Here is a 56,935-nt window from a genome sequence, read left to right as displayed (position 1 = left end):
TTCCGCGTAGTAGCCGATCACCGCCTCGGGGACCTCGCCGAGCAGCGAGCCGCCGTGCGCCGTCAGCCGCCAGGAGTCCTCCTGCGACTCGGCCAGGCCACGGACCTCCGCGAAGTGCAGGAGGTTGCGCACGAGCTCGGTGTACCCGCCCGGCGGTACCAGCTCCTTGAGAGGCGTCCATTCGGCCGACAGCCGCTCGGCCACCCCCGACCGCGCCAGTCCCAGCACGGTGTTGCACAGCACGTACGACGAGGCCAGTTCCCTGGCGCCGGTCGCGGCCACCGACTTCCACTCCTCCTGCACCGACGCGTCGACCACCTCGACCGACTCGACCGACTCGACCTTGTTGGACATGTCACTCCTGTCGTTGAGCGTGCTGATGAATGTGTGTCACGGGCGGCGCCCGTGGTCTCACAGCCGCGCGCGCACGGCCTGTCCCGCCTTGCGGGTGTCGAGCGGTCCGCCGAGGTCGGGCGTGGTCTCCCCCTCCGTGACGGCCCGGGCGACCGCATGCCGCAGAGCAGCGGCCTCGGCGGTGTGTCCGAGGTCGGCGAGGAGGAGCCCGGCGCTGAGGATGGCGCCGATCGGGTTGGCGACCTGCTTGCCCGCGATGTCGGGCGCACTGCCGTGGACCGGTTCGTAGAGGCCGAAGCCGCGTTCCGGGTTGAGGTTGGCCGAGGCCGCCGTGCCGATTCCGCCGGCGACAGCTGACGCGACGTCACTGAGAATGTCGCCGTAGGAGTTGTTGGTCACGATCACGTCGAAGGTGGTGGGATCGGTGACCATCCGCATCGCGGCGGCGTCGACGTACATGTGCCGGGTCGCCATATCCGGATGGCGCGCCGCGGCCGTTCTCCAGCAGCGCTGCCACAGGCCGCCGCCGTGCTCCACCGCGTTCGCCTTGTCGACCATGCAGACCTCTCGGCGGGCGACGGAGAACGCGTGGTCGACGACCCGAGCCGTGCCCCGGTGGGTGCTGAGATCGATGTCGAGCGCGATCTCGTGTCCCCCTCCGGGACGGAGCGAGCCCCCCAGGCCCGTGTAGAGACCTTCGGTGTTCTCCCTGATGACGACGCAGTCCACTGCCCGGGCGCGATCACGCCGAAGGGGACTGAGGCGGTCACTGAGGAGCTTCGCCGGGCGGTAGTTCACGTAGAGGTCCAGGTCGAAGCGGAGACGGAGCAGGACGCCTCTGCCATACGCCGGCGACCCGACCCGGGGGTCGCCGATCGCCCCCAGCAACGCCGAGCGGCTGGAGGCCACCCGTGCGACGTCCTCGTCGGAGAGCGCCACGTCCGTGCGGAGATAGGTGTCGGCGTTGACGTGGTCGAGGAAGTCGAAGTCCAGGCCCAGCCGGAACTCGTCCAGCGTCAGTACGGCCTGCTCCACCACCTCGGGGCCGATCCCGTCCCCGGGAATGACGGCGATCCTTGTCATGTCCGGCTCCTCAGGACTGTTCCGTGGGGAACAGCGCCGACCCGGGCGTGAGCGCGGGCAGCCAGTGCGGGCGGGTCCTCTCGTGACGGGCGATGGCGTCCTGCCTCGTGAGGGTGGCCGTGATGTCGTCGTGTCCGGCGAGCAGCAACCGTCGTGCCCGGGCGTCGATGTCGAAGGCCCAGCTCTGTTCGCCGGCCGACACCCGGCACTCCACCAGATCCAGCGTGGTCTCGAACGCGGCGTCACGCTCGGCGCGTTCGAGCAGCGACGCGACGGCCCGATCCGGCAGTGCGACGGCGAGCAGGCCGTTCTTGAGAGCGTTGCGGCAGAAGATGTCGCCGAAGCTCGGGGCGATGACGGCCGCGACGCCCCAGTCCCGCAGCGCCCATACGGCGTGTTCGCGCGAACTGCCGGTGGCGAAGTGGGCGCCCGCCAACAGCACGGTCGCACCGGCCCGTTCGGGCTGTTCGAGTACGAAGTCGGGGTCCGTTCGCCATCTGGCGAACAGCGCGTCCGCATAGCCGGTCCGGCGCACGCTCCGGCAGTACTCGCTGGGGATGATCTGGTCGGTGTCCACGTTGCTGCGGCGCAGCGGAAGACACCTTCCGGTGTGGCTTCTCAGCGGTTCCACGGTTCTCCTCAAGGAAGGTCTGCGGGCAGTGCCAGCCGGCCGGTGACCGCTGTGGCGGCGGCGATGGCAGGAGACACCAGATGGGTCCTCGCCCGCGGTCCCTGCCTGCCCTCGTAATTGCGGTTGCTGGTCGAGGCGCAGCGCTGCCTGCCGGGGAGCCGGTCGGTGTTCATACCGAGGCACATGGAACAGCCCGGCAGGCGCCACTCGGCCCCCGCGTCGGCGAAGACCTCGTGCAGCCCCTCTCGTTCGGCACGGACGCGGACGTCCATGGAGCCGGGCACCACCAGTACGCGTACGCCGTCGAGGACCCGGCGGCCGCGCAGTACCTCCGCCGCCGCCCTCAGGTCGTCGAGCCGGCCGTTGGTGCAGGAACCGATGAAGACCGTGTCGATACCGATCTCCCGCATCGGTGTGCCGGGGGCGAGGTCCATGTAGTCGAGGGCGCGTCGTGCCGCTGCCCGCTCATCGGGGTCGGTGAAGGCCGCGGGATCGGGCACTGTGCCCGCGAGGGGCACGGCCTGGCCGGGGTTGGTGCCCCAGGTCACCCACGGGGTCAGGCCCGAGACGTCGACGGTCACCGTGCGGTCGAAGACGGCACCGGGGTCGCTGGTCAGGGCGCGCCAGTGGGCGACCGCTTCCTCCCTGGCCGGCCCCGCGGGACTGCCGGGCCGATCCGATAGGTAGGCGAAGGTCGTCTCGTCAGGGGCGATCAGCCCGGCCCTGGCCCCTGCCTCCACGCTGAGGTTGCACATCGTCATGCGGCTCTCCATGGAGAGCGAGCGCACCGCGTCGCCCCGGTACTCCACGATGTGGCCGTGCGCACCGTTGGCGCCGATCTGCGTGATGAGGGCCAGCATCAGGTCCTTGGCGGTGACGCCGTCGGTCGGGGACCCGCTGAACTCCACCAGCATCGTCCGAGGCTTCTGCACGGCCACGGTCTGGGTGGCGAGGACGTGTTCGACGTCGCTCGTCCCCACACCGAAGGCGAGAGCACCGAACGCGCCGTGCGTGGACGTGTGGCTGTCTCCGCACACCACGGTCATCCCGGGCTGGACCAGGCCGAGTTCCGGGCCGACGACGTGTACGACACCCTGCCGGCGGTGGCCGTGCGGGAACAGGGCGATGCCGTGGTCGGCGCAGTTGCGGCGCAGGGCCTCCAGCTGCTCCCGGCTGAGGGCGTCGGAGACGGTCAGCGAGTCGGTCGGTACGTTGTGGTCCTCGACCGCCAGCGTCAGGTCCGGCCGGCGGACCGTACGGCCGCTCAGCCGCAGACCTTCGAACGCCTGCGGCGAGGTCGCCTCGTGGACGAGGTGCAGGTCGACGTAGAGCAGATCGGGCCCGTCCGGCTCCGTGCACACGACGGCGTCGCGCCAGAGCTTGTCGATGATCGTCGCCGGAGCCCCGCTCATACCCCGACTCCGGTACCGCGCGTCACGCCGAGCCGGCTCGCCAGCCGGTCGCGCAGTACGTCCAGCTCGTCGCACTCCCCGTTCGGCCGGTCGGCGATGTACTCCTGGTACAGCTCGGCCACCAGGTCGTCGTCGGCCGGCACCGCCAACTGCGACAGGAGATGCCGCAGGATCGACCGCCCGGAGTGCCTGCCGACGAGCAGGGACCTTCGGCGCCCGAAGCTCTCGGGCCTGATGAACTCGTATGTGACGGGGTTCTGCAACATGGCGGCCTGGTGGATGCCCGCTTGTGTGGCGAACGAGTTCGTTCCGAAGATGGCCTTGTTGCGTGGGCGGTCCAGCGAGATCGCGTCGGCGAGGAGCTCGAATGCCTCGTCGAGGAGTTCGGTGCGGACACCGGTGTCCATGCCGAGTTCGGTGCCCTTGTACGACAGCACCGCCGCCAGCTCCTCCAGCGCGGTGTTGCCGGAACGCTCACCGATGCCCGCGAGCGTGGCCTGGACCTCGTCGGCCCCGGCCGCGAGGCCGGCCAGCGCGTTGGCCAGCGAGAGCCCGAGATCGTCGTGGCAGTGCGTCGCGAGCACGATGTCGTCGGGGACGCAGGCACGCACCGCCGCCATCAGTTCACCGAACTCCTGCGGAACCGCGAAGCCGGTGGTGTCGGCGAGGGTCACGGCGGTCGCCCCGGCCTCGACCGCGGTGCCGACCAGTGCGCGGATCCACTCGTGCTCTCCGCGGCTCGCGTCCTCGACGGCGAGGTTGATGTCGACGGCACCCAGTGACCGGGCGAACCGGACGGAGTCATCGATCTCACGGAGGCCCTCGGCCCGGGTGATGCCACGCTTGTGGCGCAGGTGGATGTCGCTGCCGGTGCAGCAGACCTGCACCTGGTGACGCGGGTTGTCCCCGGCAGCCTCCATCGACAGTTGGATGTCCTCGCGCGAGCAGCGGTTGAATGTCGCGAAACCGGCTTTGGTGAGGGACTTCGAGATCAGCTGGGTGGCTTTGAAGTCGGACGGTGACGAACCGGGGTAGCCGGTCTCGACCGTGTCGACTCCGATCTCCTCCAGCTTCAGCGCGAGAGAAAGCTTCTGCTCGGGGGACATCGCGTTACCCGGGGCCTGTTCCCCGTCACGGAGTGTCGCATCGAAAACGCGTATTCGGCGCATTGTCCTACCGCCGTTCGGGTCGGTTACCTGTTCGAGTACGGAGGTACGTCGGTCGTGTGCTGACCTGCCTGGGCCCGTTGCTCCTGGACGAGGCCGGCAAGCCGGTCCAGGCCGGTCCGGATCTGCTCGTGCCGCAGGGTGCTGAACGACAGGCGGATCTGGTGGGAGTAGGGACGGCCGGCGTAGAAGTGGTGCATGGGGGTCCAGATCACCCGGTGCCGCCGTGCCGAATGCTCCAGCAGGGCGTCGTCGGTGCGGAACGGCACGGTCAGGACCAGGAAGAAGCCGCCGTCGGGTGTGTTCCAGGAAACCCCGGAGCCCGGCGGGAACCGTTGTTCCAGACCCTGAAGCAGCACCTTGCGGTTACCGCGGTACAGCTCCGCCTCGCGCGCGGTGGCCCGGACCAGCGTGTGCTCGTTCTCCAGCAGTCTGCCTGCGACAACCGCCTGTGCCACGGGTGAGGTGTTCACCGTCAGCATGCTCTTGATCTTCGCGAGCTGGTCGGCGAACAGCCCGACTCGCCGTCCGCCGCCGTCGGTGACTTCCTGGTCGGCCACAACGAACCCGACCCGGGCGCCGGGCATGACCGTCTTCGCGAACGAGCCGAGGTAGACCACGCGTCGGTCGGTGTCGAGGGACTTGAGGGTAGGCGGGCGGGACGTGCCTGCGGGGAAGAGACCGTAGGGGTTGTCCTCCAGCAGCAGCAGATCGTGCTCCTTGGCGAGGTCGAGGAGCCGGCGTCTGGTGTCCGTGCGGAGACTGACCCCCAGGGGATTGGAGAAGTCGGGGATCACGTAGCAGGCCCGGGGACGCAGCCCGTCGTCCCTCGCCCGCAGCACGGTGCGGACGAGGTCGTCGAGGTCCACTCCGTCGTCCCCGGAACGCACCGGCAGCACCGGCATGTCGGCCAGTCGCGCGGCTCCGTTGAAACCAAGGTAGGTGGGTGAGACGGCGAGGACCGCGTCCCGGGAACTCGTCCGCAGTGCGCGCAGCACCAGGAACATGGCTTCCTGGCAGCCCACGGTGATCACGACGGCTTCCGGGTCCGGCTCGAAGCCTTCGTCGACCGCCAGGTTCCTGGTGACCACGTCGTGGATGACGCCTTTGGTACGGCCGTACTGGAAGAGCAGCCGCCGTACCTCCTCGTCCGACCAGCCGCGTACGGCGCTCAAGTGCTCACAGAAGACCCGCAGGTGGCGATGGACCTGCTCGGCTTCGAAGAAGTTCTCGTACGGGCGGCCGGCGGCGAAGGAGAGCGCCTCGGGGTACCGCTGCGCCACCTCGTTGAGCAGGTTCATCGAGTCCGACATAGGGTCGGTGAGCGAGCCGTGGAGGTCCTCCAGGCAGAGGCCCGCCGGTCCGCCGGTGCCGATGTACGGTCCGGACTCCGCCGTGGTGGTCATCGCGCGGTTCCCTCGTCCGTCACGCGCGCGCCGGCCGTCGTCCTGACGGGAAGCTGCCGGGCCGCCGTGAGGTCGCCGCATCCGGCGAGTGCCATCGCCTCCTCCAGCTCGGTGTGCAGCAGGCGCAGCGCGGCCGAGGCGCCGTCCTGCCCGCCCGCGGCCAATCCCCACAGGGCGGGCCGGCCCACCAGCACGCCCGTGGCGCCCAGAGCGAGCGCCTTGAGCACATCCGCACCGCTGCGGATCCCGCCGTCCATCAGCACGGGGCAGCGGTCGTCCACGGCCCGGACGACGCCGGGCAGGGCGCTGATGCTGGGCAGGGCGCCGTCGAGCTGGCGCCCGCCGTGATTCGAGACCACGATCGCGTCGGCCCCGGCGTCGACCGCCCTGGTCCCGTCGCCGGGGTCCATGATCCCCTTGATGATCAGCGGGAGACCGGTCCGGGCGCGGATCCATGCCAGGTCTGCCCAGCTCAGTGTCGGATCCAGGGTTTCGGCGGTGTGCGCCGTCACGGCCGAGGCGCCGGGCCGGGCGGCGTGAGCGGTAGAACCTCGGCCGTCGGCAGCGGATGTCTCCAAGTTCGCGGCGGTCACGGTGCCGGGCAGCGCGAAGGCGTTGCGCATGTCGCGCAGCCGGCGGCCCATGCGCGGAACGTCCACCGTGAGGACGAGGGCACGACAACCCGCTGCCTCGGCGCGCTCGATCAGTTCCCCGGTGCGGGCCCGGTCGCGCAACCAGTAGAGCTGGAACCAGGTTTCGGCACCGACGCCGGCGATCTCCTCCACCGTGTGGCTGCTGAGCATGCTCGCGACGTAGACCACCCCGGCGGAACGGGCCGCGCGGGCCAGGGCGAGTTCGCCGTCCGGGTGGACGAGTCGCTGGTAGGCCATGGGAGCGACCGCGAGCGGCGCGCTCACCGGGCTACCGAGCATCTCGCCCGCGCAGTCGCCGCGGGTGACGCCGGTCAGGGCGCGGGGCACCAGGCATATCCCGCTCAGGGCGGTGCGGTTGGCCGCCAGCGTCGACTCGCCGCCGCTGCCGCCGTCGATGAAGTCCCACACGTGGCCGGGAAGCGCCCGGGAAGCGGCGTGCGCGACGTCATCGATGTCGAACAGCCTCTCGGTGTCATACGCCGGTGCGCTCACGAGAGCGCCCCCGACTTGGCCCGCTCGGCTTCGACCGCCTCGTACAGGGCCTTGATGTTGCTGCTGCCGAAGGTGTTCGCTCCCAGCCGTTCGATGATCTCCAGGAAGAACGTGCGGCGTGGGTGGGCGGACTGCGTGAAGATCTGGAACAGCTGCCCTCCGTGATCCTCGTCCGCCAGCACGTTCAGACGCCGCAGTTCCTCGATCGAGTGCCCGGCCGGAGTCAGCCGGTCGCCGAGCAGGTCGTAGTAGGAGCCCGGGGTGGTCAGGAACTCCACGCCCCGGTCGGCCAGCGTCGCGACCGTGTCCACGATGTCCTCGGTCCGGAACGCGATGTGCTGTACGCCCGCACCGAGGTGACTGTCCAGGAACGCGTCGATCTGTCCACGGTCGGCGGTGGGATCGGGTTCCAACAGCGTCAGCGTGACCGTGCACGAGGAGTTCTGCACCACCTGGGAGCGCATCGACTGGGTGCCTACGCTGATCTTCTCCTCGAAGACCAGGCCGAGCCCGAGGGCCGCCTCGTAGAACGCCCTCGCGGCGTCCAGGTTGCCGGCCTCCAGGCAGACCGCGAAGTGGTCGATGTCGAGCAGTGCCGCACCGACGTGCTCGGAGGGTACTGCGGTGTCCGGGAACCCGGGGAGGAAGAAGGTGTCGTCGTCGGGAGCCTGCACGAAGGTGTGCCGGACGTCGCCGATCCCGTGTATCACGGCCGTCAGACCGCCGCGGGAGCCTTCCAGCCGGCGCGGCTGGGCCAGCGGCCTGGCTCCGGCCTCCACCGCCCTGTCGAACGCGGCCCGTACGTCGGCGGTGCGCACGGCGATGTCGGCGACACCGTCGCCGTGCGCCGTGACATAGGCGTGGGCGGGGTGCAGCTTTGACCGCGGCTCGGTGACGACGAGGGCGATGTCGCCCTGGCGAAGTGCGATGGAGAAGTGGTCACTCGGCCCGTCCGGCGCACCCGAGGTCGCGACGGCGGTGAATCCGTACGTGTCAGCGAGCCGGTCGGCCTGCTCCTGAGCGTCGGCGACGTAGAACTCCACGTGGCTGAGGTTGAGTTCGGGCAGCCTGGAGGTACGGGAATTTCGAGCCATGGGGAACTCCTTAGAATCAGCTGCTCCACGTCACCGGGCAGTACGCCGGGTCACCGTAGTCAGGTGCTCCCTGCGGGGTCCGGCGGACCAGGAAGTCGTGGTTGTACGAGGCCGCTTCGCCGTTGGGCAGGATGTAACGCCGGTAGGCGTTCTCGCCGTCCTGGAAATGCAGGGAAATGGCACGCCTCGGCATCGTCGACCGATTGGGGCCACTCCCGTGATACGTGTGGTTGTGGTGGAAGCTGACATGACCCTTCGGAATGGTCATGGGCACCTTTCGTACCGCAGCTCCGTTGAACTTCGCGTTCCTCTCCAGGATCGCTTCGAGGTCGTTCCGGCCGCGGTCGGCGAAGTGCAGCGACGTGACGTTCGCTTCGCTCTCCTCCTGCCACCGGTTGCTGCCGTCGATCATGGTGATGGTGCCCATGCGCTCATCGCAGTCGTGGAAGGGGATGAAGGCGGTGAGCATCCGCTCGGACGTCGACGTCGCCCAGTAGTCCCGGTCGAAGTGCCATGGGACGACATTGCTGTCCTCGTCCGGCCGCGGCGGCTTGTAGATGAGCGTGGACTGGAAGATCCGGATCTCACCCGCTCCGCTGAGCCGTGCTGCCACCGCGCCTATCAGGGGCTTGCGCAGGATCGCGCCGATGGCGGCGCTTTCGTAGTGGATGTAGTCGTTGTGCCGCTGGATCGGCCCGTCGTGTCGCTGCCAGTAGGCGAGGCGCGGGGGCCGGTGGGGCAGCGGGTTGTCGACATGGCCGGCGTAGAAGCGTTCGCTCACCGTCTCCAGCCGTTCCACCTCTTCATCGCTGAAGAGCTTCTTCGACAGGTACCACCCGTGCTCCGCGTAGAACTCGACGTCCTGCTCGGAAGGGAGAAGTTCGGCCTCGGCCTCGGTCAGTTCGAATTTCCTGATGCTTGTCGTCATGCTGGGCCCGTCCACGCTGTTGTGCCGGTCAAATCGGCCAGTTCTGCTTCGGCAATGCGGTTGAGCTCGTGCCAGACCCGCTCGACGTCGTCCCTGACCGTTCGGATGTTGCCGATGGACAGCCTCAGCACGTAGCCGTCACGGATGACGGCATGCGACAGGAACGCCGTGCCGGAGGCGTTGACCTTCCTGAGGATTCGCGCGTTCAGCGCATCGATGATCTCGCGTTTCCGGGCTTCGGAAAGGCGGGGATCCGCGTGTACGACCTCTGGTTCGTAACGCAGGCACACCAAGGGGTACGCCGACGGTGCCGGGCACGTCCAGTCGAAGTGACGGGAGGCGCATTGCCTGAGCCAGTCCGCCATTTCGACGGAACGGTCGAGCCGGGAGGCGAGGCCCGCGCGCCCGAATGTCCTGATGACCCACCACACCTTCAGCGCTCTGAATCCGCGACCGAGTTGCGGTGACAGATCCATGAAGTCCGACGTTTCACCGTCGTGACCGGAGTTGAGGTATTCGGGCACCAGCCGGAAGGTGCGCGCCAGTGCCCCCCGGCGACGGCAGTAGAGCGCGGTCGAGTCCAGCGGCACGAACAGGGTCTTTTGCGGATTGACCACCATCGAGTCGCCGACCGCCAAGTCCTCCAGGGCGCCGGCCAGCGAAGGCGCGATGCGGAAGAGGCCCCCGTACGCGGCGTCGACATGGAGCCAGACACCGTGCCTGCCGCACACCTCCGCGATGCGTTCGAGGGGGTCCGCGGCGCCCACGGCCGTGGTTCCCACCGTGGCCACCACGGCGAGCGGTCGGAACCCTGCGGCGAGGTCATGCCGGATCGCCTCGTCGAGGAGGTCCGGCCGCATGCGGTACTCCTCGTCGGACGGCACCTTCACCACGTTGGCGAGTCCCGTCCCGAGGGTGATCGCCGCCTTGTCGACGGAGCTGTGCGCCTGGTCCGAGGCGTAGATCCGCAGCGTGGGTGCGCCGGGACCGCCCGTTCCCCGTTCCCTGACATCGAAGTCGAGGGCGTGGTCCCGTGCGGCCGCCAGGGCGTAGAGGTTGGCCAGTGAAGCGCCGGTGACCAGCAGGCCGTCGGCGTCCTCCGGGTAGCCGGTCATGGTCGCGAGCCAGCGCAGCACCACCAGTTCGAGCGCGGAGGCGGCCGGACTCGTCTGCCACAGCATGGAATTGACGTTGAGCGCCGCAGTCAGTGTCTCGGCCAGAACACCGGGCAGGCTGGCGGACGTGGGGAAATAGGCGTGGAAGGAGGGATGGTTCCACTGCACGAGCCCGGGGACGACCTTTTCCCGCGTATCGGCAAGGACACGCTCAAAGCTTTCACCGGCTTCGGGCAGTTCCGCCTCCAACGCGGATTTTTGTTCCCGCGGATCCCGGGGTACGGCCACCGGAACATCCCGGATCTTCTCGAAATGGCCGCGGATCAAGGAGATGACTTCACGGCCGTGCTTCTCGAAGAGATCGAGTTCCCAGTCTCCGACCTGCTCGGGAATCTCCCCGTCCCGGTTGTCAGGAAGTGGTGCCGACAGCATCGACGTCCACCGGGAGCTCGTCGAAGTAGGTGATTTCACGCCGCCCGGCACAGTACCGGTCGTAGAAGTCGGTGAGAAGCAATTCCTCGTTCTTGATGAACACTTCGTGCTCGGCCCGGCTGCGCCAGGTGTACATCATCCATATCTCGCCGGGCCTGCTCCGACGTTGGAAGAACCGGCCGTGCTCGCACCAGCCCGGGTCCACGTGGGCGGCCGGCCCGACGATATCGTCCATCTTCTGCATGAGTTCCAGCGACTGTCCGGCGAACTGTTCCTTGAGTCGCCACGTCTCGATCACTGTCACCATTTTTCCAGCACCTCCCTGCGTCATTTCCTGCAAGCAGACCATACGCTTCAGCCGCCGGCCTGTGAATGGCCAGATTCCACGGCAAACTCACCGCGCGGTAATCACGGCCGGCATTACTTGACGAGCTACCAGTTCGACGGTGGGCCAGTCGATCGGCGGACGGACCCCGAGTATGAAGTCGGTAACCCCCAGCGCACGAAAGCGAAGGAGGTCGGTCACGCATTGTTCGGGCGTACCGAAAGTCACATACTCGTCGAGCAGCGGAGAGTTCGCGGGAAGACGTCGCAGCAGTTCTTCCTTTCGAGTTGCTGCTTCTCGTTCGTTCTCCGCGAGTACGGCTCGGAACGTGACCGACCTACGGATCTCGTCCGGGGACCGTCCGATCTCGGCACAGTGACCGGACAGTGCGTCGCGCTTCCGGCGGTATGACTCGGGGGTGCCGGCGAGTGTGTTCCAGATGTCGGCGTGCTCGGCCACGATCCTCAGCATGCGCTTTTCGCCATCCCCGCCGATCACCAGTGGAATCCTGGACTGCAACGGCTTGGGCGCCAGGTGCGCGGCATTCAGCTTCACGTGTTGCCCCGAGAAGTCCGAAACCTCTTGCGTCCACAGCGCCCGTGCCACCCTGCATGCCTCTTCCAGCAGGTCCATACGTGTCCCGGCCGCGGGAAAGGGGATGCCGTACTGTGCGTAGCCGAGGTCGTCGCCGCCCGCGCCCAGGCCGAACTCCAGGCGTCCGCCGGAGATGTGGTCGATGGTCGCGGCCATGACGGCGGCTACCGCCGGGTGGCGCCACGTGGGAGCAGAGACCATGAGGGCGCAGCGGATCCGACTGGTGCGCGCCGCCAGCGCGGCCAGCAGCGTCATCCCGTCGAAGCAGGGGCCGTCGGGGCCGCCCAGCGGGGGCCTGAAGTGGTCGAAGACGGACGCCCATTGGTATCCGAGCGCTTCGGCGCGCTGCCAGAGCAGAAGGGACTCGTCGAACGTACGGTTCTGCTGGCCCGAGTGGACGCCGAACCTGATGGTGTCACCGTGGACGGGCATGGGGATCCTCGATACCTGGTGTCGTCTGAAGTGCCGCTGTGAGCGTGCGAACGCTGCGGAAGGTGGCGTGGTGCATGACGTCTGCCGGCAAGCGCACCGAGAAGGCGTCTTCGAGGGCGACCAGCAGGCTCACCAGCTCCAGCGATCCGAGTCCGAGGTCGCGGAGTTCGTGGTCGGGCCCGGACATCGCCCGTACCCGGTCCTCGGGCAGGACACGCCGGACGACGTCGGTCACGGACATGAGGGTCGGGTCCATGTCGGCCTCCTCAGCGGGTCAGGAACTGGTGTGTCGTCCGATGGCGGTAGACCTGGCCCGGATCGAGGCGGACGGAGGCGGACACCTCCTGGCCGGGCGGGTCCGGGACGGCTCCCGCCTCAAGGCACAGTCCTCCGCGCGGGTGATCGGTGAAACCGTCCGCGGAGTACACACCCAGACCCCTCTGGTCCGTGGTCACTCTCATCGCGCGGCCGCCGACCGGGTCGTACAACTCCGCTGCCCAGGAAGGGTCGTCCAGCACGAAGCAGTTGTCGATGCGGGCGTCGGCGATGGGCCGCGGCCTCCGGTAGTCGAGCGGTGTGCCCACGACGCTTTCCGGAGGGCTGAGGAGCGGTACCAGCTCACTGTCGAACACCACGGCACGGTTCGCGTTGACGGCCAGGTGCTGACGGTCCACGGTGCCCGTGCCGGCCAGATTCCAGAACGCGTGGTTGGTGAGGGCACAGACCGTGGGTGCCGTCGACGTGGCCCGGTACTCGAACGTGAGCCGCCGGTGGCGGTCCACCCGGTAGACCACCTCGGCCGACAGCGCCCCTGGATAGCCCTGGTCACCGTCCGGAGTGACCAGGCTGAGGTAGAGGACGAGTTCGTCGTCGAGGCACTCGGCGTCGGCCTCCCACACGTATCGGTCGAAGCCTATGGCGCCACCGTGGACGTGGTGTTTGCCATCGTTCCGGTCGAGCTGATGCTCGACGCCGTCGAGCAGGATCCGCCCATCCCCGACGACCCGGCAGTAGCGGCCGAGCGTCGCTCCGACGTAAGGGTTGCGCCGCCGGTCCTCGTAGTCGTTCAGATCGGGCAGCCGCAGCACGGTGTTGTCCATGCGGCCGGCACGGTCCGGTGTCAGCACCTCCACCGTCGAGGCGCCGTAGGTCCAGATCACGGCGGTGAGACCGGCTCCGGTATCGAGCGTGTAGGAGTCGACCCGGGTCGGGCACTGGCCACGATGCCCGCGTGTGCGGCCCACGGTCTCCTTGCGAATGTTCATCGCCGTTCCTTCGACGCGGTGATCGGGCAGGGGGTGAGGTTCTTGTGGAGGCGCACGGTGCGCCGGCCCTCGGCGTCCGTCAGCACCCTCGCGTGCCGGCGCAGACCGAGCAGTTCCAGCAGCTTCACCGTGTCGGTCAGGTCCGGATTCGCCTCGGCGCGCAGAGCGTCCGCGCCGTTGTCCGCGGCCAGTTCCAGGGCGCGTCGCACGCAGCTCGCGCCCACAGGTGCCCCGTCGGCGAGCCGGGCCGGGGCGACGGCGAGGCGTCCGAGGTAGGCCGGCCTGAGGGCGGGCGGGAAGGCGTCCGGGTCCAGGGCGAAGGGCGGTTCCCAGGACAGGGTGAACATGCCGGCGGGCTCGCCCTCGTGGCGCAGCAGGTGGACCTCACCGGCCCGGACCCGGCGGGCGGTCGTCCCGGCGTTGCGTACGGGCGTCGGTGACCCGTAGTTCCGGGCCTGGTGGGCGTCGCAGGCACAGAGCAGGGCGTGCACCTCGTCCGGGTCCCGCGCGGTCTCCCAGGTCCAGCCACTGGCCGTAGCCGGCCTCACCGCTGCTGCCCCAGGCGACGGACCGTGACGGTCTTGGGGCGCTGGTACTCGGACAGTGCGAGCACGCTCAGGTCGGTGCCGTGCCCGGAGCCCCTGCGCCCGCCGTGTGGAAGTTCGGGGGTCTGCTCCAGATGGCAGTTGATCCACGTCTCTCCGGCGTCGAGCGAGCCCGCCACGCTCAGTGCGACGTCCACGGACGTGCTCCAGACGCTGGCGCCGAGGGCCTGGGGAACGCTGTTGGCCATGGCGACCGCCGCGTCGAGTCCGGCTGCGGCCTGGACCGTCAGCACCGGTGCGAAGACCTCCTCCTTTACGGCCGGATCCCAGGACGGGAGGTCCGCCAGCACCTGGCCCGGGCGCCAGTACCCTCCTGTCTCGCCGGGCTCCGTGACGATGTTGCCGACGTGCCGAACGCCGGCGCGGCTGCTCTCCAGGACACGGTCGTAGCGGGCCGCCTGGGCCGGGTTGTTGAGCGGGCCGAATTCCGTTCCGGCGCACCGGGCGGCCATCTCCTTGGCCAGGCGCTCCACGACCTCCAGGTAGTTCTCGCGCAGGGTGATGACCCTGGCCGGGGAAGCACAGCTCTGGCCTGCGTTGTACGTGCAGGCGCGGACCAGTGTTCCGTAGGTTTCCTCGCCCGCGTCGGGCAGTACCACGGCGGGCGCGTTTCCGCCCAGCTCCAGGGAGACCCGGCGCAGGCCCGCCCTGCGCACCACGTCGAGCCCTCCTGCGGTGCTGCCGGTGAAGGCCACCGCGTCCACCGAAGAGCCGACGAGCAGACGCCCGGTCTCCCGGTCTCCCGGTACGACGGTCAGAATGCCCGGGCCGAGGATTTCGTCGCAGTACCGGCCGAGCGTCAGTGCGGAGTCGGGGGTGGTCTCGGCCGGCTTGACGACCACGGTGTTCCCGGCCGCGAGAGCCGGCGCGGCACGCCACACGGTCATCAGCAGGGGATAGTTCCACGGAGTGATCGCGGCGACCACGCCGAGCGGTTCCCACCGGACCCAGCTCTCGTGCCCGGGGAGCAGGTGCCCGGCAGCCGGACTGTTGCCGGTCCGCAGGGCTCCCGCGAAGAAGCGGAGCACGTCGGCACTCTGCTCTACCTCGTTACGGGCCTCGGCCTCGGGTTTGCCGGTACCGGCCCGTTCCGCGTCCACGTACTCGTCGGCCCGGTCCTCGATCGAGTCCGCCAGCCTGAGCAGCAGCCTCGATCTGCGTGCCGGGGTCAGCGCGGCCCATGCGGGCTGTGCTCGCCTGGCGCCGGCGACGGCGCCGACCACGGCACGTGCGCCGCTGACGGGTATCTCACGCCGCACGAGCCCGGTGCGCGGGTCGGTCAGGCTGGTGGTGTCGTGCTGCACGGCCATGGGGCCTCCTGTCCGGGATCGACAGCCCTCACGCTGGTGCGCCAGGTACGGAGGTGGACAGCTGTCGGATGAGTTCGGGCCGCAGGATCTTGCCGGTCGGGGTGCGCGGGATCGCGTCGAGTCGCACGATCCGGCTGGGGTGGACGGCGGGAGAGAACGCCGCGGACAGCGCCGGCCGGCAGTCGGCCCGAGTGACTCCCGGGGCCAGGACGAGGGCGGCAACCACCTCCTCGCCGAGGAAACGGTGCGGCAGCGCGGCCACCGCCGCGTCCACCACCTGCGGCACCGCCCGCAGGACTCGCTCCATCTCGTCGAGGGAGACCGATTCTCCGCGCACCTTGGCGACGTGCTTGCACCTGCCGGTGATGACGAAGAAGGTGCGGCCGCTCCGCGCGTCCACCTGGTGATAGCCGAGGTCTCCGGAGTGGAACCATCCGTCGGCGAAGGCCCGCGAGGTGGCCTGCGGATTGCCGACGTAGCGTGTCATCACGTTGTGGCCACGCATGCAGATCTCACCCCTCTCGCCGGGCCGGGCACGTTCTCCGCGGTCGTTCAGTACGGCCACGTCGTTGCCGGGGAAGGCGGTGCCGACGGACGGGGTGTCGGTGTCCAGCATCAGGCGGCGGTAGGCGTCCTCGTGCAGGTCCGTCGGCATGGTGGTGGAGAAGTTGGTGGTCTCGGTGAGGCCGTATCCCTGTATGACGCGTGTTCCGGCCCGGGACGCCATCGCCCGCGCCGTCGCCGTCGCCAAGGGAGCGGCCGCCGTGACGAAGTAGTCGAACCGGGACGACAGGTCCGGCATTCGCACGGCCAGCATGGTTTCGAGGATGCTGGGGACCACGCTCGCCACACGGGGTCGGAACCTCTCGAAGAGGTCCGGGTAACTGAAGGGGTCAAACTTCCTGGCGAGCACGAGGTGCGCGCCGGCCGTCACCGTTCCGAACACGGTGAAGTGCAATCCGTTGACGTGGTGGACCGGCAGGCAGCCCAGGATGCGGTCGCCGGGCAGCAAGGCGTGGTGTCGCACCAGGGCATCGGCGTTCGCTGTCGCGTTGCGATGCGACTGGGCCACCAGTTTGGCCGCGGCGGTCGAGCCCGAGGTGCCGAAGTACAGCGCATCGGCCCACGGATCCGCCGCGGGGGCGGCGTCGGACTCCGCAGCCGGATCGATGCCTGACAAGAGTTCCGGCAGTTCGACTGCCTCCGGGAGCACCGTGTCCGGAACGGAGGGAGAGCGGACGACAGCTGACACCTGGAGGCGGCCCATCTGCTCACGCAGCCGGGCGGGCGGGTCCGCGGGGTTCAGCAGCAACACCGCGCAGCCGACGCGTTGCAGGGCGAAGAGTGCCGCCAGCGACACGGCGTCGTTGACGGGCAGCAGTGCGGCCACTCCACCGGCGGCGACCCCTGTGTGACGCGCGAGCCAACTGCCCGTCCGACGGCTCAGGGTCTCGAACTCACGGTAGGAGAGGGTCTGTTCCTCGCCCTGCTCGGAGAACGTGGTGAGGAAGGGCCGGCTGCCGTGGGTGCGGGCACGCGCCGAGAGCCGGGCGGGCATGGTTCCCGCGTCCGATGCGGCGTTGCCGAAGGGGATGCCGCCGTACGTGTGGACGCGCTCGAAGTCCTTTTGCGGAACACCGTGGGGTGCCATGACCATCTTCATCGCTCCGCCGTTTCTCACGTCAGCCCTTTCCAGCAAACCGGGACTTCTGAGGTCCGCCATGCTAGGGCGGCCCTCCAGTGCCAGGGCAAGCCCTGCCCGAATTGCTTCTTCCACTGGCCGGTCTTCGGCCGCCCACGGCTCCACCCCTTCCGTTACCCACCGATTACCGTTCAGTGAGAAAGGGGATTGTCCGAGCGACCGCACCGAATATCTTGATTGTGTCGACGGCGTTTACGAGCCTCAACAGGCCGGTCTCGCGAGCCGTCAAAAGGAGCTGAAAACCCGTTCGCCGGTCAAGGAATTCGGAGCGCAGCAGATGATGCAGGGAATTTTCGTGAGCCGGGCCACGGACGCGCACATCGAATCGAGAGCGAACCTTCTGGAGCGGGAAGTCGAACTGGCGTCGCCACCGGTGCCGGTCCCCAGGGCCCGTGCGGAGGATGTGCCGGGCCCTGCTCTGGACGATTTCCTCGGCCGGCTGGGAGAGACCGGACTCGCCGCGTGTCTGCTCGACCGGCCGCTCGCGGACGAGCACTTCCGTGCGCTCGGTCACGTGCTGGGCACTCCGCTCCCCGAGAGTGACCCGGCCGTACTTCCGAGGGTCTCGCTCGACGTGGTGCTCAACCTCGTCGGCGAAGGGTCACGGACCGACGACGTCTCTCTGCAACCGTTCGCCGCCAACTCGCTTTCCCTGCACACCGAGGGCAGCGGCCGCCCGCTGACGGAACAGCCCCGCTACATCGTCCTGATGTGCTGCGAGCCGGGGGACGCCACGGGAGCGGCCCAGACCGTGCTGGCCCCCATGGATGTGGTCGCGAGCCGTCTGACGTCCTCGGAGTCGGCCATCCTGTCCCGAACGCGGTACCGCCGCAGTGCCGAGGGACCACCGATCCTCAGGGGCGTCGACGGGCGGCGTGTCTTCTCCTTCCGGGACTTCGTGTCGGAGCCGCTGGAATGGACGCACACCGGCACGGACGCCTCGCACGACAGTGTCGACCGCGCCCTGCGAGCGCTGCTCACGAGCATGTACACCCCTGGTGTCCACACCGGCGTGCGTTGGGAGCGCGGTCTGCTCCTGGCCATCGACAACACCTTCTACTTCCACGGCCGCAGAGCCGGCACGTTCGCCCCCCGTGCCCGTCGTCGGCACCTCAAGCGCCTCCGAATCAGGTAGGGCGCGTGTCCATAGGAGAAGCCATGCAGCTCTTCGCCGCTGTCCCGCGATCCCGGCTGAGCGTCGTTCCCGAGGAGGCACGCCAGGCCGCCGCCCTCTCCCCCACGGCGGCCGGCGCCCCCTCAACGTTCCATCCCGGTGTGGACGAGCGGACGCTGGAGGTGTTCTCGCGGGCCCGCGACCCCCATGATCCCTACGAGTTGCGGGACCTGTGGCTGGGCCGGATCGAGCACGAGCTGGGGCACCGCTCCCACCGGCCCTGGCTGGCGGAGGGATGGCGGGCCGCACGGCACCGGCGGGTGGTGGACCCGGCCGAGGTGCTCTCGTCCCGTGCCACCGTGCGCTTCGTCAAGGAGATGTTCAACTGGTACTTCCGCGATGACCTCTACGGTGACCTCCACTCGGACGACCATCTCATCCTGTCCAGTGGGTCCGTCGACGAGGAACGCTGGGGCCTGCCCGCCGCGTTGAAGCACACCATCGAGTTCGCCCTGAACCGGGACTGGTACGGCTACTCGGACTCTCGGGGACGCGTTCCGGCACGCGAGGCCATAGCGGCCTACGAGACCGCCCGCATCACGGGAGCCCGTTATACCTCCGACAACGTGGCGCTGACCATGGGCGGAACGTTCGCCATCAACTCGCTGGCGGACTTCATTCTGCACAACGCTCCCGAGGGCGGAGAGCCCGTGCTCTGCGCCACGCCCAACTACCCGCCTCTCGTCGAGTCGATCGCGCGGCGTCGCGGCGTGCGGCTCGTACCGCTGCCCTGCCGGGACGGCCGGATGTCGCTGGGGCCGCTCATCGCGGCCCTCACCCCGAACACTCCGATGGTCATGCTCCAGACGGCGGCCAATCCCACCGGCGCCGTCATCCCGGAGCAGGAACTGGCGCAGCTGCTGGAAGCCGCGGCACCCACGACCATGATCATTCTCGATGAGTGTCACGAGTGGCTGGGCCGGCCCGGTACCCGGTCGCCGACGCGGGCCAATCCGAACGTGATTCGCGTTTCGAGTCTCTCCAAGACCTGGTCCGCTCCGGGCCTGAAGATCGGCTGGTTCCTGGCGGATCAGAGCTTCGTCTCCGAGTACTACGAATACGCCTCGACGACGTTCGGCGGCCCGCCGTCATTCTTCTACACACTCGTCGAGACCGTGGCCCGGATGGAACGCTGGCTCATCGAGGGGGTGGAGGAACCGGGAGCAGAGCAGGCCGACGAGTTCGAGAAGGACTACCAGGTGGCCCCGGACGGGCTGCGCGCCGCCTATCGGTCCTACCGCGCCGACCGCTTGTTCAGGCAGGAGTCCCTCACCACGTTGCGCGAGGCGACCACCACACGCCTCGTCCAAGCCTCGGGGCGAGTGGTCGTGCCGCACTGCTCCATCAACACCACGGTGGAGTTTGCCGACTGGACGGATTCCTACCTGTGCTTCCGCGACATCCTGCGCGAGACGGGTGTCTCGGTGTTCCCCGGCATTCTGACGTTCGGCCTGTCCGGTGGCGCCGTCCGGGTCACCACCGCTCGCCCCTGGGAGCAGCTGTCCGAAGCGATCACGCGCATCGGATCCTATCTCGCGGTACCCGTGGGATGACCGAGGAAGGAAGCAGACATGACGCAGTTGTTCCAGGTAGGCGGACGCAAGACCATCCTGGGCATGATCCATCTTGAGCCGTTGCCCGGCACTCCGTTCGCCGCCGACGGCAGTCTGAGCAGGATCCTCGACCGTGCCGTCCGTTCGGCGACCGCACTGAGGGACGGCGGCGCGGACGGCTGCCTGGTCCAGACGGTGGACCGGGTGTACAGCGTCGAGGACGATGCCGACCCGGCCCGCGTGGCCGCCATGACCCGTATCGTGCGGGCCGTCGTCGAGGGCACCGGCGGTGACGGCTTCCAGGTCGGTGTCCAGCTGATGCGCAACGCGGTGCGGGCTTCCCTGGCGGTGGCCAAGGTCACCGAAGCCGGCTTCGTCCGTGCCAGCACCCTGGTGGGAGCCACGCTGACCGCGCAGGGTCTGGTACAGGCGAACCCGCTCGACGTCATGGAGTACCGCCAGAAGATCAGCGCCCGGGATGTGTGCATCGTCTCCGACGCGGACTCGATGCACTTCAACTGGCTGGGCGGGGACCGGCCCACCGGCCACGTGGCCAAGGACGCACAGCAGGCCGGTGCCGACGCGATCTGTGTCTCCCATCCGGAGGAGCGACACGTGCTCGACATGGTCGCCTCGGCGCGCGAGTGGGCTCCGCGCATACCCGTCCTCCTCGCCGGCAACACGACGCACGACAACGCGGCGCGCTTGCTGGCCGCCGCGGACGGTGCCTTCGTCGGCACCTGTCTGGAACGGGGCGGCTGGGGCGGGCCCGTCGACGTCGACCGGGTGAAGTCGTACGTGGAGATCGTGCGTGGCCTGGAGCGGTGACGGCTCCGTGGCCGCCGACGTGAGACGACGTGAGAGAGGAGAGACAGATGGGGGCACTTGACCCCGAGGTGATGATCCGGCAGGTGAGCTGCCTCGCCGGTGACCTCAAGGACATGACTGGGCCGGTGGGCCGGGTGGTGGAGGCCCTGTTCGCCTCGGCGGACTGGGGATCGGTCGGATCCGTCCACCTGGTCGGTGACGGCGATTCGTACTACGCCGCCCTCTCGGCCGAGCTCGCGTTCCGCTCGCTCGCGGGGGTCGACTGCGTCGCCGCGCCGGCCCTGGGGTTCCTGGAGTACCAGGCACCCTGGCTGCGTCCCCGGAACACCGGAAGGCACCTTGTCGTCGGCATATCCGCGTCGGGTTTCACCCCACGCGTCGTGCAGGCGCTGGCCCGAGCGGGTCGGCACGGGGCTCTGACCCTCGCCCTCACCGGCGTGCCCGACAGCCCTCTGGCGCGGACGGCCGACCACACGCTCCCCGTGCAGCTGTCGGGGAGTGAGCCCTCCCCCGGGATCCGCACCTACCAGGCCAGCCTGCTGGGACTGCTGCTGCTGGCCGTACGGCTCGGAGAGGCACGGAGGCATCACACCAGCGGCGGCAGGGAGGCTCTGGAACGGGAAATCGCCACGATGCACGAAGGCGTGGCGAGCACGGTCGCCGAACTGGGCGAAGCGTGTTCGCGGGCAGCCCGCCTGGTCGGTGACGGCCCCGTCGTGGTCATGGTGGGCAGTGGGCCCGGACTCGGCGCCGCCCTGTACGGCGCGGCCAAGCTCATCGAGGGCGCGGGAGTCTCCGCCCGTGGCCAGGACCTGGAGGAGTGGCACCATGTGGACCGCTTCGCCGGGCCCTACGACATGCCCGTGTTCGTCCTCGCGCCCCCGGGCCGCTCCCACCGCCGGGCGGTGGAGGTCGCCGCCAGGGCGGCGGAACTCGGGAGGCGAGTGATCGCCGTGGCGCACCGGGAGGACACAGCCGTCGTCAGTCATTCCACCGCCGTTCTGCCCGTCGCGGCCCGTCCCAGGGAGGAGTTCTCGCCTTTGCTCTACCACCTCTTCTCCGGGGTGCTCGCCTGCCGTACCGCGCAGCGTCTGGGCCGCGTACCGTTCTGCACCGGCCCTGCCGCCCCGGCAACCGCCTCGTTGGCCGTGGCGCAACGGTCGAGTCCTGTCTCAACCGGCCTCGTCTAGCTCTCGGCCCGCACGTGCGCCGTCGTCGGCCAGCCTTGGTACGAGTACCCTCCAGCCGTTGTCGGGTTCGTGCGCCACGGCGTAGTCGGAGGCCGTGGCCTGGTGCGTCGCCCGGCAGACCCGGATCTCACCGGCCGATGCGAAGCGCAGCAGTTGCCGACAGCGGTCCATCACTGCCCCGCTCACCGTCATCCGGAGTTCCTTCTCGTTGGCTGCCCGGTAGTCCAGCACGGCCTCGCCGGTCGTCACGACGATGCAGGACCGGACGGTGTAGCGCCGTCCGGTGTCGTCGACCAGGGAAGCGGGGCTGAAGTGCTCGTGGATCGATGTCGCCACGTCCATGGCACGCTGGACATGGCTTCCCGAACGGTCGCTGTTCCGGAAGAAGCTGAAGGACACCTCTCCCACACTGAGGCAGATCTCGCCGTTGCCCTTCTCGAACTCTCGGTGAATGGTCGCCGACGCCGCCTGCGCCACGTCGGCGGACTCCTCGGGTGTCGGCTCGCCGTCCAGGCAGCGCACCTCGGTTCTGACCATGACGACGCTGACCGGCTCGGGCTTGCGGGCCGCTGTGAGCACCCGCTGGGGAGCTGAGGGGCGACGTCCCTCTGCGCCGATGGCCGTCCCGTTTGTGGACGGGGGGAGGAGCAGGTCGCGCGGTGAGGTCTGTTGAGCGGCCTGGGACATGACGGGCAGCAGCGACAGCTTGGGATCCTGCGTGATGATGGCGGTCTGGAGTGACTTGAGTTCCTCGCCCGGCTCCAGGCCGAAGTCGTCGTTGAGCAGGGCACGGATGCGTTGGTACAGCGTCAGGGCGTCGAGTTGCCGGCCGCACCGGTAGAGACCGACCATCAGCTGTGCCGACAGCCTTTCCCTGGACGGGTGGCCCAGATGCAGGTTCTCCATCTCCTCCAGGACCGCCCGGTGGCGCCCCAGGGCCAGTTCGGCTTCGAAGCAGTCTTCCCGAACGTTCAGCACAAAGTTCTCGAGAGCTTCGATCTCCGGCCAGTTGACGCCCTCCTCGACCAGTTCCGACAGGATGGGGCCCTTCGCCAGGCGAAGGGCGGCGCGTAGTGCCTTCTGCGCCGGTTCGTGTGCCCCTTTGGCGAGGGCGGTCCGGCCGGCCGCGGCGAGTTGCTGGAAGCAGGAGAGGTCGACGTCCTTGGCCGGGACACGCAGAAGGTAGCCCGGCGGATGGGTCAACACGATCGGCTCGTCCGCCCCGGTCCGACCATTGTTCATCAGCCGGCGAACATCGGATACGGCGTTCTGGAGCATCTTGCGCGCCGTGGCGGGGGTGCCCGACGGCCACAGGGCATCCAGCAGGTGGCTGGTCGAGACCACGCGGTTGGAGTACAGCAGGAGCAGACTCATCAACCCGCGCTTGATGAATCCGCCCAGGGGCACCTGTTCGCCGTCTTGCGTCACATTCAGTTCTCCCAGGACCTGGAATTTCAAAGCAGTCCCGCCTTCTGTGTTTATGAGCGTCGCCCTTGCCCGGATCGTGAACCGGGACCGCTGCCACCGCGGGCGCCGTTCACGCCGAGGTCGTTGACCGCGACGGCGCGGCCGCCCCACGCGGTGATGTCGACGATGATCAGGAGCCGGTGCTGTTCCAGTCGTCCGTGTGCACGGTGTCGTCGTGTCGCCCGTCGGCGAGGAGCGCGATTCCCGTCTGGCCGGTCCTGGCGTCGCCGGTTCCCACGGGGCCCGCGGGCAGCGCCATCAGGAGCGCGCTCGCCGCGAGCGGGGCGGCGAGGCGCACGACGTTGACGAGAGCCGAACGGCTCGGAAGTGACTGGGCCGCTTCGTTGTTGGACATCGACTGGCCTTCCTCTGGGGGGTGACGGCATAAGCGTCCCAGCCCGTGCTCCACGCGAAATATATTCCTCACGGGAGCCGATATACGTGGGCTCAACGCGAGATCTACACCGGGTCTTCTCCGGGCAGACTGTGGCATCCGATGCCGCCGAACCGTCGTGCGGCCGCGCGCTTTGGCATAGCATCTCGACGAGCGAATGATTCGCAGACTAGAGAATGGACGCATAACGACATGAGGCGCGTAATCATTGTGTCAGATTGTACCGATGTCGCGTTCTTGGAACTCTGTCTTGCCATCGAGAAAAGTGCGTCCGCCATTTCCCCCGGCGTCGACATCAGGATCGGTCCGCTTGTACCGGCGCAGAAGTTCTCGGAGATCAACGCGGCCTTCCTCATGAGACTGGTCGCGGAACTCGCCCCTCCTGGCACCCTCATCATGTGCGTGGCCAACAGCCTCCAGGAGAGGACCGAACGTCTGGTGGGCCGCACGGTACGTGGGGACTTGGTGTTCGTCGGTGCGAACACGGGTACCATGGGCTGGCTGACCCAGGATTTCGGAGTGGAGGAATGCTTCCAGATCGAGGATCCGGGGTTCGTGCCGTTCGGGGGGAAGGCCGTGCACGCTCCCGTCGTGGGCGCCGTCGCCGCCGGCAAGCCGTTGGCCTCCGCAGGCAGCCCCTTCCCACCCGATTCCGTACGCCGAACGCCCGTGGCCGAGGGTGACATCGTGCATATCGACAACTTCGGTAACGCCAAGTTCCCCTTCCGGGCCCACGACCTGTGCCACGGTGACCGGTTGAGGGTGGATGTGGGTGGCCGGAGACTGGAGGCTGTCTACGGGACACGCATGATGGACGAGGAGGACGGCACCTGGGTGGTGTACCCCGGGAGTTCGCTCGGCCTTCATGAGCTCGGCCAGGTCCGTGCCCGGGGGTTGCTCGACTTGTCCTGCGGGGTCGGTCACAGGCTGCGCATCCGCCGTGCGGTGCCCGAGTCGGTCTGCGCGGGCGATCAGAGCAAGCGGGAGAGAAGAGGAGGGTGACCCATCGTGCCGAAGGAGCCCGACGACGCGTCGGTCGACGTACGCAGATTCTTCGAGCGCAAAGCCGTCGGTTACGACGAGAACTGGCGTGGTGCCTACGGCAGGCTGGTCGACGCCTTGCTGTGGGAGGCGTTCGAGTTCTCGGTGTTCTCCCGGCTGCCTGAGGGCTTCACCTTCCTCGACCTCGGGGGCGGGGCCGGCCGGTGGACTCATCGGATCGCCACGAGCTTTCTGGGGAGCACCGGCATGCTCTACGACCTGACGCCCGGGCTGGTGGACCAGGCCGCGCAACGGGCACGACGCAGCGCGTACGCGGACCGAGTCCGGTTTCGACTGGGTGACGTGCGGGACGCGGCGGAACTCCTGTCCGGAGCATCCTTCGACCTCATCCTGAACAGTCATCACCTGCTCGGATTCGTCGACGACCCCAAGGCGGTCCTCTCCTCCCTCACCCGGCTGCTGTCGGTGGACGGGCTGATGGTCTCCTTCCTGCCCAGCCGCTGGCACGCCGCGTTCGAGGGCCTGGGGCTGGAGGACGCCGAGCAGACGGAACGCAGCCTCGCGGGCATGCAGTGGGCTGCCAACCCCGCCCCCTACCGGCATCTGTTCACTCCGGGAGAGATCCGGGTGATGCATACCGCCGCGCATCTCAGTGTCGACCTGCTGAGCGGATTTCCCAGTCTCATGCATCCGGGTGTCCACGAGACGGCGCGGGACAGAGCCGAGCAGGTGCTACAGGACGAGGGCGTCTTCCAGCGTGTTCTGGCGATGGAGAAGGAGTTGTTTATCGACCCCGACTCCCGGGGCCGGGGGGCGAACCTCTTCGTGGTGGCTTCCCGCGCGACACCCCGTATTCCGTGACGCGCGTCCTGCGCCAACACCACGATCGAACGGGTGCGTTCAAGGTCCGGTCAGAGCGGTACGGCTGCGGGACGCGAGCTGCGCCGGGGGGACTTGCTCGCGGGGGACGGCCATGGAATCCATCACCTCTCCCGCTCGCGCGAGGTACTCCTGCGCGGCCGCGTCCTCTCCGAGCTCCCGCAGCGCGTTGCCCACGACGGTGAGCGCCTGCGCGAGGTTCTTGAGATCGGTCGTCTCCTCGCACAGTTTCACCGACAGACCACCCTCTCGCACGGCGCGGTCGAGAAGACCCATCTCCCTGGAGAGCTCCGCGATCCGGAGCCGCGCGTGAGATTCACGTGCGCGCAGGCCGTTCGCCGTACACAGCGCCAGGCACATCTCGAACCAGTGGAGGGCCGTGTCGTGTTGAGCCTGCCGGTGATGTGCCAGCCCCAGCACGTAGTAGGCGTAGGCGACCCCCTCGACGTCGTCCGGTGAGGCGACCTCGTCAAGGACCTTCCGGCAGATCCGCTCGGCTTCGAGCGGCTCGTTCACGTGCACTTTGGACAAGGCCATGTTCACGGTGGTGGCCGTCTCGCCCGACGTGTGGCCGAGCCGACGTGCGAGGTCGATGGCCTTGTCGTAACACTCGATGGCTTCCTGGAACTTTCCCTGCATCTGACAGGCGAGGCCCAGGTCGTTCAGCGCCTGGCGGAGAATCACGAGGTCGTGCGAGGTGGTGCAGAGCCGGACCGCAGCGGACGCCTGCCATTCCGCACGGGCGAACTGGTTCACCGACAGTTCCATGTGGCCGCGGAGGAACCGCACCCGTCCCAGCACTTTCACATCCCGCGATGTCGCGACGGCGCTCTCCAAGCGGTCCACCGCCCTCTGGTAGTCGCCGTGATGGAGGCTCCCCCGGAAGGCACTGAGCGCGATGAGCAGATCGACGCATCGTTGCAGCCGCGTGTGGGCGCCGTCCTGCCCGTGCTCCGGGGTCGCGCCGGCCACGTCCCGGGCCAGCTGCTGCACGAGCTTGAGTGCGCACTCGCCGTCCCGCTCCGCCCACTGGCGGGCCTCCTCGGGGCTCGTCACCCGCGCCCCAGGCGCCCGCGTCGAGCTGAGCGCGTCCTCGACGGGGTCCCCGGGCACCACCTGGCGGAAGGCGCTCTTCGCCGAGGCGAGCAGATGGTTCAGCACCCCTTCCAGCGCGGCCATCTGCTCGTGCGGACGTGCCTTCCGCCGGGCGAAGTCGCGCAGCAGACTGTGAAAGCGGTACAGACCGGGTGAGGGGGACTCCAGCATCGCCTGGTCCACCAACGCGTCGAGCAGTGTCTCCGCCTGCTCATCCGTCATGGCCAGCTGTGCTGCCGCGCAGGACAGGGAGAGCGAGCGGCTGTCGACGACCGCCGCTTTGCGCAGGGCACTCGCCTGATCCTCGGGCAGGTGACGGTAGGTGAGGTCGAACACGGCCGAGATCGTGACGTCCCCCGACCTGAGCTCCTGGATGCGCTGGAACTCGTCAGCCAGACGTGTGCTGATCGACTGAAGCGACCAGCTAGGGCGTGCGGCGAGCCGCGCCGCGATGATCCGGAGTGCGAGCGGCAGCATGGCGCACGACTCGACGATCTGCTGTGCGGCGGCAAGTTCGGTGTCGACCCGCTCGGAGCCGATGGCACGCCGCAGGAAGTCGAGAGCCTCGGACGGGGCGAACGCGGGCACCTCCGCCTGTAACGCGGGCAGCCCTGCCAGTCGGGTGCGGGTGGTGACGAGAACCCCGCATCCCGCTGAGCCGGGGAGCAGGGGGCGGACCTGTTCGGCGGTGACCGCGTCGTCGAGGACGAGCAGGACACGGCGCCGGGCCAGCAGGGTCCGTAGGAGCGCGGTCCGCGCCTCGAGGGTTTCCGGGAGATCGTCGAGGCGGAGACCGAGGGAAACGAGGAAACCGGCCAGCACTTCGTCCGGTGGCACCGGCCCTCCGTCGCCGGCCCGGAGTTTGGCGTACATCTGCCCCTCCGGGTATGAGTCCCGGATGGTGTGCGCCACATGGAGAGCGAGCGCGGACTTCCCGACGCCGGCCATCCCCACCAGCACTCCGACGGGCAGAGCCGATCGGTCAGGGGTGTTCATCAGAGAGCTGATCGCCAGAGTGAGATGGTTACGGCCGGTGAAATCGGCCAAGTCCGGGGGAAGCTGAGCCGGAGCGAGGTAGGGCATGTCTTCTCGGTCGATGTCCGTCTCGCGCGCTCGAGGCGGGGGCGCCGTCTCCTCGACGACTACGGGGACCGCTGCGCTCGTGACGACCGCTTCCTCCGGTCTCCCGGTCGGCCGTGCATGGAGTTCGCTCTCCGTCCCCGCCAGAACGCGGTCGTGCAGTGCCTTCAGTTCCTGCCCCGGCTCGACACCCAGCTCGTCGATCAGCGTACGGCGCGCTCGGCGGTACGTGGCCAGGGCGTCACCCCTGCGCCCAGCCTGGGACTGGGCCTGTATCAAGAGCACATACAGCCGCTCCCGCAACGAGTACCGGTCGATCAGCCCGATCAGCTCGGCGATGTACCGCGGGCCGTAGCCGAGGGCGAGGCCCGCCGCGATGTGCTCCTCCTGGATGTACAGATGGACCTCGTTCAGCCGGTCCCTCTCACGGGCCGCGAAGGGGCCGGGTATCGCGGTGAGGGGCTCGCCGTGCCACAGGCCGAGAGCCGCCTCCAGAAAACCGTAGGCGCCTTCGAGGTCATCCGACTGCTGTGCCTGGCGTGCCAGACTCACCGCGTCGTCCAGATCGACGTAACAGGTGTCCCAAGCGAGTCGGTAACCGTCGCCCACCGACACCAGCGTGCTGGGGAACTTGCTGTCGTCCTCCAGCACTTTCCGAAGTCGCCAGGCGTAGGTCCGCAACGTTCTCATCGCCGATGCCGGTGCGTCGGTACCCCACAGCGCGTCGATGAGGACTTCCGCGCCCGCCGTTCTGCCTTGCCTCAGGAGCAGCGCGACAAAGAGAGCCTGCTGTTGCGGACTCCCCAAACTCACTTTCGCCCCGTCGCGGCGTAGCTCCAGCTGGCCCAGGAGAGAAACATGGAATTGTGGCACGTTATGTCCTTACCTACGGCCCAGTGGCACTGCTACTCCCAGTCGCCACCCCACGGGCCGGAGACCGCCTGTACCCCCCCGTTTGACGCCGAAAAACCGTTTCCCCGTTCACCCATCGACGGCGAGGCACACGAGCGTGCACACACCGCGCCCCAGACCCGGTCTTCGGCGCGCCACCGACTCCGCGGGACAGGGCTGCACCAGTAAACGAATCACAGACCCACACGTCAATGGGTATGACAACGTAATCATCAGCTCCCAACCGCGCTCGAGAACCATGTTTACCCCATCGCTGCGAATCATTGCCACGAAGGCACGCCTCACGCACTCCCGGCAGAGCTCAACACGCAAGGTAGTTGATCGAGGCGATGTGGACCATGGCCTCGGAGCTGGCGGTGAGGGTCTCGTAGTCGCGGGCGAGGCGGCGGTGCATCATGATCCAGCCGATACTCCGTAGCGACGACGGCATTCTTGAAGCCGGTGTCGACCTAGCTCTTGGAGATGGTCGGGTACGTCTCCTTCGCCTGGTCGAGGAGGCGGATTCCCAGGGCGTTCTCCGACGGGCCGGCGGCGGTGGTCACCGTCCGTTCGCGATGATGGCCGTTGCGGACCACCAGACGGCGGCCGACCTCGTCCCACTCACCAGCCAACTCGACTACGTACTGGTTGACTTCGGCCTCCAGGGCTGCGGCGAGCATCCGCCGGGCGCGCGAGAAGTCGATCCGCCGTTCCATGGAGTCAGTCAACTTCTAGCCCCTCGTGTGACGGTGAGCCCTGCCCCAGGCAGCTCAAGCGCCCCGCCAGGCCGAAGCCTGACGGGGCGCTTGTGCGAGACTCTAGTGTGACCGCCGGTAGCAGCGAGTCAGCGACCAGATCCTCTGGTATCCGAGCCGATCAGCTCAAGAACCGACAAGTTGGCGAAGCACGTACTGCATAATGCCGCCGTTGCGGTAGTAGTCCGCCTCGCCGGGGGTGTCGATGCGCACCTTGGCGTCGAACTCGACCCCGCCCGCCTTGACCTTCATGGTCTCCGGGATGCCGCCGTCGTTGAGCGCGGTGACGCCGGTGATCTCGAAGGTCTCCTCGCCGGTCAGGCCCAGCGACTCCGCCGTGGCGCCCTCGGGGAACTGGAGCGGCAGGACGCCCATGCCGATGAGGTTCGAGCGGTGGATGCGCTCGTACGACTCGGCGATGACGGCCTTGACGCCGAGCAGCGCGGTGCCCTTGGCGGCCCAGTCGCGGGACGAGCCGGAGCCGTACTCCTTGCCCGCCAGGATGACCAGCGGGACGCCGGCCGCCTGGTAGTTCTGCGAGGCGTCGTAGATGAAGGAGACCGGCGCACCGTCCTGGGTGAAGTCGCGGGTGAAACCGCCCTCGGTGCCCGGCGCGATCTGGTTGCGCAGCCGGATGTTGGCGAAGGTGCCGCGGATCATGACCTCGTGGTTGCCCCGGCGGGAGCCGTAGGAGTTGAAGTCACGACGCTCGACACCGTGCTCGGTGAGGTACGTGCCGGCCGGGGTGTCGGCCTTGATCGCACCGGCCGGGGAGATGTGGTCGGTGGTGACCGAGTCGCCCAGCTTGGCCAGCACCCGGGCACCGGCGATGTCCTCGACCGGGGCCGGGTCCATCGTCAGGCCCTCGAAGTACGGGGGCTTGCGGACGTAGGTGGACTCGGCGTCCCACTCGAAGGTGTTGCCGGTCGGCACGGGCAGCGCCTGCCACTGGGCGTCACCGGCGAAGACGTCCTGGTAGGACTTGTTGAACATGTCCTCGCCGATGGCGTTGGCCACGACGTCGTTGACCTCGGCCTCGGTCGGCCAGATGTCCGCGAGGAAGACCGGCTTGCCCTCCTGGTCGGTGCCCAGCGCGTCCGTGGTGATGTTCACCTTCATCGAACCGGCGATGGCGTAGGCGACGACCAGCGGCGGGGACGCCAGGTAGTTCATCTTGACGTCGGGGTTGATCCGGCCCTCGAAGTTCCGGTTGCCGGAGAGGACGGAGGTGACGGCGAGGTCGGCCTCGTTGACGGCCTTGGAGACCTCGTCCGGCAGCGGGCCGGAGTTGCCGATGCAGGTGGTGCAGCCGTAGCCGACGAGGTTGAAGCCGACCTTGTCGAGGTAGGGGGTCAGGCCCGCCTTGTCGAAGTAGTCGGTGACGACCTTCGAGCCCGGGGCCAGGGTGGTCTTGACCCACGGCTTGCGGGTCAGGCCCTTATCGACCGCCTTCTTGGCCACCAGGGCGGCGGCGACCATGACGTACGGGTTCGAGGTGTTGGTGCAGGAGGTGATCGCGGCGACGGTGACGGCGCCGTGGTCGATCTCATACGTCGAACCGTCGGGGGCGGTCACCAGGGTCGGCTTGGTGGGCACGCCGTTGGAGACGGCCGGGGCGTCGGAGGCCGGGAAGGACTCCTTGCCCGCCTCGTCCTCCTCCGCGTCGGCGACGTAGTTGCGGACGTCCTGCGCGAACTGCTGCGCCGCCTCGGCGAGCACGATGCGGTCCTGCGGACGCTTGGGGCCGGCGATCGACGGGACGACCGTCGACAGGTCCAGCTCCAGCTTCTCGGAGAAGTCGGGCTCGGCGGCCGGGTCGAGCCAGAGGCCCTGCTCCTTGGCGTACGCCTCGACCAGTGCGAGCTGCTGCTCGCTGCGGCCGGTGAGCTTCAGGTACTTGATCGTCTCGTCGTCGATCGGGAAGATCGCGGCGGTGGAGCCGAACTCCGGCGACATGTTGCCGATGGTGGCGCGGTTGGCGAGGCTCGTGGCCGCCACGCCCTCGCCGTAGAACTCGACGAACTTGCCGACGACACCGTGCTTGCGCAGCATCTCGGTGATGGTCAGCACGAGGTCGGTGGCGGTGGTGCCGGGCTTCAGCTCACCCGTCAGCTTGAAGCCGACGACGCGCGGGATCAGCATGGAGACCGGCTGGCCCAGCATCGCGGCCTCGGCCTCGATGCCGCCGACGCCCCAGCCGAGCACACCGAGGCCGTTGACCATGGTGGTGTGGGAGTCGGTGCCGACCAGGGTGTCCGGGTACGCCTGGCCGCCCCGGACCATGACGGTGCGGGCCAGGTGCTCGATGTTGACCTGGTGGACGATGCCGGTGCCGGGCGGGACGACCTTGAACTCGTCGAAGGCGGTCTGGCCCCAGCGCAGGAACTGGTAGCGCTCCTTGTTGCGGCCGTACTCCAGCTCCACGTTCTGGGCGAAGGCGTCGTTGGTGCCGAACTTGTCGGCGATCACGGAGTGGTCGATGACCAGCTCGGCCGGGGCCAGCGGGTTGATCTTCGCCGGGTCGCCGCCGAGCTCCTTGACGGCCTCACGCATGGTGGCGAGGTCGACCACGCAGGGCACACCCGTGAAGTCCTGCATGATCACGCGGGCCGGCGTGAACTGGATCTCCTGGCTGGGCTGGGCCTGCGAGTCCCACCCGCCCAGCGCGCGGATGTGGTCGGCGGTGATGTTCGCGCCGTCCTCGGTGCGGAGCAGGTTCTCCAGCAGCACCTTGAGGCTGTAAGGGAGCCGGGCCGACCCCTCGACCTTGTCCAGCCTGAAGATCTCGTACGATTCGTCGCCCACCTGCAGGGTGCTGCGGGCGTCGAAGCTGTTCGCCGACACGACAGTCTCCTTCATGCATGATTTCGCGCGTACCACCGCAATGCTGCCGTCACATGCCCGCGCCGATCCGCTAAGGTAGGGCTAAGTTAGGTAAGCCTTACCGGCACGGGGCGGCAGTGCGCCTTCCAGCAGATATCTCGATGTCGAGATAACCCTAATACATCGCCCCCGCGCGGTCATGCCCTGCCCGGGTGCGAGCGCGGTCTCGAAGGTGGGTGACCGCTGGGTTCGTCCCGTCGAAGGTCGAGTGCGTCGTGACCGGCCAGGGTCGTGACCAGCCAGGGTCATGACCGGCCAGGGTCATGACCGGCCAGGACCGGGAGCGGCAGACTGGCCCGGGTGAAACGACTATGGGTGGATGTGGAGAGCGTCACTACGCGGCTGGTTCGCCGATTCGGTCCACAGGTCGCCGAATGGTGCGCTGACACGCCGGATCTCATCGCGCGGCTGACGTCCCAGTGGGGACTTTCGCTCGGTGAGCCCCTCCCGGACGGTGCTTCGTCGGTCACGTTGCGGTGCCGTTGGCCCGACGGCACGCCCGCGGTGCTGAAGCTCAGTCCGGATCGGGCCCTTTTGGCCGAGCAGGCCGGAATGCTGGGGTGGTTCGCCGCCTCGGGCCGGGTGCCCGCCGTGCTGGCCGCCGACGAGGACGCGGGTGCGATGGTGCTGGAAGAGGTCGTGCCCGGAACGCCGGCGGAGGACATGCCCGCCGCTTCGCTTCCCGGGCAGTGGTCGGATCTGCTCGCCGCGCTGCACGGGGTCGCTCCGCCTCCGCGGCCGCCGCGGGTGCTGCGCGGCCGGTGCGAGGAGGCCTTCGCTCGTGTCGGCAGGCGGCTGTCCGAGCCCGCGATCGGCGCGCGTATCGATGGCACCGCGTGGGACAGGGCCATCCAGCGGTGTGAGCGGCTGCTGGACACGGCGGCGACAACCGTGTTGCTCCACGGTGATCTGCACCTGGGCAATGTGCTCGACGGTGGCGCGGAGCGCGGTCTGATGGCCATCGATCCGAAGGCGTGTGTGGGCGATCCGTGCTTCGACGCCGTGGACTACGTCGTGGCCGGCGCCGGGCTGGAGGGCGTCGAGACCCGCTGCGCGCGGGTGGCGGCGGCGTGCGGGCTCGATGGCGACCGGCTCCACGCCTGGAGCCAGGTGATCGCCCCGTTCGCGGCCATCGCCCACCTCGGTAACGGTGGTGAGGAGCCGGTGATCGATGAACTGCTCGGGTTGGCCCGGTGAGAACGCCGGACATCTCCCATCGCCTCGTGCCCCGCGCTCCGCGCTTCGATGAGACCGCTCAACCTCCGATGAGACAGGACACGGGTGCGGGCGCGGTGCGGGCGGGCATCGGTGTTCACCCGCATTCACTCGTGTTCACCGGTAAGGGTGATCGCCGACTGAGCCGCCGCCGCCACCGCGATACTGCTGCCATGGACCCGCATCTGCTCCGCACGTTCATCTCCGTGGCCCGCTGCGGATCCTTCTCCGACGCCGCCCATGAGCTGGGCTTCACCCCGGCGGCGGTCTCCGAGCACATCGCGTCCCTCGAAGCGGATCTGCGGACGTCGCTGCTGACCCGTCGGCCGGTCATGCTCACCAGCGCGGGCGCCCGGCTGCTGGAACACGCCGGTCCGCTGCTGCTCCGTCTGGACGCGGCGCGGGCCGACGTCGAGCGGCTGTCGGGGTCCGGCGCCGCCCGGCTGGTCGTGGGGGCCTCGCCGCTGGCGATGACCCCGAGAATCGCCGCCGCCCTGGACCGGGTGCGCCAGGCGCATCCGGCCGCCAAAGCCTCGCTGCGGATCCTCGGCCGCCGGGAGATCCCGGCCGCGGTGGCGTCCGGCACCCTCGACCTGGGGCTGATCGACGGCCCGGCCACCCCCGCCGACGCCCTGCCGCTGCCCGAGGTGGGCCCGCTCACCGCGGTCACGGTCGCGGAGGCCCCGCTGGTGGTGACCCTGCCCACCGGCCACCCGCTGGCCCGCCGCCTCGGCCTGCGGCTGGCCGACCTCGCCGACGCCCAGTGGCTGGACGCCCCGGACGCCGCCATGCCGCTCGAGCAGCTGCGCGCGGTCAGCCGGACCGACGGCTTCCGCGCCTCGCTGACGTACGAGGGCACCGATGTCCGCGGCCTCCTCGCCCTCACCGCCGCCGGCCACGGCCTGGCCCTCCTCCCCCACCCCGCCGCCAAGGGCACCCCCGGCATCGTCACCGCCCCCTTGATCGCCCCCCGCCTCCTCCACCGCACCGAACTCCTCCACGGCCCCGCGGTCGACGGCCCGGCGCGGACGCTGGCGGCGGTGGTGACGGGGGATCGTCACCGGTATGGGTGATCCCGGGGCCGGATCCGCGCACGCCGCGTATCGGCCGCGATAGACCTCGCGTCCCGACACCCGGTGGAGGATTTGATGAGCACACGACCACCCGCGTACCAGGCCGACGATCCCGAGACCGCCCTCAAGTACGCGGTCCAGCGCATCCGGGGCTTCGACCGCGTACAGGTCATCGAGGGGTTCATCGAACCGCTGTCGCCGGCCTGGGACCACGAGAGCACGATCGCGGAGGTCCGGGAGCGCATCGCGCCCAAGGTGAACGCCCTGGGCTGCATGGCGGGATCAGGCGATCTGGACCTTCCCGGCACCCCCAACTGGTTTGTGCCGGACCTCGCCGTCGTCCCCCGGGAACTCGCCGAGGACGCCGGGGCCCTGCTCCCCGACCAGACCCTCCTGATCGTCGAGGTGACCTCCGACTCGAACGGGGACACCGACCGGATCGTCAAGCGGCGCCGCTATGCCGAGTACGGCGCCCCGCTGTACCTCCTGATCGACCGGCAGCAGCGCACCTGCACGCTCTATTCGGTACCCGGGAACCTCGGCTACACCAAGGTGGACGGCCCCCACCCCTTCGGCACCCCGCTTCCGCTCCCCGAGCCGTTCGGCCTGGAACTGGACACCTCCAAATTCTGAATTCCGATGGGCGTCAGCCGCCCGCGAGGCGGGTTCTGACCAGGGTCAGGACCTCCTCGTCGGAGAGGCCCAGGGCGCGGGCCTGGTCCACCAGGCCCTGGACGCCCTCCAGGAGCCGGGCGCGGGCCGTGGGCTGGTCGCCGGTGACGACCGCGCCGCGGCCGCGGCGGAGTTCGATCAGGCCCTCCTCGCGGAGCCGTTGGTAGCCGCGCAGGACCGTGTGGACGTTGACGCCGAGGGATTCGCCGAGCGCGCGGGCCGCGGGGAGGCGTTCGCCGGGGCGTACGGTGCCGTCGGCGATCGCGCCGCGTACGGAGGCGGCGATCTGGTCGGCCAGCGGGACCGCGGAGCCGGGGTCGACGCGGAAGAGCATCTCAGCCGCGCTCCCCCGCCGCGGGGCGGTCCCGCTCGATCAGGGTGTTGAGCAGGGCGGCGGCGGTGGCGGCGTCGTCCACCGTCACCGCGAACTCCCGGCCCGTGGCGAGCGTCAGGAACAGCGCGTCGCCGGAGCGGAACACCAGGGCGCTGCCGCCGCCGCGGATCCGGTAGCCCCAGCCGCCGAGGCTCAGCGCGGCGGCCTCGCGGCTGGTGGCCCGTTCGATCCGGTCCAGCGGTATCCGCATCCGGGGCCGTGGGGCGAACCATGAGGCCACGGCGAGGCCACGGCGGTCGACGGTCACCCGGCAGCGGGCCAGTGGCGTGCAGATCAGCCCGATGACGATCAGCCACGCCCCCGTCCCCGGGCCCACGGCGACCAGCACGGCGCCCAGCAGCGTGGTCCCCGCCCCCACGGCGAGCAGCACGGGCGATCCGACAGAGCGCGTCCAGGTGGCCGCCTCGCCCTTGGCCAGCGGGAGCCGGGGCACGGCGGCCCCCTTCCCGGGGTCGGTCCCGGACGCCGCGTCCCGGCTCGCGAGCAGCCAGCCCAGCGCGCCCATGGCGGCCGCGACGGCGAGGGCGATGCCCAGTTGCCACAGGGGCTGGGAGACCCGGGAGGCGCGGGTGGCGTCGGCGTTGGCGAAGAGCAGGGCGGCGAAGGCGTAACCCAGCAGGCCGGACATGCCGTAGCCGAGGGCGACCGCGAACCGCTGGACGCCGAGGCCCTTGGTCAGGCGGAGGGTGGGTACGAGGGTGAGGAGGCCGGAGCCGAGGAGGACGGCGGTGACCACCGAGAGGAACGCACCCGTTCCGGTGAATCCGTCGGCCTTCCCGTCCGCGCCGAAATGCGTGGCGAGCGGATCCGGCAGCCGGTCGCGCAGCCCGGCGAAAGTCGCCACGACCACGGCCCATGCCAGCACAAAGGGCAGAGCGACGACCAGCGCGCGCCGTCGGACAGGACGCATATCGACCCCCTCGCTTCACCATATGTTTCCCCACTTGTTTGCATACTAAGAGAACAATGCCGAGTGGAGAACCGTCACTCCTTCCACCTCCCCCGTCGCGTGCGCATCTCATATGTGAGATAGCCTCTCCTCCATGACCGACGACTACCTCTCACGTATCGGCAAGCTCATCCGTGACGCCCGTCAACACCGGGGCTGGACCCAGTCCCAGCTCGCGGAGGCACTCGGCACAAGCCAGAGTGCGGTCAATCGCATTGAGCGGGGAAACCAGAACATCAGTCTTGAGATGATCGCCAGGATCGGCGAGGCCCTGGACAGCGAGATCGTCTCCCTCGGCTACGCGGGCCCGATGCACCTCCGGGTGGTCGGCGGCCGCCGGCTGTCCGGGGCCATCGACGTCAAGACGAGCAAGAACGCGTGTGTGGCGCTGCTGTGCGCCACGCTCCTCAACGCGGGCCGTACGACACTGCGGAGGGTCGCCAGGATCGAGGAGGTCTACCGCATCCTCGAGGTTCTGGGCAGCATCGGCGTCCGCACCCGCTGGATCAACGACGGCGCCGATCTGGAGATCGTGCCGCCCGCCGAGCTGGACCTCGAGGCCATGGACACCGAGGCCGCGCGCCGGACGCGCAGCGTCATCATGTTCCTCGGCCCGCTGCTGCACCGGATGGATCGCTTCCGGATCCCCTACGCGGGCGGTTGCGACCTGGGCACCCGCACCGTGCAGCCGCATATGACCGCCCTGCGCCACTTCGGCCTCGAAGTGACCGCCACCGACGGGATGTACCACTCCCACGTCGACCGCTCGGTCGCCCCCACCCGCGCCATCGTGCTGACCGAACGCGGCGACACCGTCACCGAGAACGCGCTGCTGGCGGCCGCCCGGCACGACGGTGTCACGGTGATCCGCAACGCCTCGTCCAACTACATGGTCCAGGATCTCTGCTTCTTCCTGGAGGAGTTGGGCGTCAAGGTCGAGGGCGTGGGCACCACGACGCTGACCGTCCACGGCGTGGCGCGCATCGACCGCGATGTCGACTACTCGCCCTCCGAGGACCCGGTCGAGGCGATGAGCCTGCTGGCCGCCGCCGTCATCACCGAGTCGGAGCTGACGATCCGCCGGGTGCCGGTGGAGTTCCTGGAGATCGAGCTGGCCGTCCTGGAGGAGATGGGGCTGGACCACGAGCGCGGCGGGGAGTACGCGGCGGACAACGGCCGCACCCGGCTGGTCGATCTGACCGTGCGCCCGTCCAAGCTGCAGGCCCCCATCGACAAGATCCACCCGATGCCGTTCCCCGGCGTCAACATCGACAACGTGCCCTTCTTCGCGGCGATCGCGGCCGTCGCCCAGGGCTCGACCCTGATCCACGACTGGGTCTACGACAACCGCGCGATCTACCTCACCGAGCTCAACCGCCTCGGCGCCCACGTCAAACTCCTCGACCCGCACCGCGTCCTGGTCGAGGGCCCCACCCGCTGGCGCTCCGCCGAGATGATGTGCCCGCCCGCCCTGCGCCCCGCCGTGGTCGTCCTGCTGGCGATGATGGCCGCACCGGGCACCTCCGTGCTGCGCAACGTGTACGTCATCAACCGCGGCTACGAGGACCTCGCGGAGCGGCTGAACTCGATCGGCGCCCAGATCGAGACCTTCCGCGACATCTGAGAGGAGTTGACGGCATGACGGGCAGCCAGGTGCTGCGGGCACACGACCGGTCGGTGTCGCGCTGGAAGAACGGTGGTGGTCTGACCCGAGAGGTCGCCGCCGACGCCTCCGGCGCGGGTATGGAGGACTTCGTCTGGCGGGTGAGTCTCGCCGACATCGCCCGGAGCGGTCCGTTCTCCTCCTTCGCGGGCGTGGACAGGATCATCACCGTCGTGGACGGGGCGGGGATGGAGCTGATCGTCGACGGTGTCCCGCACACCATGGCCGACGCGTACGAGCCCTTTTCCTTCCGGGGCGACGCGGTCACCGACTGCCGGCTGCTCTCGGGTCCCACTGTCGACCTCAACGTGATGACACGGCGCACCCGCGCGACGGCACACGTCCGAATGGCGCGTGCGGGGTTCTCCGTCGTCCCGCGGACCGGGGTCCTGGTCCTCGTGATCGCCTTGACGGGCACGGTGGGCGTCGAGGAGTCCGACGTCACCCTCGGCGGGCTCGACGCCGTCCTGTTCTCGGACCGCGACGCCGCCACCCTTCGCGTCGACGGGGTGGCGGCGGTCGTCACCGTCACCACCGCCCCCGGCTCGCCCGGGACGTGACCGGGCCGTCAGGTCTTGCGCAGGTCGGGGGCGGGAACCCCGATGAGCAGGCCGCGCACGGCATTCCAGGCCGCACGCAGAGCGCGGGTGACCGCCGGCGGGTCGCTGCCCATGATCCGCGCCCATGCTCCGCAGTCGTCGGGCAGCACGCTCACGCCGAAGGCCTGGCCGGTGGTCAGCAGGGCCTCGTGCAACGTGTCGGCGACCCGCGCCGCGGGGGCGAGCGGGGTGACCGCGTAGAGCGTGGCCATCAGGTCGTACCCGCCGAACACCGCCGGGCCGGTCACCGAGCCCGGCTCGCGCGGATCCAGCCGGACGGTGTCGACCACCAGCAACTCGCCGTCGGGGCGCGCGATCTCCAGGTCGCTGAACAGCAGGCGGTAGGCGTGCCGTTCGCCCCGGGCCAGTCGGCCGGCCGCGATCGTCTCGCCCAGCACCACGGTGGCCGTGGGGTCGGCGGTCACGCGGGTCTGCTGGTAGAAGCGCGAGTCCCGGTACGGGATCAGCGGGTCGGGCAGGTACTCGACGTAAGCGTGCGCGGCGGCGGTGAGATGGACGACCTGGGTGGCGTGGTCGAACTCCATCCGGTGCAGCTTGGTGGCGGCCTGCGTCGTCAGATGTACGGCCGTGTCGGGGCCGCATTCGATGTCGACGCGGTTGCGGTCGGCCTGGACGATGCCGCCGCCGGTGGACATCAGATACGTCACCGGCATGTCCGGCCGCTGCGGGTCCACGTACAACGGCCGCATGATCTGCAACGGGGACTTCTGGTAGCGGTCGACGAGTTCGCTGCGGTCGCCGACCCGCGCGTAGCGCAGTTCGAGCAGGCCGACCTTGCCGGGGCGCCCGGCGGCCAGGGTGTCCGGAGTGCCGGTCAGGTCGAGCATCCGGGCCGGTACCCGCCGGGGTTCGTAGTGTGCGGGGTGCAGCCGCGCGGGCGCCTCGGTCATGCGGAAGCCGCCTCCTGGCCGACCCGCTGGGCGGCTTCCTGGGACAGGAGGAAGTCGGCGATGATGTCCAGGCCCTCTCCGGTCAGGGAGTTGGTGAGCACCACTGGCCGGCCCTGCCGGACGTGATGGGCGTCCGACTCCATCCGGGCCAGGTCGCACCGTACGTACTGGGCAATGTCGATCTTGTTGATGACGAGCAGCTCGCACTCGGTGATGCCCGGCCCCCGCTTGCGGGGCATCTTGTCGCCCTCCGCGGTGTCCAGCACGAACAGGAAGAGGTCCACGAGTGCCGGGCTGAAGGTGAGCGTCAAGTTGTCGCCGCCGCTCTCGAAGAGCAGCGTGTCCACCTCGGGGAAGCGCTCCAGGATCTCATCGGCCGCGGCCTGGTTCATCGTCGGGTCGTCCCGGACCGCGGTGTGCGGACAGGCTCCGGTCTCGACACCGACGATGCGGTCCGCGTCGAGGATCCCGTCCAGGGTGCGCCGGACGTGGGCGGCGTCCTCGGAGGTGTAGATGTCGTTGGTGATCACGGCAGGAGTCCGGCCGCGCCCGATCAGCACCGGGACGAGCGCCTCGATCAGCGCGGTCTTGCCGGAGCCGACCGGCCCGGCGACGCCGACGCGCAGCACGCCGTCCTTCGGGCGCCGCACGAACTCGTCGTGGTCGTGGTCGTGGTGGTGGTCGTGGTGGTGGGAGCCTCGGACCTGAGTGGGGTCGTGCATGGTGATCCTTGTCCAGAGTGGTGGATGTCTTCGCGGTGGCGGGCGGGGCAGGTCGGGGCACCGGTGCCCCGCCGGAGAACGTCCGCCTGCCAGGGCATCAGCTCGCGAACAGCCGTGCCTCGGCGCGTTCGTGACGGCCGGCCATGACGTCGGCCACGGGGACGCATCCGCCGAGGTCGGCCAGGTCCCGGTCCAGCGCCGCGGCCATGGTCTCCTCGATCACGGGGGCGGCGCCGTGCAGCACGACCTGGGCCCGGCGGTGGTCGGTGAGCCGCAGTCGCAGGGCGGCCCCCACGAAGCTGGCCGCGAAGGCGAACAGCTCACAGGTGACCGCCTGGCGCGTGGTGAGGCCGTTCGCCGCGTGGACGACGCCGGCGACGACCGGCTGGCAGCCACGTACCGCACCGTCCCGGTGCAGCGTGCGGTACCGCTCGAGCTGCGGCGTCCCGTAGACCTCACCGGCCAGGTCGAGCAGTTGCCGTCCGGTGCGGACGGCGGCCTGCCGGGCCTCCCGGCCCAGCTTGGTCGCGTACAGCCGCCGTTCCACGGCCACCACCTCGGCCCAGTCGTCCGCCGTCACCGCGCGGTGAGTGAGGGCGAGGGCGGTCGCGTCGGCCGGCCCCGCGCTGTGCCGGAGCAGGTCGTGGAGGAGGAGGGGCAGGCTGCGCGGGGTGACCGCACGGGCCTGCTGGAAACCCTCCAGCCCGTGGGAGAGGGTGTAGTAGCCGCTGGGGAAGGCCGAGTCGGTGAGCTGGAGCCCGGTCAGCAGCGCCGGGATCGGCATCGGTTCGTTCACGCCGGGTTTCCGTTCCTGCCGGGTGGCCGTCCGTCGAGGTCGGGCCGCGGGGTCCGCGGGGCACGCGGTGGCCCCCGCGGACCTTCCTCGGGGTGCGTCGGACGGCGTACGTGTCAGACGATGTATGTGTCAGACGATGTAGAAGAGCTGGTTGAGCGGGAGGCGCTCGGCCGGCTCGATGGTGGCGGGCTCGCCGTCGACGGTGACCTTGTAGGTCTCCGGATCCACCTCGATGCGCGGCAGCGCGTCATTGCGGACCATGTGTTGCTTGCCGATGCTCCGGCAGCGCCGCACCGGCTCGATCCGCCGCCCCAGTCCCAACTCGCCGGGGACGCCGGCGGCGATGGCCGCCTGGGACATGAAGGTGACCGAGGTGCGCTGCTTGGCGCGGCCGTAAGAGCCGAACATCGGCCGGTAGTAGACCGGTTGGGGCGTCGGCAGGGAGGCGTTGGGGTCACCCATCAGGGCCCAGTTCACCATGCCGCCCTTGATGATCAGCTTGGGCTTGGCGGCGAAGGAGTTGATCGGCCAGAGCACGATGTCGGCGAGCTTGCCGGGCTCCAGCGAGCCGATCACGTCGGCGGCGCCCACCGCGATCGCCGGGTTGATGGTGAGCTTCGCCAGGTAGCGCAGCACGCGCGCGTTGTCGTTGCGGGAGCTGTCCTCGGCCAGCGCACCGCGCATCGCCTTGCAGTGGTGCGCCGTCTGGAAGGCACGGGCGAAGGACTCGCCGACCCGGCCCATGGCCTGGGAGTCGGAGGAGAAGATGCTGATCACGCCGAGGTCGTGCAGCACTGTCTCGGCCGCGATGGTCTCGGCGCGCACCCGGCTGTCGGCGAACGACACGTCCTCGGGGATGTCGCGGGACAGATGGTGACAGACCATCACCATGTCGAGCAGCTCGTCCACCGAGTTGATGGTGTACGGCAGGGTGGGGTTGGTGGAGGACGGCAGCACGTTGGGCTCGCCGGAGACCCGCATGATGTCGGGGGCGTGACCGCCGCCCGCACCCTCGGTGTGGAAGGTGTGGATGGTCCGGCCGTCGATCGCGGACAGGGTGTCCTCGAAGAAGCCGCCCTCGTTGAGGGTGTCGGTGTGGATGGCGAGCTGCACGTCGTGCTCGTCGGCGACCCGCAGCGCGTTGTCGATGACGGCGGGGGTGGCGCCCCAGTCCTCGTGCACCTTCAGACCGGCCACGCCCGCCTCGACCTGCTCGCGCAAGCCCTCGGGCAGGCTGCCGTTGCCCTTGCCGAGCAGACCCACGTTGACCGGCAGGTCCTCGACCGCCTCCAGCATCCGGTGGATGTTCCAGGGGCCGGGGGTGCAGGTGGTGCCGTTGCTGCCGTCGGTGGGACCGGTGCCGCCGCCGAAGAAGGTGGTGATGCCGTTGGACAGGCCCTCCTGGGCCTGCTGCGGTGAGATGAAGTGGATGTGGCTGTCGATGCCACCGGGGGTGGCGATCAGATGCTCGCCGGAGATCACCTCGGTGCCCGGACCGATGACCAGCTTGGGGTCCACGCCGTTCTGCGCGTGGGGGTTGCCGGCCTTGCCGACGCCGACGATGAGGCCGTCGCGGACACCGATGTCGCCCTTGACGACGCCCAGGACCGGATCGAGGACCACCACGTTGGTGATCACCAGGTCCAGAGCGCCCTCGCGACGCAGCGCCGCGGGGTCCTGGGCCATGCCGTCGCGGATGGCCTTGCCGCCGCCGTAGACGGCCTCTTCCCCGTAGGAACCGGCGTTGTGGTCGTACTCGACCTCGACCACCAGGTTGGTGTCGGCGAGGTGGAACCGGTCACCCACGGTGGGGCCGAACAGGTCGGTGTACTGCTTGCGCGGGATGATCGCCATCAGTGATCGGCCCCCTCGTTCTCGGTGTCGGCGAATCCCAGCTGTTCGGCGCGGCGCAGCGCGGCACGCCTGGTGTCGTCGGCGTTGAGTCCGCCGTCGACGAGTCCGGAGAAGCCGACGAGCCGCCGGGTTCCGCCGAAGGCGACCAGCTCGACCTCGCGGGTGTCGCCGGGTTCGAAGCGCACGGCGGTACCCGACGGGATGTCCAGGCGCATGCCGTACGCGGCCTCGCGATCGAACCGCAGCGCGCGGTTGACCTCGAAGAAGTGGTAGTGGGAGCCGATCTGGACGGCGCGGTCACCGGTGTTGGCGACGGTGAGTCCGACCTTGGCCCTGCCCGAGTTGATCTCCACGGGGTCGTCCCCGTAGAGGTAGTGAGCTCCACCCGACATCGTTCTCTCCTCCTTTCAGACGGTGTGTCAGACGGTGTTTCCGGCGGTGTTTCCGGCGGTGTTTCCGGCGCCGATGGGGTCGTGGCAGGTGACCAGCTTCGTCCCGTCCACGAACGCCGTCTCGACCTGGAGGACGGTGAGCATCTCGCGCACCCCGGGCATGACGTCGTCGGCCGTGACGACCTTGCGGCCCAACTCCATGCACTCGGCCACGGTGTGGCCGTCGCGGGCGGCTTCCAGGACGGCCTCGGTGATCAGGGCGGCTGCCTCGGTGTAGTTGAGTTTGGTGCCCCGGGCCCTGCGGCGCCGGGCCAGGTCGGCCACCACATAGACATGGAGCTTGTCGATTTCGCGCGGTGCGAGGTTCATGGCGTCACTTCGCTTTCTCGAACGAGATGCCCGGCCGGTCCAGGGCTGGAACGGCGGCCAGGAAGAGCCAGGTCGTCACGACGAACGGCCAGGTGAAGGGAGATCCGCCGGAAGGCTGGGCGAATGCCTGCCAGGCGGCCGTGAAGGGGACCGAGGCCACGGCGGCGAGCGCGGCGTACCCCGCGGTCCACGGAGTGCGGGTCAGGAAGGTGGCGGCCAGTGCGATGGCGACGAGCACCGCGTTGTAGCCGTAGAGCCCCTCGCTGATCCGTGTCGCGGGCAGGCCCATGGCGCAAGCGGTCAGGATCGCGGCGACGCTGCCGCAGGCGGCGGCGACGGCGGCCCCCCAGGACGCGACGAGCAGTCCGACGAGCAGGATGAGGCCCGCGTACCACTTGTCGAGGAGGAAGACCTGACCGACGTTGTCGCAGAACGCGTGGCCGAGTTGCGAGGCCGAGAGGGTCGTAACCCCATCGCCGGGGAGCGGTGGTGCGGCGGCGGCCGGCGCGGTCGGCAGGGCGAGCGCCAGCACCCCGGCGACCAGACAGAACGGGGCCGTCAGCGCGGGCAGACCGACGCGGCCCAACAGGCGGCCGACCGCCGCGCCCAGCACCGCGCAGACCGCCGCGGCGAGGACGGCGAGCAGTGCGGTCCGCCAGGAGGCGCCGAGCCGGACGGCTATGGCGATGCCGGTCAGGCAACCGCTGTAGCCCTCAAGGCCGTTGGCCAGGCCGTCCCGGTCGGCGCCCAGCACGAACGCGGCCACGGTGGACGCCGCCGCGCCGATCAGGCCGTACACGCCGATCCGCCAGCCGCCCGCGAACAGCGCGGCGGTGAACAATAAGCCGGTCCACGGGCTCGCGCTGAGTGCCACCTGTGCGACGCCCCGCAGCTGTATCCGTCCCACATCGGCCGGAGCCCAGCTTCTGGGCTGCGGCACCTGCCCTGTTGTAGGCATGCCTTCCCCCTGACGGGAATACCCGGAATTCACCAACACCCCTTGAACCAAAAGGGGGGTGGCGCTTGATCAACAACTTTTTGGAGCCTACGCCCGGAATTGCGAGGAAGGTCGACGACAGTTGGTGGCCGACTGGATACGCAGTGGAATAGTCCCTGATGGTGGGGGGATGCGTGCGAGCCAGGATATCCAAGTCTTGACTTTCGTTGGGGAGTCCTTGGAACTACCGGGGCGAAAATTCGACCAAGTGGAATCGGCAAAGTCCCCCCGCACTCACCGCTGTTCCGAGCGGGCGTGAATTCCGTAGTCCGCCGGTGCGGTTCTCGGGGCAGTGCCGGACCGGGCCACCGGGGCGCCGCCACCGGGGCGCCGCCCTCGGGGCCGCCCGGACGGCCGGCGTACCGGCGTACCGGCGTACCGGCGTACCGGCGTACCGGCGTGCCGCCGTGGCACACCGGCACCCGCGGCCCGCTCACCCCGGGGCGGCGAAGGGCTGTTTAAATAAATTAGGAATAATTCTTGACAGGGTTTCGGCCGCGGGCCACAGTCTTCGCCGTGACGCCGACGACGCCCTGTCCGAGGGCGGCCGCGTCATGTCTCCTTCCTGCTTCCCAACCCTCGGGAGAGGCACGTGACTTCACCCCCGCCCGCACGGAGACCCCGCCACCGCACCCTCGCCCGCGGCGCCGTCGCGACCGCGATCGCCGTGGTCCTGGCGACGGCCGCGAACCCCACGGCCACGGCCGCACCCGCTGTGGACCGGGGCGCCACCGCCGTGGACCAGCGGGCACCCGCCGTCGACCAGGGCGCGCCCGACTACTACGACAGCGGGCTCGCCCCGACGCCCTACATGGGCTGGAACACCTACTACGGATTGGGGGCGCCCACCGAGAAGGAGGTGCGGTCGGTCGCCGACCGGCTCGTCAGCAGCGGGTTGCGCGACAGTGGGTACGACATCGTGTGGCTGGACGGCGGCTGGCAGGCCGACAACCCGCGTGACGCGCGGGGGCGGCTGGCGGCCCACCCGGACCGCTTCCCCTCCGGTATCCCGGCCCTCGTCTCCTATCTGCACCAGCGCGGTCTGCGGGCCGGTATCTACACCGACGCCGGCACCTACGACGGCGGCAAGAGCTGCGGCCTCGGCAGCCGTGGCCACTACACCGAGGACGCGCGGCAGTTCGCGGACTGGAAGATCGACGCGATCAAGGTCGACTTCCTGTGCGGCATCGGCGAGAAGCTCGATCCGGGCCCGGCCTTCCAGGAGTTCGGCGACGCGGTCGCGAAGTCCGGGCGCCGGATGCTGCTGAACCTGTGCAATCCGCTCACCGACGACTGGGGTCTGCCGCACACGCCCGAGCAGGACGCGCACAACGCGTACGCCTACGCCCCGACCATCGCGGACTCCTGGCGCACCGGCACCGATATCGCCTGGGGCACCCCGAGCCCCGGTCAGTGGCCCAATGTGCTGCGCAACATGGACGCCAACGCCTGGCACCCCGAGGCGCAGGGGCCCGGTCACTACAACGACCCCGACTACCTCATCCCCATGCGCCGCATGGCCGACGGCTCGCTTGAGCTGACGGAGGAGGAGTCCACCACGCAGCTGGTGATGTGGGCCGAGATGGGCTCCCCGCTCGTCATCGGCTCCGACCCCCGCGCCCTGTCCGATCCGATGCTCCGGACGCTACGCAACCCGGAGATCATCGCCGTCGACCAGGACCCACTGGCCGTCCAGGGCGTGCGGGTGGCCACCGACTCCGTCGGCGACGTCTACAGCAAGGTCCTCTCGGGCCACGGGCGGCGCGCCGTCGTCCTGCTCAACCGCTCGGACCGACCGGCCGAACGGACGGTGACCTTCTCGGATGTGGCGCTGGGCGGCCCGGTCGCGGTGCGCGATCTGCGCGCGCGTACCGGCCGCGGGACGCACACCGGGTCGTACACCGTCGAGGTGCCGGCGCACGGCACCGCGTTCCTCACGCTCACCGGCGCGGACGCCCTCCCCGGCGCGGATCTGGGCCGGAAGGCCTCGGCGAGCCCGGCCGTCGTACGCGACGGCGAGGCGCTGACCACCTTCTTCCGCGGACCGGGCGGCGCCCTCGTCCAGCACACGGACGACGGCGGCGACGGCGGGCCGCGAACGAAGGACCTCGGCGGTCCGGTACGCGGGAGGATCCTCGGGCAGCCCGCCGCCCACGCCTCGGCGGGCGGGCGGATCGACGTCTTCGTGCGGGGCGCCGACTCCCGGGCGTACCGGCGGGTCTTCGCGCACGGGCGCTGGGGCGGCTGGGAGGACCTCGGCGGGAGGCTGACCGACGCGCCCTCGGTGGCGTTCACCGACGCGGCGCATTGGACGCTGACCGCGCGCGGCGCGGACGGGCGGATCACCCAGCGGGGGCCGTCGTCCGGCTGGTCGTCGCTCGGCGCGCCGGGCGACCGGCCGACGTACGGCAGGCCGTCGGCCGTCGTCGACGCGCGAGGGCGGGTCCACGTGACCGTCCGGACCTCGGCGGACGAGGTGTGGACGCGGTCGCGTGACGCCTCCGGGCAGTGGTCGGAGTGGAGTTCGCTCGGCGGGACGGTGAGCGGCAGCCCGACGCTGGTCGCGGTGGGCGACGCGGTGGTGCTGTACGCGCGGGCCGGCGACTGCACGCTCTGGCAGCGGCGGTACGAGGACGGCGGCTGGCAGGGGTGGACCGAGCGGCAGGAGTTCCCCGGCGCCGCGTTCGACGGTGCGCTCGGGGCGGTCGCGGGTCCGGACGGCGCGGTCGACGCCGTGTACCGCGGGGTCGATGGCTCCGTACACCGAACCCAGTTCAAATAAATTAGGAATTAATATTGACGTGGTGCGAGCGCCACGCGAATCTGGATCCGCCACGAGCGCGCCCCGGCCCCGTCAGCGGGTCCGGGCCCCGCCGAGTGGATCCACAAGGAGCACCTGATGACGAACGCACACCCCAGCCGACGGCTGTTCCTCGGCGGCCTCGGCGCCGCCGGGACCACGGCGCTGCTCAGCGGCTGTGTCACCGCCGCCTCCTCCGGCAAGAGCTCCTCCGGGGGCGGCGCGGTGACCTTCCAGTCCAACCTGTCCGCGCCGCAGGCGAAGGCGGCGATGGAGGACCTCGTCGCCGCCTACGCCAAGGAGGGCTCCGGGCGCGCGACCCTCAACACCGTCGCCGCCGAGACCTTCCGCACCCAGCTGCCCACCTATCTCACCTCCGCCAACCCGCCCGATGTGTACACCTGGTACCCGGGCTCGGTGGCGGACGCCTACGCGGGCAAGAACCTGCTGCTCGACCTCGGCGAGGTGTGGACCTCCTCGCCCGACCTCAAGCGCTACTCCAAGGCGCTGACCACCCAGTGCACCTCGACCGCCGGAAAGAAGGTCTTCGTCCCCAGCACCTACTACTGGTGGGGCATGTTCTACCGGAAGTCCCACTTCGCCAAGTGGGGCGTCAAGGAGCCCAAGAGCTGGGACGACTTCCTCGACCTGTGCGACAAGCTGAAGTCCAGGGGCGTGACGCCGATCGGCCTCGGCGCCGGCAGCAACACCCCCTGGGTGGCCTCCGCCTGGTTCGACTACCTCAACATCCGTATCAACGGCGCCGACTACCACCGCCGGCTCCTCGCCGGAAAGCGGCGCTTCGACGACCCCGAGGTGCACAAGGTCTTCGACCGCTGGCGGGAGGCGCTCCCCTACTTCGACCCCGACGGCACCGCCCTCGCCTTCCAGGACGCCACGACCGCCCTGCTCGCCGGCCGGACCGGCATGATGCTCATCGGCACCTTCTTCGCCGACGCCGCGCCCAAGGGCGCCCTCGACGACATCGACTTCTTCCGCTTCCCGGTCATCGACCCCAAGGTCCCGCTCGCCGAGGAAGCGCCCACGGACGGCTACTTCGCCAGCGCCCGCACCGGACGCCGTGACAAGGTCTTCGAGCTGCTGCGCTACCTCGCCACGGCCGAGGCACAGGAGATCTACATCAAGGGCTCGTCGGGCACCGTCCTGCCCTGCCACCCGGACGCCGAGGACGCCGGGACCGCGCTCGTGAAGAAGGGCCGCAAGCATGTCGAGGAGGCCGCCGAGATAACCCAGTTCTTCAACCGCGACTCGAGCGACGCCCTCCAGCCCACCGCGGACACCGCGCTGACCAAGTTCCTCGCCAAGCCGAAGAGCATCGGTTCGATCCTCACCGACTGGCAGCGCGACGCCGAGAAGATCTGGAAGGCGTGACGTGGCCGTCCTCACCGCGCCGAAGCGCACGTCCCCGGCCCCGTCCCCGCCCCGCGGCAGGCGGGCCCGGGGTATCCGGCGCACGCCCCCGCTGGTGCTCGCCTTCCTCCTCGTCCCGCTGCTCGCCGAGTCGCTGTGGGTGTTCTGGCCCGCGCTCCAGGGCTTCTACCTCTCCCTGACCAAGTGGGACGGGGTGTCGGCGCCCGAGTTCGTCGGCCTGGGCAACTTCGCCGAGATGGCCCACGACGAGGTCTTCCGCACCGCGGCCGTCGACACCGTGCTGTGGCTGGTGCTGTTCGGCGGCCTGTCGGCGCTCCTCGGTCTCGGCGCCGCGCTGCTCCTGCAGCAGGAGCGCCGGGGCGTGGGCTTCTACCGGGCCGCCCTGTTCCTGCCCGTCGTGTTCTCCCTGGTGGCCACCGCCCTCGTCTGGCAGGCCATCTATCAGCCCGACGGCGTCCTCAACCGGCTCCTGGAGTCGGTCGGCCTGGACAGCCTGCGCCACGCCTGGCTCGCCGACCAGGACACCGCCCTCTACGCGGTGATCGTGCCCGCGCTGTGGCGCCAGGTCGGCTATGTGATGGTGCTGTACCTCGCGGGACTCAAGGGCATCGACCCGGCCCTGTACGAGGCGGCCAAGGTGGACGGCGCCGGGCGGTGGCAGCGCTTCCGGCATGTGACGCTGCCCCAGCTGCGCGGCGTCAACGCCGTCGTCCTGTCGGTGATCATCATCGACTCGCTGCGCTCCTTCGACGTCGTATGGTCCCTGACCCGGGGCGGCCCCTACCACTCGTCCGAACTGCTGAGCACCTATATGTACTCCACCGCCTTCCAGTCCCTGCGCCTGGGATACGGCTCCGCCCTGGCCGTCGTGATCTTCGTGCTGGCCTTCGGCGTCATCGCCTCCTACCTCGTCCGCGCCTTCCGGGAGGCCGACTGATGACGGCACCGCACAGCTCCGCGGCCCTGCGCCGGCGCCGCGCGGCCACCGCCGGCTTCCACCTCGGGGCCGGGGCGCTCGCCACGCTGTGGCTGCTGCCCATCGCCCTGGTCGTGGTGACGAGCCTGCGCTCCTTCGACGACATCTCCGCCCACGGCCTGGGCAGCTGGCCCCGCTCCTTCACCCTCGGCAACTTCCAGCAGGCGTGGAGCGACGGCGGCCAGCAGCGCGCCCTGATCAACAGCCTGGTCGTGACCGTGCCGTGCGTACTGGTGACCCTGGCCCTGGCCGCCATGGCCGCCTTCGCCCTCAGCCGCTACGAGGTGCCCTTCCGCCGCTCCCTGCTGCTGCTGATGCTCGGCGGCAACCTGCTTCCGCCGCAGATCCTGCTCATCCCGGTGTCCAAGCTGAGCGAGCTGATGGGCGTATACGACACCCTGCCCGCCCTCATCGGCGTGCAGATCGGCTTCGGCGTCGGCTTCTACGTCTTCGTCCTGTACGGCTTCATGCGGTCCATCCCGGTCGAGATCCAGCAGGCCGCCGTCGTCGACGGCGCCGGTCCCTGGCAGATCTTCTGGCGGATCATCCTGCCGCTCAGCCGCCCGGCGCTCGCCGCGCTCAGCGCCCTGTCCTTCACCTGGATCTTCAACGATCTGCTGTGGGCCATCACCGTGCTGCGCAGCGACACCAAGATGCCCATCACCGCCGCCCTCATCGGGCTGCAGGGCCAGTTCGTGTCGATGTGGAACGTGATCGCCGCCGGGTCCGTCATCGCCGCGGCTCCCACCGTGGCCGTCTTCCTCCGGTTCCAGCGCCACTTCGTGGCCGGTCTCAACCTCGGAGCGGTGAAGTGACGCCGGACCAGCGCTGGACGCTGCGCACCGACCACACCGGCTACACGGTGCGGCTGTCCCCGGACGGCCCCTGGGCCGAGCTCGACTCCTGGGGCCCGCTCGGCGTCGAGACCGGCCCGTCCGCGCTGGACTGGTCGCACCGCACCCACTTCATCACCCCCGCCGACGCGGCGCCCGCCGAGTACCTGCCGTACGGGCTGCGGCCGTTCACCGGCGCCGAGCTGGTGGCGGCACGCCCCGGCGCGGAGCGCGGCGCGTGGTGGGCCTTCGAGGGGGCCGCGGAGGAGGCGGGGAGCCTGCGGCTCACCTTCACCGACGATGTGCTCGGCCTGCGTACGGTCCTGTGCTACGCCACGGTGCCGGGCACCGATGTCATCCACCGCTGGACCGAGCTCACCTGCACGGGCGACGAGGAGCTGTGGCTGGAGCGTTTCGACTCGGCCGCCGTGAACGTCCCCGTCACCGCCGGAGCCCGGCTGACCTACCTGGCCGGCCAGTGGTCGCAGGAGTTCCAGCGCACCCAACTCACCCTGTCCAGGGGCACGTTCACCATGGGCAGCCGCCAGGGCGTACCCGGACACGCGTACGCGCCCTGGCTCGCGGTCCAGGACGCCGCGGACCCGGGCGACGCCCCCGCCTATGGCCTGGCCCTGGAGTGGCCCGGCAACTGGCACCTCACCGCCGAGGCCGAACCCGGCGGCACCGTACGCATCCGCGCGGGCCGCGTACCGCACGAGGGCCGGGTGCGCCTGGCGCCCGGCGACACCCTCACCACGCCACGGCTCGCCTGCGCCTTCAGCGCCGGGGGTCTGGACGGGCTGTCCCGCGTCTGGCACCGCTACGAACGCCGGCTGACCGGCGAGCGGCTGCACCGCCCCCGCAAGGTCCTCTACAACTCCTGGGAGGCCACCGCCTTCGACGTCGACGCGGCGGACCAGCTGGAGCTGGCGAAGGCGGCGGCGGACATCGGGGCCGAGCTGTTCGTCGTCGACGACGGATGGTTCACCGGCCGCGCCGACGACACCGGCGGGCTGGGCGACTGGTACCCCGACCCGGTGGCGTTCCCGGACGGCTTCGGCCGGTTCGTGGCGGACGTCCGTGCCCTGGGTCTGGACTTCGGCCTGTGGATCGAGCCGGAGGCCGTCAGCCCCGGCAGCGAGCTGTACGCCGAACACCCGGACTGGGCGTACCGGATCGACGGCCGGCCGGCCCGGCTGGTGCGCCACCAGCTCCTGCTCGACCTGGGCCGGACCGATGTCCAGGACTTCGTCATCGCCACCCTGAACCGGCTGCTGACCGGCCATGACATCAGCTACCTCAAATGGGACATGAACCGGCCGCCGACCGAGCGCGGCCGCCCCGGCGCCGGTCCCGCCGACCACCTCGACCTGGACGCCCAGCACGTGGCGGGCTATCTGCGCGTCCTGGACCAGCTGCGCACCGCCCACCCCCGGGTCACCGTCGAGGGGTGCGCGGGCGGCGGCGCGCGCGTCGACCACGCGACGATCGCCCGCACCGACGTCGTCTGGCCCAGCGACAACACCGCGCCGCTGGACCGGCTGGCCGTCCAGTACGGCTTCCTGCACGCCCACGCCCCGCATGTGATGAGCTCCTGGGTCACCGACGCCCCCGGCGTCTTCGACCCCCGTCCGCGCAGCCTCGCCTTCCGCTTCGTCACCGCCATGTGCGGAGTCCTCGGCATCGGCGCCGACCTGCGCCACTGGGACGCCGGGCAGCGCGCCGAGGCCGCCCGCTGGATCGCCCGCTACAAGGAGGTGCGCGATGTCATCCACCTCGGCGAGGCCCGGCTCCTGGGCAGCCCGCTGGACGCCACCTGCGGGGTGCAGTACGACGGACCCGACGGACGCACCGTCGTCGCCGCGCTCGGCACCGGCCGCCTGGACGGCGCCCCGCTCGTCCCGGGACGCCCGGCCCGGCTCCGGCTGCGCGGCCTCGACGCGGCCGCCCGCTACCGGGACGCCGCGTCGGCGACCACCTACAGCGGCGCCCATCTGCTGCACTACGGGCTGCCGTTCGCCTGGAGCGCCGGGCACGACGCGGAACTGGTGGTCCTGACCCGGCAGTAGAGCCCCCGCCCCCGCCCTCGCCCCCGCCCCGCCCGAAGTCCAGCGAAGGAGCCCGACCCCCGATGGAACAGCCCCGCCGCCACGGTGACCGCTTCACCGACCGCACGGCCGTGGTCACCGGAGCCGCCTCCGGCATCGGCGCCGCCACCGCCGAACGCCTCGCCCAGGAGGGCGCCGCCGTCGTGCTCGCCGACATCGCCGAGGAGCGCGGCACGGCGGTCGCCGAGCGGATCGCCGAGGACGGCGGCCGCGCCCGCTTCGTGACCGCCGACGTCTCCACGGAGGAGGGCTGGCGGCGGATCGCGGCGGCCGCCCGCGACTTCGGCCCCGTCGACGTGCTCGTCAGCAACGCCTACACCGTCGACGTCACCCCCGCCCACGAAACGTCCCTGGATTCCTGGCAGCGGCAGCTCGCCGTCAACCTCACCGGCGCCTTCCTCGGCTTCCGGGCCGTCCTGGACGATCTGCGCGCCCGCCGCGGAGCCGTCGTCCTGACCTCGTCCGTCCACGCCCACAAGGGCATCCCCGGCCACCCCGCCTACGCGGCCTCCAAGGGGGCGCTGCTGTCCCTGTGCGGGCAGCTCGCCGTCGAGTACGGCCCCGAGGTGCGGGTCAACGCGGTCCTGCCCGGCCCGATCCTGACGGCGGCCTGGGACCGGGTCTCCCCCGAGGACCGCGCGCGCAGCGTCGCCGAGACCGCGGCCGGGCGGTTCGGCACCCCCGAGGAGGTGGCCGCGGCCATCGCCTTCCTCGGCTCCCACGAGTCCTCGTACATCACCGGTGCGAGTCTTCTCGTGGACGGCGGCTGGAGCGTCGTCAAGTCCTCCGCATGACCACCGCGATCAGCTCGCACCAGAAAGGCAGTACGACATGACGCCCTACGCCCGCCGCGGCGTGCACGGCCAGACCGTGGAGGCCCTCGCCCGCCGCGTCCTGAGCGGCGACCTCCCCGAGGGATCCACCCTGGACCTGGTCGCCCTGCAGAGCGAACTGGATGTCAGCCTCACCGCCCTGCGCGAGTCGCTGAAGGTGCTGGCCGCCAAGGGGATGGTCGACGCCCGGCAGAAGCGCGGCACCTTCGTGCGGAGCCGTTCGGACTGGAACCTGCTCGACGCCGACGTCCTGCGCTGGCAGTTCGAGAGCGACCGCACCACGGACGCCGACAGCGCGCTGCTGCGCAACCTCGCCGAGGTGCGCGGCATCATCGAGCCCGCGGCCGTACGGCTGGCCGCCGAGCGGCGCACCGACGACGACCTCGCCGCCCTGGACGCCGCCGTGGACGCGATGGGGCGGGACGGCTCCGACGCCGCCCACGCCGTCGAGGCCGACCTCGCCTTCCACCGCGCCCTGCTCGCCGCCACCCACAACGAGCTTCTGGAACGCATGGAGATGGTGATCGAGTCGGGCCTCGCCTACCGCGATCGCATCGTGCACAGCTCCCCGCACAGCGAGGATCCGGTCCCCGCCCACCGCGCCGTCCTGGACGCCGTACGCGCCCGGGACCCGCGGGCCGCCGAGGCCGCCATGCGGGCCCTGCTCGACCAGGCCGGCCGCGACCTGGACCGGATCGGCGGCACCCCCGAGATCGGCGACTCCCACGACATCGGCGGTTCCCCCGACATCGGTGGTTCCCACGACATCGGCGGCTCCCACGACGACACGGAAAGGCCCACCGGCCAATGAAGATCACCCGTATCGAGACCTTCCTCGTGCCACCACGCTGGCTGTTCTGCCGCGTCGAGACCGACGACGGCGTGGTCGGCTGGGGCGAGCCCGTGGTCGAGGGGCGCGCCGAAGTGGTCCGCGCGGCCGTCGACGTCCTCGCCGGCTATCTGATCGGCCAGGATCCGCTGCGCATCCAGGACCACTGGCAGGTGCTCACCAAGGGCGGCTTCTACCGCGGCGGACCCGTCCTGTCCAGCGCCGTCGCCGGTCTCGACCAGGCCTTGTGGGACATCGCGGGCAAGACCTACGGCGCCCCCGTGCACGCCCTGCTGGGCGGCCCCGTGCGCGACCGCGTCCGGGTGTACGCCTGGGTCGGCGGCGACGAGCCCGCGGAGCTGTCCGAGCAGATAGCCGCGCAGGTCGAGGCGGGCTTCACGGCGGTGAAGATGAACGGCGCCGGGGCGACCTCCCCGATGCCCACCGCGGCCGAGACCGCCGCGGTCGTGGACCGCGTGGCCGCCGCCCGGGAGGCGCTCGGCCCGGACCGCGACGTGGCCGTCGACTTCCACGGCCGCTTCACCGCCGCCGCGGCCCGCCGCGTCCTGCCCGAACTGGCCGCCCTCCACCCGCTGTTCGTGGAGGAGCCCGTCGTCCCCGAGCACGGCCATCTGCTCCCCGGCCTGGTCGCCGCGAGCCCGGTGCCCCTCGCCACCGGTGAACGGCTGTACGGGCGTACGGAGTTCCTGCCGGTCCTCGCCGCCGGTATCGCCGTCGCGCAGCCCGACCTGTCCCACGCGGGCGGCATCTCCGAGGTCCACCGCATCGCCTCGCTCGCCGAGACCTACGGCGCCCAGCTCGCCCCGCACTGCCCGCTCGGCCCCATCGCTCTGGCGGCCAGCCTCCAGGTGGCGTTCGCGACGCCGAACTTCCTGATCCAGGAGCAGAGCCGCGGCATCCACTACAACAAGGACGCCGATCTGCTGTCCTACCTCGTCGACCCCGAGCCGTTCCGCTTCGTGGCCGGTCATGCGCCGCGCGGCGACGCCCCGGGCCTCGGCATCACCATCGACGAGGCGGCCGTGCGCGCGGCCGACCGCACCGGCCACGCCTGGCGCAACCCGGTCTGGCGGCACCCCGACGGCTCCTTCGCGGAGTGGTGACGGCGTGCTGGAGATCGTCACCGACCCCGCGCACGGCGGCCGCTGGACCTCGCTCCGCGCCGAGGGACACGAATGGCTGTGGCACCGTCCGGCTCCGGAGCGGGCGCGGGTGTCGCCCGGGGACGCCTTCGTGGACGCGGGCGGCCTGGAGGAGTGCGTCCCCACCGTCCGCGGCGCCCCCGACCACGGCGACGCCTGGTCGCGTCCGTGGCGGCGCGAGGGGGACGCGGACACCGTGCGCTGCGACCGGTTCGCGCTGACGCGCACGATCCGCGGTACGGCCGACGGCGCCGAGGCCGACTACGTCCTCCGCGCCGACCCGGGCTTCCGCTTCATCTGGGCCGCCCACGCCCTGCTCGACCTGACCCCGCGGGCGGCCCTGCGGCTGCGCGAGGGGGCGCGCACCCGGGTCTTCCCGGAGGCCGCGCCGCTGCTGGACCGCCCCTGGCCGGCCGGGGCGCCGTGGGTGGAGGGCGACTGGCCCGCGCCCCTGGGCCTCGCCCTCGACCGGTTCGGGCCGGACGACGGCACCGCGGTCGGCGCGGTCGTGGACACCCCGCGCGCCTGCGTCCACGACGGCGCGCGCTGCCTGGCCCTCGCGCTCGAGGCCGACGGGCAGCCGCTGTCCGTCGGCGTGTGGCGCAACCTCGGCAGTTTCCCCGCCGGGAACCCGTACCGCAGCACAGGGGTCGAGCCGATGCTCGGCCGCGCCTTCGACCTCGCCGACGCGGGTCCCGCCGACGCCGCGCTGGTCCCCGCCTCGGGCGAGGTCCGCTGGCGGCTCACGCTCACCGCGACCTGCCGCTGCCCCTGAACCCGCCCCACCGCTCACGAGGAGTTCCGCCCGTGGACCTGCGAGCCGCCCTGGCCGCCCATCGGCTGGTCGCCATCGTGCGCGGCAGCGACCCCGAGGCCGCGCTGCGCACCGTACTGACCCTGGCCGACGAAGGCATCGAACTGATCGAGGTGTCGCTGACCGGCGAGGACGCCCTGACCGTCATCGAGCGGGCCCGCGAGGCCCTCGGCCCCGGCCGTCCGCTCGGCGCGGGCACCGTGCTCACCGCCGACGACGCCCGCGCCGTCCACCGGGCGGGCGCCGACTTCGCCGTCACCCCCGGCCTGGGCGCGGGGATGACCACCGCGCGCGACCTGGGCCTCCCGGCGCTGGCCGGGGTCATGACCCCGACCGAGATCATCGGCGCACGCGCGCTCGGCGCCGAGGCGCTGAAGATCTTCCCGGCCGC

At 70.1% G+C, this 56,935-nt stretch carries 51 protein-coding genes and 2 pseudogenes (2 of these 53 running past the window's edge); 21 read left to right on the top strand and 32 right to left on the bottom strand.

Annotated features, from left to right (window positions below; translation table 11 throughout):
- From JK364_RS21750 to JK364_RS21670, 17 genes are all read right to left on the bottom strand, one after another.
- On the bottom strand, window positions 1-354 hold the start of the coding sequence (locus JK364_RS21750; RefSeq protein ID WP_201852804.1) for an SAM-dependent methyltransferase. The gene continues 711 nt to the left of window position 1, outside the view; 354 of the gene's 1,065 nt are visible here — the first part of the coding sequence; its start codon is at window positions 352-354; the stop codon falls past the left edge of the window.
- Window positions 355-411: 57 nt separating this feature from the next.
- On the bottom strand, window positions 412-1,437 hold the full coding sequence (locus tag JK364_RS21745; RefSeq protein ID WP_201852803.1) for an isocitrate/isopropylmalate dehydrogenase family protein: 1,026 nt from the start codon (window positions 1,435-1,437) through the stop codon (window positions 412-414).
- Between the two features lie 10 nt (window positions 1,438-1,447).
- Window positions 1,448-2,068, bottom strand: coding sequence for a 3-isopropylmalate dehydratase small subunit (gene leuD / locus JK364_RS21740; RefSeq protein ID WP_201852802.1), 621 nt, complete (start codon window positions 2,066-2,068; stop codon window positions 1,448-1,450).
- Window positions 2,069-2,076: 8 nt separating this feature from the next.
- The gene (gene leuC / locus JK364_RS21735) at window positions 2,077-3,480 is read right to left on the bottom strand and encodes a 3-isopropylmalate dehydratase large subunit (protein WP_201852801.1); all 1,404 of its coding nucleotides are present in this window, start codon (window positions 3,478-3,480) and stop codon (window positions 2,077-2,079) included.
- Window positions 3,477-4,649 (bottom strand): LeuA family protein, encoded by a 1,173-nt coding sequence (locus tag JK364_RS21730; RefSeq protein WP_201852800.1) that lies wholly within the window; start codon window positions 4,647-4,649, stop codon window positions 3,477-3,479. Before JK364_RS21730 ends, leuC begins: the two co-directional genes overlap by 4 nt.
- Before the next feature lie 23 nt (window positions 4,650-4,672).
- Window positions 4,673-6,052, bottom strand: a complete 1,380-nt coding sequence (locus JK364_RS21725) for an aminotransferase-like domain-containing protein (RefSeq protein WP_201852799.1) — start codon at window positions 6,050-6,052, stop codon at window positions 4,673-4,675.
- Complete coding sequence (locus JK364_RS21720; protein ID WP_307841345.1) at window positions 6,049-7,197, bottom strand: alpha-hydroxy acid oxidase; 1,149 nt, start codon at window positions 7,195-7,197, stop codon at window positions 6,049-6,051. The genes JK364_RS21725 and JK364_RS21720 overlap by 4 nt, the downstream gene beginning before the upstream one ends.
- A complete protein-coding gene (gene hppD / locus JK364_RS21715) occupies window positions 7,194-8,291 on the bottom strand; it encodes a 4-hydroxyphenylpyruvate dioxygenase (protein WP_201852798.1) in 1,098 nt (365 codons plus the stop codon). Before hppD ends, JK364_RS21720 begins: the two co-directional genes overlap by 4 nt.
- A 16-nt stretch (window positions 8,292-8,307) precedes the next feature.
- Window positions 8,308-9,219, bottom strand: a complete 912-nt coding sequence (locus tag JK364_RS21710) for a phytanoyl-CoA dioxygenase family protein (RefSeq protein WP_201852797.1) — start codon at window positions 9,217-9,219, stop codon at window positions 8,308-8,310.
- Window positions 9,216-10,766, bottom strand: coding sequence for a pyridoxal phosphate-dependent decarboxylase family protein (locus tag JK364_RS21705; protein WP_201852796.1), 1,551 nt, complete (start codon window positions 10,764-10,766; stop codon window positions 9,216-9,218). The genes JK364_RS21710 and JK364_RS21705 overlap by 4 nt, the downstream gene beginning before the upstream one ends.
- Window positions 10,744-11,073, bottom strand: coding sequence for a hypothetical protein (locus JK364_RS21700; protein WP_201852795.1), 330 nt, complete (start codon window positions 11,071-11,073; stop codon window positions 10,744-10,746). The genes JK364_RS21705 and JK364_RS21700 overlap by 23 nt, the downstream gene beginning before the upstream one ends.
- A gap of 87 nt (window positions 11,074-11,160) precedes the next feature.
- Window positions 11,161-12,117: an LLM class flavin-dependent oxidoreductase gene (locus tag JK364_RS21695; RefSeq protein ID WP_201852794.1), complete on the bottom strand. Its 957-nt coding sequence runs from the start codon at window positions 12,115-12,117 to the stop codon at window positions 11,161-11,163.
- Window positions 12,101-12,373: a phosphopantetheine-binding protein gene (locus JK364_RS21690; RefSeq protein ID WP_201852793.1), complete on the bottom strand. Its 273-nt coding sequence runs from the start codon at window positions 12,371-12,373 to the stop codon at window positions 12,101-12,103. The genes JK364_RS21695 and JK364_RS21690 overlap by 17 nt, the downstream gene beginning before the upstream one ends.
- 10 nt (window positions 12,374-12,383) lie before the next feature.
- Window positions 12,384-13,382 carry an aldose epimerase family protein gene (locus JK364_RS21685; RefSeq protein WP_201852792.1) on the bottom strand — a complete coding sequence of 333 codons (999 nt, stop codon included), beginning with the start codon at window positions 13,380-13,382 and terminating at the stop codon, window positions 12,384-12,386.
- A complete protein-coding gene (locus JK364_RS21680; protein ID WP_230992292.1) occupies window positions 13,379-13,930 on the bottom strand; it encodes a GNAT family N-acetyltransferase in 552 nt (183 codons plus the stop codon). The genes JK364_RS21685 and JK364_RS21680 overlap by 4 nt, the downstream gene beginning before the upstream one ends.
- Complete coding sequence (locus JK364_RS21675; protein WP_201852791.1) at window positions 13,927-15,297, bottom strand: aldehyde dehydrogenase family protein; 1,371 nt, start codon at window positions 15,295-15,297, stop codon at window positions 13,927-13,929. Before JK364_RS21675 ends, JK364_RS21680 begins: the two co-directional genes overlap by 4 nt.
- 28 nt (window positions 15,298-15,325) lie before the next feature.
- A complete protein-coding gene (locus JK364_RS21670; RefSeq protein WP_201852790.1) occupies window positions 15,326-16,948 on the bottom strand; it encodes a class I adenylate-forming enzyme family protein in 1,623 nt (540 codons plus the stop codon).
- A gap of 346 nt (window positions 16,949-17,294) precedes the next feature.
- On the opposite strand from JK364_RS21670, the gene JK364_RS21665 reads away from it, so the two are divergent.
- From JK364_RS21665 to JK364_RS21650, 4 genes are read left to right on the top strand one after another with little or no spacing between them, the layout of a single operon-like run.
- Window positions 17,295-18,134, top strand: a complete 840-nt coding sequence (locus tag JK364_RS21665; RefSeq protein ID WP_201852789.1) for a TauD/TfdA family dioxygenase — start codon at window positions 17,295-17,297, stop codon at window positions 18,132-18,134.
- A 23-nt stretch (window positions 18,135-18,157) separates the two neighbouring features.
- Window positions 18,158-19,726 (top strand): pyridoxal phosphate-dependent aminotransferase, encoded by a 1,569-nt coding sequence (locus JK364_RS21660; RefSeq protein ID WP_201852788.1) that lies wholly within the window; start codon window positions 18,158-18,160, stop codon window positions 19,724-19,726.
- An 18-nt stretch (window positions 19,727-19,744) separates the two neighbouring features.
- Window positions 19,745-20,554, top strand: a complete 810-nt coding sequence (locus JK364_RS21655) for a BtpA/SgcQ family protein (RefSeq protein WP_201852787.1) — start codon at window positions 19,745-19,747, stop codon at window positions 20,552-20,554.
- A 47-nt stretch (window positions 20,555-20,601) separates the two neighbouring features.
- Window positions 20,602-21,744: an SIS domain-containing protein gene (locus JK364_RS21650; RefSeq protein ID WP_201852786.1), complete on the top strand. Its 1,143-nt coding sequence runs from the start codon at window positions 20,602-20,604 to the stop codon at window positions 21,742-21,744.
- On the opposite strand, the gene JK364_RS21645 is transcribed toward JK364_RS21650, so the two are convergent.
- Together JK364_RS21645 and JK364_RS21640 are read right to left on the bottom strand one after the other, a co-directional pair.
- Window positions 21,727-23,322 carry an AfsR/SARP family transcriptional regulator gene (locus tag JK364_RS21645; RefSeq protein WP_201852785.1) on the bottom strand — a complete coding sequence of 532 codons (1,596 nt, stop codon included), beginning with the start codon at window positions 23,320-23,322 and terminating at the stop codon, window positions 21,727-21,729. The two genes, JK364_RS21650 and JK364_RS21645, sit on opposite strands and share 18 nt — an antisense overlap.
- A gap of 19 nt (window positions 23,323-23,341) precedes the next feature.
- Window positions 23,342-23,566, bottom strand: a complete 225-nt coding sequence (locus JK364_RS21640) for a hypothetical protein (RefSeq protein WP_201852784.1) — start codon at window positions 23,564-23,566, stop codon at window positions 23,342-23,344.
- 231 nt (window positions 23,567-23,797) lie between these two features.
- Between JK364_RS21640 and JK364_RS21635 the strand changes: the two genes are divergently transcribed.
- Together JK364_RS21635 and JK364_RS21630 are read left to right on the top strand one after the other, a co-directional pair.
- Window positions 23,798-24,607 (top strand): SAM-dependent chlorinase/fluorinase, encoded by an 810-nt coding sequence (locus JK364_RS21635; RefSeq protein WP_201852783.1) that lies wholly within the window; start codon window positions 23,798-23,800, stop codon window positions 24,605-24,607.
- Window positions 24,608-24,613: 6 nt separating this feature from the next.
- Entirely contained in the window at window positions 24,614-25,468 is an 855-nt protein-coding gene (locus JK364_RS21630; RefSeq protein ID WP_201852782.1) for a class I SAM-dependent methyltransferase, read from the top strand.
- A 39-nt stretch (window positions 25,469-25,507) separates the two neighbouring features.
- On the opposite strand, the gene JK364_RS21625 is transcribed toward JK364_RS21630, so the two are convergent.
- The 4 genes and pseudogenes from JK364_RS21625 to acnA form a co-directional block, all read right to left on the bottom strand.
- Window positions 25,508-28,474, bottom strand: a complete 2,967-nt coding sequence (locus tag JK364_RS21625) for an AfsR/SARP family transcriptional regulator (protein WP_307841358.1) — start codon at window positions 28,472-28,474, stop codon at window positions 25,508-25,510.
- Between the two features lie 400 nt (window positions 28,475-28,874).
- Window positions 28,875-29,109 (bottom strand): annotated as a pseudogene (locus JK364_RS21620) (IS5/IS1182 family transposase); the annotation flags it as partial.
- Window positions 29,098-29,241, bottom strand: a pseudogene (locus JK364_RS21615) (IS256 family transposase); the annotation flags it as partial. The pseudogenes JK364_RS21620 and JK364_RS21615, both read right to left, overlap by 12 nt.
- Window positions 29,242-29,433: 192 nt before the next feature.
- Complete coding sequence (gene acnA / locus JK364_RS21610) at window positions 29,434-32,151, bottom strand: aconitate hydratase AcnA (RefSeq protein WP_307841344.1); 2,718 nt, start codon at window positions 32,149-32,151, stop codon at window positions 29,434-29,436.
- Window positions 32,152-32,511: 360 nt separating this feature from the next.
- Here acnA and JK364_RS21605 point away from each other — a divergent pair, with 360 nt between their 5' ends.
- The 3 genes from JK364_RS21605 to JK364_RS21595 all read left to right on the top strand — a co-directional run bounded on the left by JK364_RS21605 (window position 32,512) and on the right by JK364_RS21595 (window position 35,111).
- A complete protein-coding gene (locus JK364_RS21605) occupies window positions 32,512-33,387 on the top strand; it encodes an aminoglycoside phosphotransferase family protein (RefSeq protein ID WP_201852921.1) in 876 nt (291 codons plus the stop codon).
- A gap of 191 nt (window positions 33,388-33,578) precedes the next feature.
- On the top strand, window positions 33,579-34,478 hold the full coding sequence (locus tag JK364_RS21600; protein WP_201852779.1) for a LysR family transcriptional regulator: 900 nt from the start codon (window positions 33,579-33,581) through the stop codon (window positions 34,476-34,478).
- A gap of 75 nt (window positions 34,479-34,553) precedes the next feature.
- Window positions 34,554-35,111 (top strand): Uma2 family endonuclease, encoded by a 558-nt coding sequence (locus JK364_RS21595; protein ID WP_201852778.1) that lies wholly within the window; start codon window positions 34,554-34,556, stop codon window positions 35,109-35,111.
- Between the two features lie 13 nt (window positions 35,112-35,124).
- Here JK364_RS21595 and JK364_RS21590 read toward each other — a convergent pair whose 3' ends face one another.
- On the bottom strand, window positions 35,125-35,484 hold the full coding sequence (locus JK364_RS21590; protein WP_020867895.1) for a GntR family transcriptional regulator: 360 nt from the start codon (window positions 35,482-35,484) through the stop codon (window positions 35,125-35,127).
- Window position 35,485: 1 nt separating this feature from the next.
- On the bottom strand, window positions 35,486-36,454 hold the full coding sequence (locus JK364_RS21585; RefSeq protein ID WP_201852777.1) for an SdpI family protein: 969 nt from the start codon (window positions 36,452-36,454) through the stop codon (window positions 35,486-35,488).
- Window positions 36,455-36,587: 133 nt separating this feature from the next.
- Between JK364_RS21585 and JK364_RS21580 the strand changes: the two genes are divergently transcribed.
- Both JK364_RS21580 and JK364_RS21575 read left to right on the top strand, forming a co-directional pair.
- Window positions 36,588-38,117 (top strand): helix-turn-helix domain-containing protein, encoded by a 1,530-nt coding sequence (locus JK364_RS21580; RefSeq protein WP_201852776.1) that lies wholly within the window; start codon window positions 36,588-36,590, stop codon window positions 38,115-38,117.
- Window positions 38,118-38,131: 14 nt separating this feature from the next.
- Window positions 38,132-38,716, top strand: a complete 585-nt coding sequence (locus JK364_RS21575) for a HutD/Ves family protein (protein ID WP_201852775.1) — start codon at window positions 38,132-38,134, stop codon at window positions 38,714-38,716.
- An 8-nt stretch (window positions 38,717-38,724) separates the two neighbouring features.
- Here the strand turns inward: JK364_RS21575 and JK364_RS21570 are convergent, their stop codons facing one another.
- The 7 genes from JK364_RS21570 to JK364_RS21540 all read right to left on the bottom strand — a co-directional run bounded on the left by JK364_RS21570 (window position 38,725) and on the right by JK364_RS21540 (window position 44,739).
- Complete coding sequence (locus JK364_RS21570) at window positions 38,725-39,666, bottom strand: urease accessory protein UreD (RefSeq protein WP_372461973.1); 942 nt, start codon at window positions 39,664-39,666, stop codon at window positions 38,725-38,727.
- Window positions 39,663-40,388, bottom strand: coding sequence for an urease accessory protein UreG (ureG, locus tag JK364_RS21565; protein WP_230992291.1), 726 nt, complete (start codon window positions 40,386-40,388; stop codon window positions 39,663-39,665). The genes JK364_RS21570 and ureG overlap by 4 nt, the downstream gene beginning before the upstream one ends.
- Before the next feature lie 97 nt (window positions 40,389-40,485).
- Window positions 40,486-41,172 carry an urease accessory protein UreF gene (locus JK364_RS21560; protein ID WP_230992341.1) on the bottom strand — a complete coding sequence of 229 codons (687 nt, stop codon included), beginning with the start codon at window positions 41,170-41,172 and terminating at the stop codon, window positions 40,486-40,488.
- A gap of 141 nt (window positions 41,173-41,313) precedes the next feature.
- Window positions 41,314-43,038 carry an urease subunit alpha gene (ureC, locus tag JK364_RS21555; RefSeq protein WP_201852773.1) on the bottom strand — a complete coding sequence of 575 codons (1,725 nt, stop codon included), beginning with the start codon at window positions 43,036-43,038 and terminating at the stop codon, window positions 41,314-41,316.
- Window positions 43,038-43,430 (bottom strand): urease subunit beta, encoded by a 393-nt coding sequence (locus JK364_RS21550; RefSeq protein ID WP_201852772.1) that lies wholly within the window; start codon window positions 43,428-43,430, stop codon window positions 43,038-43,040. Before JK364_RS21550 ends, ureC begins: the two co-directional genes overlap by 1 nt.
- Before the next feature lie 27 nt (window positions 43,431-43,457).
- On the bottom strand, window positions 43,458-43,799 hold the full coding sequence (locus JK364_RS21545) for an urease subunit gamma (RefSeq protein ID WP_201852771.1): 342 nt from the start codon (window positions 43,797-43,799) through the stop codon (window positions 43,458-43,460).
- Between the two features lie 4 nt (window positions 43,800-43,803).
- Window positions 43,804-44,739, bottom strand: coding sequence for an urea transporter (locus tag JK364_RS21540; protein WP_307841343.1), 936 nt, complete (start codon window positions 44,737-44,739; stop codon window positions 43,804-43,806).
- 649 nt (window positions 44,740-45,388) lie between these two features.
- Between JK364_RS21540 and JK364_RS21535 the strand changes: the two genes are divergently transcribed.
- From JK364_RS21535 to JK364_RS21490, 10 genes are all read left to right on the top strand, one after another.
- On the top strand, window positions 45,389-47,578 hold the full coding sequence (locus tag JK364_RS21535) for a DUF8189 domain-containing protein (protein WP_201852769.1): 2,190 nt from the start codon (window positions 45,389-45,391) through the stop codon (window positions 47,576-47,578).
- 117 nt (window positions 47,579-47,695) lie between these two features.
- Window positions 47,696-48,988 (top strand): ABC transporter substrate-binding protein, encoded by a 1,293-nt coding sequence (locus JK364_RS21530; protein WP_201852768.1) that lies wholly within the window; start codon window positions 47,696-47,698, stop codon window positions 48,986-48,988.
- Window position 48,989: 1 nt separating this feature from the next.
- Complete coding sequence (locus JK364_RS21525; protein WP_201852767.1) at window positions 48,990-49,925, top strand: carbohydrate ABC transporter permease; 936 nt, start codon at window positions 48,990-48,992, stop codon at window positions 49,923-49,925.
- Window positions 49,925-50,779 (top strand): carbohydrate ABC transporter permease, encoded by an 855-nt coding sequence (locus JK364_RS21520; protein ID WP_201852766.1) that lies wholly within the window; start codon window positions 49,925-49,927, stop codon window positions 50,777-50,779. The genes JK364_RS21525 and JK364_RS21520 overlap by 1 nt, the downstream gene beginning before the upstream one ends.
- Window positions 50,776-52,866 carry an alpha-galactosidase gene (locus JK364_RS21515; protein WP_201852765.1) on the top strand — a complete coding sequence of 697 codons (2,091 nt, stop codon included), beginning with the start codon at window positions 50,776-50,778 and terminating at the stop codon, window positions 52,864-52,866. Before JK364_RS21520 ends, JK364_RS21515 begins: the two co-directional genes overlap by 4 nt.
- Before the next feature lie 62 nt (window positions 52,867-52,928).
- A complete protein-coding gene (locus JK364_RS21510) occupies window positions 52,929-53,699 on the top strand; it encodes an SDR family NAD(P)-dependent oxidoreductase (protein WP_201852764.1) in 771 nt (256 codons plus the stop codon).
- A 37-nt stretch (window positions 53,700-53,736) separates the two neighbouring features.
- Window positions 53,737-54,549, top strand: a complete 813-nt coding sequence (locus tag JK364_RS21505) for a FadR/GntR family transcriptional regulator (protein WP_230992290.1) — start codon at window positions 53,737-53,739, stop codon at window positions 54,547-54,549.
- Window positions 54,546-55,691 carry a galactonate dehydratase gene (gene dgoD, locus JK364_RS21500; RefSeq protein WP_201852763.1) on the top strand — a complete coding sequence of 382 codons (1,146 nt, stop codon included), beginning with the start codon at window positions 54,546-54,548 and terminating at the stop codon, window positions 55,689-55,691. Before JK364_RS21505 ends, dgoD begins: the two co-directional genes overlap by 4 nt.
- Before the next feature lie 4 nt (window positions 55,692-55,695).
- On the top strand, window positions 55,696-56,505 hold the full coding sequence (locus JK364_RS21495) for a hypothetical protein (RefSeq protein ID WP_201852762.1): 810 nt from the start codon (window positions 55,696-55,698) through the stop codon (window positions 56,503-56,505).
- Between the two features lie 32 nt (window positions 56,506-56,537).
- Window positions 56,538-56,935 carry the 5' portion of a bifunctional 4-hydroxy-2-oxoglutarate aldolase/2-dehydro-3-deoxy-phosphogluconate aldolase gene (locus JK364_RS21490; protein ID WP_201852761.1) on the top strand. The gene runs 235 nt beyond the window's last position, so only the first 398 of its 633 coding nucleotides appear in the window; the start codon lies at window positions 56,538-56,540; the stop codon falls past the right edge of the window.

Source organism: Streptomyces endocoffeicus (genome assembly GCF_016741935.1).
Classification (GTDB): domain Bacteria; phylum Actinomycetota; class Actinomycetes; order Streptomycetales; family Streptomycetaceae; genus Streptomyces; species Streptomyces endocoffeicus.
Note: the sequence above shows the minus strand (reverse complement) of the source record. Positions and strands in the feature narration are given on the sequence as shown.

Bases quoted from the DNA above. Each gene is read 5' to 3' on its own strand.
- JK364_RS21745 (WP_201852803.1), bottom strand. From the start codon at position 1,437: ATGACAAGGATCGCCGTCATTCCCGGGGACGGGATCGGCCCCGAGGTG.
- leuC (WP_201852801.1), bottom strand. From the start codon at position 3,480: ATGAGCGGGGCTCCGGCGACGATCATCGACAAGCTCTGGCGCGACGCC.
- JK364_RS21730 (WP_201852800.1), bottom strand. From the start codon at position 4,649: ATGCGCCGAATACGCGTTTTCGATGCGACACTCCGTGACGGGGAACAG.
- JK364_RS21725 (WP_201852799.1), bottom strand. From the start codon at position 6,052: ATGACCACCACGGCGGAGTCCGGACCGTACATCGGCACCGGCGGACCG.
- hppD (WP_201852798.1), bottom strand. From the start codon at position 8,291: ATGGCTCGAAATTCCCGTACCTCCAGGCTGCCCGAACTCAACCTCAGC.
- JK364_RS21710 (WP_201852797.1), bottom strand. From the start codon at position 9,219: ATGACGACAAGCATCAGGAAATTCGAACTGACCGAGGCCGAGGCCGAA.
- JK364_RS21705 (WP_201852796.1), bottom strand. From the start codon at position 10,766: ATGCTGTCGGCACCACTTCCTGACAACCGGGACGGGGAGATTCCCGAG.
- JK364_RS21700 (WP_201852795.1), bottom strand. From the start codon at position 11,073: ATGGTGACAGTGATCGAGACGTGGCGACTCAAGGAACAGTTCGCCGGA.
- JK364_RS21695 (WP_201852794.1), bottom strand. From the start codon at position 12,117: ATGCCCGTCCACGGTGACACCATCAGGTTCGGCGTCCACTCGGGCCAG.
- JK364_RS21690 (WP_201852793.1), bottom strand. From the start codon at position 12,373: ATGGACCCGACCCTCATGTCCGTGACCGACGTCGTCCGGCGTGTCCTG.
- JK364_RS21685 (WP_201852792.1), bottom strand. From the start codon at position 13,382: ATGAACATTCGCAAGGAGACCGTGGGCCGCACACGCGGGCATCGTGGC.
- JK364_RS21675 (WP_201852791.1), bottom strand. From the start codon at position 15,297: ATGGCCGTGCAGCACGACACCACCAGCCTGACCGACCCGCGCACCGGG.
- JK364_RS21670 (WP_201852790.1), bottom strand. From the start codon at position 16,948: ATGGCACCCCACGGTGTTCCGCAAAAGGACTTCGAGCGCGTCCACACG.
- JK364_RS21660 (WP_201852788.1), top strand. From the start codon at position 18,158: ATGCAGCTCTTCGCCGCTGTCCCGCGATCCCGGCTGAGCGTCGTTCCC.
- JK364_RS21655 (WP_201852787.1), top strand. From the start codon at position 19,745: ATGACGCAGTTGTTCCAGGTAGGCGGACGCAAGACCATCCTGGGCATG.
- JK364_RS21650 (WP_201852786.1), top strand. From the start codon at position 20,602: ATGGGGGCACTTGACCCCGAGGTGATGATCCGGCAGGTGAGCTGCCTC.
- JK364_RS21640 (WP_201852784.1), bottom strand. From the start codon at position 23,566: ATGTCCAACAACGAAGCGGCCCAGTCACTTCCGAGCCGTTCGGCTCTC.
- JK364_RS21635 (WP_201852783.1), top strand. From the start codon at position 23,798: ATGAGGCGCGTAATCATTGTGTCAGATTGTACCGATGTCGCGTTCTTG.
- JK364_RS21600 (WP_201852779.1), top strand. From the start codon at position 33,579: ATGGACCCGCATCTGCTCCGCACGTTCATCTCCGTGGCCCGCTGCGGA.
- JK364_RS21595 (WP_201852778.1), top strand. From the start codon at position 34,554: ATGAGCACACGACCACCCGCGTACCAGGCCGACGATCCCGAGACCGCC.
- JK364_RS21590 (WP_020867895.1), bottom strand. From the start codon at position 35,484: ATGCTCTTCCGCGTCGACCCCGGCTCCGCGGTCCCGCTGGCCGACCAG.
- JK364_RS21585 (WP_201852777.1), bottom strand. From the start codon at position 36,454: ATGCGTCCTGTCCGACGGCGCGCGCTGGTCGTCGCTCTGCCCTTTGTG.
- JK364_RS21580 (WP_201852776.1), top strand. From the start codon at position 36,588: ATGACCGACGACTACCTCTCACGTATCGGCAAGCTCATCCGTGACGCC.
- JK364_RS21575 (WP_201852775.1), top strand. From the start codon at position 38,132: ATGACGGGCAGCCAGGTGCTGCGGGCACACGACCGGTCGGTGTCGCGC.
- JK364_RS21570 (WP_372461973.1), bottom strand. From the start codon at position 39,666: ATGACCGAGGCGCCCGCGCGGCTGCACCCCGCACACTACGAACCCCGG.
- ureG (WP_230992291.1), bottom strand. From the start codon at position 40,388: ATGCACGACCCCACTCAGGTCCGAGGCTCCCACCACCACGACCACCAC.
- JK364_RS21560 (WP_230992341.1), bottom strand. From the start codon at position 41,172: ATGCCGATCCCGGCGCTGCTGACCGGGCTCCAGCTCACCGACTCGGCC.
- ureC (WP_201852773.1), bottom strand. From the start codon at position 43,038: ATGGCGATCATCCCGCGCAAGCAGTACACCGACCTGTTCGGCCCCACC.
- JK364_RS21550 (WP_201852772.1), bottom strand. From the start codon at position 43,430: ATGTCGGGTGGAGCTCACTACCTCTACGGGGACGACCCCGTGGAGATC.
- JK364_RS21545 (WP_201852771.1), bottom strand. From the start codon at position 43,799: ATGAACCTCGCACCGCGCGAAATCGACAAGCTCCATGTCTATGTGGTG.
- JK364_RS21530 (WP_201852768.1), top strand. From the start codon at position 47,696: ATGACGAACGCACACCCCAGCCGACGGCTGTTCCTCGGCGGCCTCGGC.
- JK364_RS21520 (WP_201852766.1), top strand. From the start codon at position 49,925: ATGACGGCACCGCACAGCTCCGCGGCCCTGCGCCGGCGCCGCGCGGCC.
- JK364_RS21510 (WP_201852764.1), top strand. From the start codon at position 52,929: ATGGAACAGCCCCGCCGCCACGGTGACCGCTTCACCGACCGCACGGCC.
- JK364_RS21505 (WP_230992290.1), top strand. From the start codon at position 53,737: ATGACGCCCTACGCCCGCCGCGGCGTGCACGGCCAGACCGTGGAGGCC.
- dgoD (WP_201852763.1), top strand. From the start codon at position 54,546: ATGAAGATCACCCGTATCGAGACCTTCCTCGTGCCACCACGCTGGCTG.